Consider the following 40592-nt stretch of genomic DNA (forward strand, 5'->3'; position numbering starts at 1 on the left):
CCAGGGCCAGGTTGACGGCTACGGTCGTTTTGCCAGACCCACCTTTGTGGGAGACCACGGCGATTGTCTTCATGGCGGCAAATGCCCCCCCCAGGATGGGAATAATATACTCTTTACAAGATGGGTTTCGGCGGCGTTGTCAAATTTGTCGATACTCGAATCAATAGAGGCCGATGCCCATCCGAATCTGGCATGCCGGTTTCTTCAGGAGTTGCGCCGAATATAGGTGCAATCGGGAGTTAGAAACGACTATTTCTTGACGCTGCTGTCAGATCCGGATTGATACGTAATGAACCTTACGGACATCTGCCAGCCAGAGTTGGCGGGTTGGGCCCTTCCAGCCATTTTGAGATGACGGTCACTGCAAAGACTTGTCGCGATCCGTATTCAGGCGGCGAAATCTGTTCTCTCCAGGGGCAATGACGCCGCGGGGACGAAATTCCCGAGCCCTGCCGGCCGCATCAACCCTAGGGATTGAGCGTGTAGCCCTGCTGCTGCAGCAGGGCGAGGGCGGTCATGGCCGACAGGGACAGGCCGACACCGGGCAGCAGATCGGCCCGGGTAATCTGTTGGGCAGCCGCCGTCTGGCCGCACAGCCAGATGTCGACGCCGTGGGCCGTCAGTTCCGCGATCGCCGCGGCGCTGCCGTTGACGGCCCCGTCGTTGCGGGCGGCATAGGCGTCGGGCGTTAGCAGGTCGGCGTACGCGCCGCCGTGGACGACGATGGCGACATGGATGTCCGCGGCCGGGACGCCGGCCTCGACATGCATGTTGATGAAGCGGGCCGCCGAGTCGATCGTCCGGTTCAACTGGCCCGGCGTGGCCTTGTCGGTCACGTCAAAGACCACGCGGAACACCGTGCCCTCGGGAATCGGCAGGTCGCTCTCGACCGGGGCGATGTGGCCGAAGGTGGTGAACACGGGACCGGTATGGAAACCGGCGCGCGGTTCGGCGATGGCCTGCGCGGGCAGCAGCAGCAGCAGGGCGGCGACCAGGGGCAGCGTCTTCAGCATGGGATCCTCGCTTTCACCGGCTTGCTAGCAGGCGGATCGTTCGACGACGAGGTCCTGGTCCGGCTCACCTGCGATCAGCGGCCCGCATCGCGCCGGCGCGCCCGCCAGACGGTCACGTCGCGCGCCACCCGGACCCACAGCAGGATGAAGCCGGTGATGACGATGGTGAAGGTCAGGAAGGTGACGGCGATGATCAGGGGGTGGTTGAAATTCTCGCCCTTCTCCAGGTCCATGATGTGGAGCCGCCAGAAGAAGTCATAGAAGCGCCAGACAGCGGAACGCCGGGTGACCACCTCGCCGGTCTGGGGCGACAGATAGAAGGTGGTGCGTTCACCGTCGTTGAAGTCCACGCGCCAGATCGGCCCCTCGCGTCCGGTCTCCTGCGGGGCGACGGGCAGCAGGACGGCGGCGACCGGGGTGCCGTCGCCGCGATAGGCCTTGGCGGCCATGTTCGTCGCGGTCGCCGTATCGAGCGCGGGAAACGGCTGGCCGGTCGCGGCCGAGACGGTGACAGCTTCGCCCTCGACCGGGGTCAGGACCCAGGCCGCACCGCGTGGCGTCGTTCGCAACTCGGCACCGACAAGAGCCAGGCCTTGTATCCGGGCGACGGCAGCCGGAGCCAGGACGCCGTCAAGGGGCAGCGGCATCGGCGTCTGTTCGCGCACATGGTGTTCGCTGCGCACCGTCTCGATCGGGATCGCGGTCATCACCAGACCGCCCGCGACCCAGAACAGGACCTGGATGCCGACGGCGAGGGCGATCCATTTGTGCAGCTGCGTCGACAGTCGAACCATGTTCATGCGCGATCCTCAGGCGTTGTGGCGGGCAAAGACCCGGCTGGTGCCGTCCCTGAGGACCAGCAGGGTGTCATAGCGGTCGCGATCGCCGTTGGGCGTCTCCATGCCCGGGGAGCCGAGCGGCATGCCGGGCACGCTGAGGCCGACGGCGTCCGGGCGCTGCGCGAGCAGCCGGCGCACGTCGCCGGCCGGCACATGACCCTCGATCACATAGCCGTTGACCAGGGCGGTGTGGCAGGAGGCCAGTCTGTCAGGCATGCCGTGGCGGCGGCGCAGCGTGACCAGGTCCGGGGTCACGGTGACGCTCGCATCGAAATCGGCGTCGCGCAGGTGGCGAACCCAGCCGTCGCAGCAGGCGCAGGTCGGCGTCTTGTAGACCGCGATCGCGGTGCGTGCGGGCGTCCGGGCGCAGGCCACGATCGGCACGGCCAGCGAGATGGCGATGCCGCCCAGGACGGCGCGACGGGCGAGGGGAGGCGGAGGGGTCATGGTCGGGTCTCGATCAACGGATGCGGCGGGCGGCCGGAGTGGAAAAGCACCGGTCTAGGCGGCGGGGCGCGGGGCCCGGGCGGAGGAATGGTAGCTGACGATCCGCCAGACGCCACCCCGACGCTCCAGCACGCTGGTGGCGACGCCGCGGCGTTCAACGGCGGGGCGGGCCGCGTCGCTGAAGGTGATCCGGTAGACATAGGTCTCGGTCGCATAGGCGACGTCGCCGGCCACCGTGACCTGACTGGCGTAATCGCTGAAGCGGAAGGCCGAGAACGCCTTCAGCTCCGGGCCGAGATGGTGGGCCAGATACTCGCCGAAGGTGCCCTCGACGCCGCCCTGTTCGTAGACCCGGCCGTCCGGCCAGAAGAAGGCGGAGCCGGCGTCGCCGTCCAGGGTTTCAATCGCCTCGCGGTAGCCGCGGAGAACCTGGCTGACTTCGGCTTGCGAAGCGGGGGCGACCGCCTGAGGAGGGTCACTGAAGGCCGAGGCGGTGCCGGCGGGAAGGCCGAGGGCGAAGACGGCCATCATCAGGGTTCGGGTCATCATGGAGACTCTCCTTGAACGTTGGGGGCGGAACGGGGACAGCCCCTAGAAGCGGAGATGGTTGGCTCCGTGGGTGAGCGCGCCGCCCAGGTAGGCGTTGACCAGCACGGCGACGACGATCGCGGCCAGCAGCCCGGCGTACAGACGGCGTTTGCCCGGACCGGCACCCGGCCGCACCGCGCGTTCCTTGGCCCACCAGGCCGCCAGGCCGACCAGGGCGATGGCCGTGCCGATCCAGCGATGCAGGGCGTGGGTCAGATCCTCGACCGGACCCGGCAGCCCCATCGCCAACCAGCCCAGGCCGGTGGCCACCAGCGCGGACAGGGCCGCCAGAGCCACGAGGACGCGCGTTCCGTCCGTCAGCCAGGCGCGCCGGCCCGGCCGGGCCGCGATCTCGAGGACGCCGGTGATCAGAAACAGGGCGATGGGAAAATGAACCACGGCCGGATGCCAGCGGCCGAGCCAGCTGTACAGGCGCTGTGGCATGGGTTTGGGCGGCCGCATCTCCATGCCGGCGTGGTCCATGGCCACCGGCATGCCCGGCACCGCATCGGCCATGCCCGGATGAGCGGTGACCGCCGCGGGCCGGGCGGCGGCTGTGTCATGGTCCTCGTGCGTCCATGCCGGAGCCGCCGTCACGAGGACGCCGAAAGCCAGCATGAACGCGATCCATCGTGCCGTCATGGTTCCCCCTTCCGACGAGTGCCGGTTCTTCAGGGGTACGCACGGGCGGGACGGTCCCCTCGTCGTGTAAGGGGCGGAACCGGGATTTCGCTTGCGGCAGGGCAGACCGCCGCAGCCGTCGGCCTAGGTTCGACGGCGTGCCGCGGCGTTGAAGGCGTTGACCACGCGTTCCTTGTCCTGCTGGTTGGCGGCGATCAGCCGCTGGGTGTTCGACGTGAGCAGGCTGGATGACAGGCAGGTCTGATAGATGTCAGACGCCGCGACGAATGTCCGCACGTCGACCCTGAGTCGGGCCAGCGCCTCGGGGCTGGTGGCGGCCGTGGCGGCGATCGTCGGCGCGTAGGGCCGGTTGCAGCGGCCCTCGGCGCTGGCGGTTCCGGCGATCGAGAGCAGGGCCCCTGCCAGGATCAAATACTTCATAGCGACATCTCTCCATCGTTGTTTCCGGCCTGTGCCGCCGGGAATGAGCAGAGGGCACGATGGCGGAAAATCGATAAGGAACCGTTGCGGGTGGCCGGCGACCGTCGGACAGGCCGGGGCGGCCCCTGCGAACATCTGTCATTAATCATTTGCATTCACCCTGATCTGGCAACGGTCCGGGCACGCTTCATTGGCCTGAATGACAGGTCCCGACGACCGGTTCCTGCCCTGGCCAACGGAGGATCGGCGTGAGTTTAAAATCGTTGCTGCCCAGAATCAGCCTCAAGGCGAAGACCCGCGCCGTATTCGGGCTGTTCCTGATGATGGTGATCGGCGGCGCGACGTTCGCGATCCACGAGTCATCGGCCGTCAGCCGCCAGGCCGAGCAGGCCAAGGTGATCTGGGAGGCGCGAATCGTCGGGGCCAACGACATTCTCGGAAACGCCCGGGAGTACCGGATCGCCGAGGCGCTGCGGTTGATGCCGTCGTCGCCGGAAATGGCCGCCCAGGCCAATGATGATCTGGCCGACAGTCTGGCGCGGATGGATGCGGCGGTGGCCGCCTACCGGGCCATGCTCCGCCCCGGCGAGTTGCCGGACGAAATCAATACGACGGCAGAGCTCTGGGCCGACTATGTAACCGGCAACCAGGCGATGCTTGAGTATATCGACAGCGGCGAGGCCGATGCCGCCGCCGACCGGTTCCGGAATTCCGCCAGCGGCTTCTATCTGGTGACCAATGCGGCCGGAGCCCTGGTGACCGGCGCGCGGGCCGAAAGCGCGCAGGCCTACGCCGAGGCGATGAAGATTTCCGAGCGTGCCCGTCTGGCCCTGATCGCCGGAGTTATCTTCGTGGTCGGCCTGTTGCTGATCGCGACGGTCTTCTTCGAGCTCAAGGTCTGGCGCGACCTCGTGAGAATGTCGGGCGTCATGCAACGCCTCGCGCGCGGCGATCTCGAGGTCGAGGTGACGGGAACCGCCCGCCATGACGAGGTCGGCGAGATGGCGCGTGCCGTTCAGGTGTTCAAGGAAAATGCCCTGGAGGTCCATCGGCTGGAGGCCGAGGCCGGCGTCCAGCAAACCGGCCTGAATGCCGAGCGGGCCGAAAACGACCGCCGGCTTTCGGCCGAGGCCGCCAGCCGTACCTTCGTGGTCGACCAGATCGCGCAGGGGCTGGAGCGCTTGTCGAAGGGCGATCTTACGATCCGTATGCAGGATGGGTTTCCCGAGGAATTCCGCAAGCTGTACGAGGATTTCAATCTCGCGATTGAAACACTCGAGCGATCGTTCTCGGCGATTTCGTCCGGCTCCTCGGACATCGAGGCCAGCACCGCCGAAATCAGCAATGCGACCGGCCAGCTGGCGCGCCGGACCGAGCAACAGGCCGCGAGCCTTGAAGAGGCCGCCGCGGCCATGGCCCAGTTCACCATGACGGTGCGGTCGTCCGCCGAGAATGCGAACATCGCCCGTCAGGTCGTCGCCGACGCCAAGTTGAATGCCGAGAGCTCGGGCGAGGTCGTCGGCAGCGCCGTTGCGGCGATGGGAGAGATAGAGAAGTCGTCACGGCAGGTGTCGGAAATCATCGGCGTGATGGACGAAATCGCCTTCCAGACCAATCTGCTGGCGCTCAATGCCGGCGTCGAAGCCGCCCGTGCCGGCGACGCGGGCCGCGGATTTGCCGTCGTCGCCAGTGAGGTGCGGGCGCTGGCGCAGCGTTCGACGGCCGCGGCGCGGGAGATCAAGAGCCTGATCTCGGCGTCGTCGAGCCAGGTCAGCACCGGCGTTCGTCTGGTCACGGAAACCGGTGGCTCCCTGCACCGGATCGTGTCGCAGATCGGCGAGATCAACACGGCGATCTCGGAGATCGCGACCGCGGCCGAAGAGCAGTCCGACAGCCTGATGCAGATCAACCTGACCATCTCCCAGATGGACAAGGTCACGCAGCAGAACGCCGCCATGGCTGAAGAGAGCACGGCCGCGAGCCATACCCTGGCCCGCGAGGCCAATGAACTCACGGACCTGATCGCCCAGTTCAAACTCTCGGACGCGCCGGCCCGATCCGCCCGAAGGGCGACGCCGGCGGTCCGACCTGTCGCCCCCGAGCGTCAGGAGCGGCCCGAGCCGAAGGGGCAGTATGTGATGCGGTCCCTGTCCTCGGGGAATGCGGCCCTGGCGCAGACGCTGGAATCGGTGCTGACGGAGGAGAGTTGGGAGGAATTCTGACTTCGAGAGACACCATGTTCAACGCCAGCCACGCACCCGACTTTCACACCGTGACCCACAGCACCGTCCATGGTCTGGTCGTGCTGTCGGTCAGCGCCGGTGGCGAGAGGTTCGCCATTGATGTGCGATCCATCCGGGAAATCCATGCCTGGATGCAGCCGGTCGCCCTTCCCGGGGCCCCCGACTATCTGCAGGGCATGCTCAATTTCTGCGGCGAGGTCGTGCCCCTGGTCGTGCTGGCCCGCCGGCTTGGACTGGCAGACGCCGGTTCCGCGGCCCCGGTCACGGTGATGATCGAACGCGAGCTCGATACGATCGGACTGGTCGTGGACGCCGTCAGTGACCTTCATTCGGTCGCCGCCGATCAACTGGGCGTGACCCCGGCGGTCGGCACCGCAGGACCGGCGCGCTTGCTGAAGGGCGTCATCACCCTCAACGACACGCTGATGTGTCTGCTGGATGTCGAGGCGATGCTGCCGGCCCATGCGGTGCCGCAGGACGTGCCGACGGCAGAGGCGCTGGCGTTCATGCCGCAGGATTCCCTGGAAGCCGGCGCGGGGCGCGGCGCATGACCGAAGCCTGCGATATCCGTGCGGCGGCTCCGTCACAGCCCGACCCGGCCGTCGGCATTCCGCAGGTGATCCTGCCGGAGTCGCTGAGCTCGCGTCAGGCGACCGAGCTGTTCGGCGAGCTCGTGGCCCTGCGGGGCCGTGCGATCGTCATCGACGCGACCGCCGTCCGACAGGTCGGGACCCTGTGCCTTCAGATCCTGGCGTCCGCGCGCCGGACGTGGATGTCGGACGGGCTCGACTTCCGGATGCGGGGCGTCCCGGAGGGGCTGTCGGAACAGTGGCAGCTGTTCGGATTGCCGGTCGGTGGATCTGCAGGGGGCGTGGGCTGATGACTCGCCAGAAGACAATCCTGACGATCGATGACTCGCGCACGATGCGGGACATGTTGCGGCTCGCCCTGACCGAGGCGGGGTACAATGTGCTGCAGGCCGCGGATGGTCTGGAGGGGCTGGCCGTATTGCGCGACCTGGTCCCGGACGCCGTGATCACCGACATCAACATGCCGGTGCTGGACGGCTTCGGCTTTATCGAGAAGGCGCGGGCGAATGCGCGCTTTCGGGACATGCCCATTCTGGTGCTGACCACTGAGTCCACGCCCGCCATGAAGGACCGTGCCCGGCAGGCCGGAGCCACCGGCTGGATCACCAAGCCGTTCGACCCGGAAAAGCTGACCAGCGCCCTGCTGCGTGTCGGGGCCTGACGTGGCGGAACCGGATGGATTCGGAGCGCTCCCTTCGGATGCCCTGGCCTCGATTCGCCAGGTCTTTTTCGAAGAGTGTGCCGATCATCTCAGTGATTTCGAAGCCGGCCTGATCGCGCTTGATGCCGGCGATACCGACCCCGAACTCATCAATGCCACCTTCCGGGCGGCCCACTCGATCAAGGGCGGCGCAGCCATTTTCGGAATCGCGGTTCTGGCCCGTTGTGCCCATGCCGCGGAGACTGTCCTGTCGTGCATGCGCGACCGGGGGGGGCTGCTGCCGAACGCCGTCCCCGTTCTGCTGCGGGCCGTCGACGTTCTCAGTGATCTGGCGACCGCCGCCCGCGAAGAGCGTGAGCTGGATCCCGCCCGGGTCGACGCCATCGTCGCGGAGCTGGAAGGTATCGTCGCCCAGCCGGCGGTGACGGCTCCGTCCGGGGACGAGGAACTGGACGACGGGATCGTGTTCACCCCCCTGGTCGTCGAGTTTGAAACGCTTGCGGTGACGTCGACCTGGGCGGTCGATTTCCGCCCTCACGACTCCCTCTTCGAGACGGCCAACGAGCCCCTGCTCCTGCTGGAGCAACTGGCGGAATTCGGCGACTGCGTCATCGAGGCGGATCTGTCGGGTCTGCCGCTTCTCGACGCGCTGGATCCGCGGGGCGCCTATGTTCGCTGGCGCGCGGTCGTGACGACTTCGGCGGATCCCTCCGACCTGCGGCAGCTGTTCGACTTTGTCGAGCGGGACTGCGATCTGAGCCTGGAGGCGGTGACGTCGGACGCGGCGGGCGCACCGGGTGCGACGGCTGCCGCAACCGAACCGCAGGCCGACGCCGGCCGTGCGCAATCCCCGTCCTTGGCCGGCAGCAGCGGTGAGGCGACGCGGCCCAGGGCCACGATGTTGCGGGTCGACGTCGACCGGGTTGACCGGCTGATCAACCTGATGAGCGAACTGGTGACCAGCGAGGCGGTGCTCACCGAATGCGCTACCGCCTTCGGCGGCCCCGAGGGGACGGCCCTGAACGCGGCGATCGAGGACCTGAAGGGCCTCACCCGTGTGCTCGAGGAAAGCGTCATGGCCATCCGCTCGCAGGTCCTCGGACCTGTGTTCCAGCGCATGTCCCGCCTGGTCCGCGAGATGGAGGGGCGGACGGGCAAACAGGTCCGGCTCGTCATCGAGGGCGAGGACACCGAAGTCGACCGCGGCCTGATCGAGGGTCTTACCGATCCGCTGACCCATATGATCCGCAACTCGATCGATCACGGCCTCGAACAGCCCGAAGACCGGGTCCGGCATGGCAAGCCGCCGGTGGGTGAGGTTCGCGTGCGGGCGGCCCATCGTGGCGGCCGGGTTGTGATCGAGGTGTCCGATGACGGAGCGGGCATCAATCTGGCGCGGGTCCTCGAGAGTGCCATCGCCCGGGGGACCGTCAGCGCCGACCACAATCTGACTCCGCACGAGATCGCCAATCTGATCTTCGAGCCGGGCCTGTCGACCGCGGAGGCCGTGACCGACGTGTCCGGGCGCGGCGTCGGCATGGATGTCGTTCGCAGAAGCGTACAGGCGCTCGGGGGGCGCATATCCGTTCAGACGCGGGAGGGTTTCGGAACGACGTTCGTGCTCAGCCTGCCCCTGACGCTGGCCGTCCTGGACGGCATGCTCGTCATCGTCGACGGCGAGCGCATGATCGTGCCGCTGAACGCCGTGCTGGAGTCCATCAAACCCAAAGCCGCCGAGATCCGGACCATCGGGCCCCAGGCGAGTCTGCTTTCGATCCGTGGCGATCAGGTGCCCTATCTCGATCTGGCGTCTCTGCTCGGCTACTGCAGCGACGCCGTGGACATGGACACGGGGATCGCCTTGCTGCTTGAAAGCGACTCCGCCGAACCCATCGCCTTCCGGGTCGATGAGATCATCGACACCCGTCAGGTCGTCATCAAGAGCCTGGAAGACAATTACCAGTCCGTCGCCGGGATCGCCGCCGCGACCATTCTGGGCGACGGCAAGGTGGCGCTGATCATCGACGCGAACGGACTGATCGAGAGCCGCCGACAGAGTAGCTTCGCGCCGGAACGGCTGTTCGCCAATGCGTAGTGCCCGACTTCCTCCCGTCGCGCAGCCGGACACCGTTGACCTTCTCGCGGTCCGGGTCTCGGGTCAGGACTTCTGTATCGAGGTGCAGGCGGTGCGGGAGGTCCGTGCCTGGACCCATGTCACCCGCGTACCGGGCGCGAAGCCCTTCGTGCGCGGGGTCCTCAACATGCGAGGCACCGTCCTGCCGGTGATCGATCTTGCCGCACGCCTCGGACTGGCGGACGTGGATTTGAACGCCAAGCCGGCGATCGTCATCGTCAGGACCGAGGGGCGGCTTGTCGGTCTGCTGGTCGACCGCGTCTCCGACCTGTTTCAGGTGCCGCGGTCGGAGATGAGGAAGACCCCCGAGACGGGTTGCGACTTCATTGCCGAGCTGGCTCCGCGGATGGTGACGTCCGAAAAGATGATTGCGGGCGTGGTGGCCATCGAGCGATTGATGCCGCGTCAGGAAACGACCCCATGAGCCTGGCTGACAGATCGCACCGATGGAATGACGGGGAGCAGGCACCGTCGGAACTGACCTTTACCGCCGAGGACTTCCAGGGGCTGGCGGAGATCGTCCGCGCCGAAAGCGGAATCAGACTCACCGAAAGCAAGGCCCCGCTGGTCTATGCGAGGCTGGCAAAACGCCTGCGCGTCCTCACCCTCCCGTCTTTTCTGAGCTACCGGACCTTCATCGACAGTGAGGAGGGGGCCCGGGAGCGCCAGCTCATGGTCGAGGCGATGACCACCAATGTGACCCAGTTCTTTCGGGAGCCGCACCATTTCACCAGCCTGGCCAGGGATGTGCTTCCGGGCCTCATCCAGCAGGCCCGATCCGGCGGGCGGGTCCGGATCTGGTCGGCCGGGTGTTCAAGCGGTGAGGAGCCGTACTCGATCGCGGCGACGGTCCTGTCGATGATGCCGGACGTTCACCAGTTCGATTTCAAGATCCTGGCGACGGACATCAACAGCCAGATGCTGGCCCGGGGCCGGGCCGGCGCATATCCCTCGGACGGGCTGAACGACGCCGCCCTCGGAGACCAGAGGCGATGGTTCCGCCGCGAGACCGTGGACGGCAAACCCTGTCTGCTGGCGCACGACGATCTGCGCCGTCTGATCTCGTTTCGAACCTCCAATCTCGTCAGCCAGCCGTGGCCCATGAGCGGGAAGTTCCAGGCGATTTTCTGCAGGAATGTCCTGATCTATTTCGATGCCGAAATTCGCGACGAGATCTGCACGGGGTTGATCTCGCACCTGATGCCGGGTGGCGTCCTGTACCTCGGCCACTCGGAGCGGGTGCCGCCCGAAACGCCGGGTCTGGGCATTGTCGGGCCGACGACCTACCGCCTTGACCCCGGTCGGCGAAGGTCGGCTGACGCCCGTAATCCCGCGACCGCGCCCGACCCAATCGACGAGGACATCTGATGCCCGCCGCCAAAGACCTGAAGACGCTCATCGTCGACGACCAGCGTTCCGTGCGGGCCATGATCCGATCCTGCCTGCAGGGCATCGGCATCACCCAGGTCATTGAGGCCGAGGATGGCGTGCAGGCGCTGGACCTTCTGTCCACCAGCCCGCGGCATCTGATCATCTCGGATCTGAACATGCCCCACCTCGACGGCCTCGGCCTGCTTCGCGCGGTCCGGCAGAACCCTGAAACCGCCAAGACCGCCTTCATCATGCTGAGCGGCCACGCGGACACGGAACTGGTGCGCAAGGCGGTGGAGCTGGGGGTCAACAACTATATCGTCAAACCCTTCACGGTGGAGAGCCTGCACCGCAAGATCACCGCCGTGTTCGGCCAGCTGACATGACCCTGACGGTCCCGATTCAGCCGGGCGGGGTGGCCGTGGGCGAGCGCAAGATCCATCTGCTGCAGGGGCAGTTCGAAGTCTCGGATTCGCCGGAGGTGGTCCTGACGACGACCCTCGGGTCCTGCGTGGCCTGCTGTCTGCACGACCCGGTCCGGGGCGTCGGGGGCATGAACCATTTTCTTCTGCCGCACGGTGAAGACGCCAGTGGATCCGAGGCGCGGCGCTATGGCGCCTATGCCATCGAGGTCCTGATCAACGGCCTGCTCCGCAAGGGGGCTGACCGGCGATCGCTCGAGGGCCGCCTGTTTGGCGGGGCCCGCATTTCAGACCGGCTGCCCGATATCGGCGGGCAGAACGCCAAATTCGCCAGGGATTACCTGGAACACGAGGGCATCCGGGTCATGCTGCGCGGCAGTGTCGGCGGCCGTCAGGCGCGGCGCATCCAGTTCTGGCCGGTTTCAGGCCGGGCCCGTCAGTGTCTTCTGGCCGAGACGACCATCTTCAACGCCGAGGCGAACACCGCTCCTTCGGCCGCGGGCTCGGGAACCGTGGAAGTGTTTCGGTAGACCCATGGACAGTGAACGCATGCCTTGTTCCGACGAACTCCAGGGTTACGCCGTTCGGGACCTCCTCGAGGCCATCGCCGGGCAGGTCGATGATCTGGGGAAGGGGATTGAGGATCTCCAGGGGATTGCCGGCGAACTGGCGGCGGCACCGGATGGCGGCATTCCCCGCGAGCTTCTGATGCGACTCCAGCTCATTGACCGTGTCGCGCAACAGATCGCGGCACTGCCGGGGCTGGTCCGGGCCCTGAAGTCGGGTGTTCCGGAAGACCTTGCCCTCAACGCCCCGGATTCGCGCCGGGCCTATGCCGTGGCGCTGGCCGCCTGCCGGGGGGCCTCGGCCGCCCGTCCGGCGGAGGCCCCGGGCAGCGCGGGGGAATGCGAGCTCTGGCACAGCTGATGGGGTCGGCCGGGGGGCACCGCGCTTCCCGCCGACCAGGGCCCGGCTGCGGCAATGCGTGGGGTCGTCAGCGGCCCGCCGGGCGTCCACACTGGCGATTCGGCGAAACCTGTTGCGCCGGCCCCTGACTCACCGGAGCCACATCTTTCATGCCCCGTATCCTTTCCCTGCTGGCGGCGACCGGTCTGATTGCCCTCGGTGCCTGTCAGACCGCTCCCGAGGCGCAGTCCGGATTTCTCCAGTCCTATGCGGGACTGGCCGCGCCGGGGCAGAGCCTGCGAGCCTCGGTGCTGCAACGCCGGGACGACGACGCTGCGGCCGGGATCGAGCGCGTCTTCATCGCCCCGACCGTCCTGATCGAGGGAGCCGGTGCGGGCCTGCCGGCCAGTGACCTGGCCCGCGTGCTGCGGGAGGTCGACCGTCAGGTCTGCTATGAGGTCAGTGAACGGTTCACCGTCATCGCGGCCCCGGCGGCCGACGCGGCGACGATCCGGGCCGCGGTGGTGCGGATCGCGGCCACCGGCCAGGCCGGTTCGCTGGCGTCGGCGACGGCCGGCTTCTTCATTCCCGGTCCCGTCGGCGTGCGGGTGCCGGGCGCGACCGGCGGTCTGGCCGCCGAGGCCGAGTTGCTGGGGCCGGATGCGCGCCAGGTCGCAGCCGTCCTCTGGGCCCGCAATGCGACCGTGGTCGGAACCGACTCGCCGTCCCTGTCCCGGGTCGGCGATGCCCTGCAACTGGCCGAGCCGTTCGGGGATGCCGTCGGCGACGCCTTTTCCCCGCCTGACCGCAAACCCCGTCCCATCGCCCAACCGGACCCCTGCCGGCAGTTCGGTCCGCGGTTCAGCCCCGCCGGTCTGATCGCCGGCTTTGCCACCGGCCTCTATGTGCCGGAGCTGTCGGGCGAGACCAAACCGGACGCGGCGCAGACCGCGCCGGACTGATTCCACCTGGGCCGGACCGGAGGTCGCGTTCAGTCCGCCCGGGTCGCGGCGGCGTTCGTGCGTTCCACTCGGACGGCAACCTCGTTGCGGCGGAAGGTCGGGATGGTCCAGGGCGGATCATAGAACCACGCCACGGCCTCGGCGCGCGGACTCCAGCCGCTGCCGGCCAGTCCAGACAGGAGGTCGGCCGTGCGGGCGTCTACAGCGCGAGCCGAGCTGCCGCCGTTGAACGTCAGGACAGCGTAGGTTTCAGCGGGAACCACGACCAGCTGGACGGCGGGATCGCGCGGGACCGGCAAGGTCTCTATCGAATAGGCGGCGGGCATGAAGAACTGCACGGTCCAGCGGTCAGGGCCGGACGGCGTCTGGGCCACGGGTGCGGTCATGGAAATCCGCTCGGACCCGGTCACCGGGTCACCGGACTGGGCCACCGGGGCGGTCATGGCGATCGACATCCGCCGGTCGTTGCCGCCGAAGATGTAGCCGGCCAGTTTCTGGAAGCCGGCGTTGCGGGCCTCGGCATCGTCGCCCGTGACGACGGTCTGGGCGGCGATGCGTTCGCCGTAGCGGCGGATTTCCAGATCGCCGACCCGTGCCACGGCCTGATAGGCGGGCTCTTCCGTCCCGGATCGCTCCCCGACCGTCGAACAGGCCCCCGCCATCAGCGCGGCCGCGACTCCAACCCAGACTTTCAGCATTGCAGTTCTCCCTCTGAATGGCGGACCCGCTGACGCCACGGGACCGCACGGATGGTGGTCAAGACGCCGGCCAACAGCCGGTGCCGACGTGCGGAGGTGCCGCTCGGCACGTCCGCACGCGGGCGTAGCCGGGTCTACTGCGGCAGCGATACCGCATCGGTAACGTGAATCACGCCGTTCGACTGGAAGACGTCGGCCTGGGTCACGGTGGCGACGCCGCCGTTCTCGTCGGTCAGGATGACCGAGCCGTCGCGCAGCGACGCCGTCAGGGTATCTCCCGAGACGGTCGTGATCGCCGCGGACCCGCCGCCCGCCTGGATCAGGCCGATCACATCCGCGGCCGTCACGCGACCGGCGACCACATGATAGGTCAGGATCTTCGTCAGGGTGGCCCTGTTTTCCGGACGGACCAGGGTTTCGACGGTGCCGGCGGGCAGGGCGGCGAAGGCGGCGTCGGTCGGGGCGAAGACGGTGAAGGGGCCCGGGCCCGACAGGGTCTCGACCAGGCCAGCAGCGGTGACCGCGGCGACCAGGGTCGTGTGGATCGGCGAAGCGACCGCGTTCTCGACGATGGTCTTGCTCGGATACATGGCGGCCCCGCCAACGGTGACCGTGGCGTGGTTCATGCCGCCGTGGTGATCGGCGAGGGCCGCAGGGGCAGCGGCGAGCAGGGCGGCGGCCGAGGCGGCGCCGATGAGTGCTGAGAATTTCATGATGGGGTTCCTGGGCCGATCGCGTCGGTGCGATCCCCAACAGGGACGACGGCGGGCGGGTGTCGGATGCGCGCCCGGAGCATTGTGCGTCATCTGGCCGCGGCTGGTGGCCGTCGGGAGAGGGGGCGGGGCTTCCGAAAGGCCCGTCGTGCGCTGAGGCGGACCGACCTGGATTCACGCCGGCTCGCCTTAACGCGCCGGTTGTCCCGTGGTGTAAGGGGGCCTTCCTCCCCTATTGCCGCCCGGAGATCCCTGTGATCCGTCTGCTTGCCGTATGCGCTCTCCCTGTCGCCGGCCTCGCCGCGCTTGCCGGTCAGGCGCGGGCCGCCCCGATCCCGGAGCCGGTGGTGGCGATGATCGAGGCGTCGGCCGACAATCCCGATCATCTCACCACGATCGCCCGGATCGCCCGGATCACCAATCCCGACTCCATCGCCGAAATCGACGCCCGGGTTGCCGCGATCCGTGCCGCGACCGAGGAGCGGCGGGTGGCGACCCTGTCCGGGCAGGCCTTTCGCGAGGGCTGGTCCGGCCAGGGTCAGGCCGGTGGCGCGCTATCGACCGGCAACGCCGAGGACACAGGCCTGGTGCTCGGCGTCGATCTCAAGAAGGAAAGCCTGCGCTGGCGGCATCGGCTCAATGCCGTCGTCGACCACAAGACCAGCAACAGCGTGCAGACGCGCGAGCGGTACGCGGTCGGCTATCAGGGGGATTACAAGATCAGTGAGCGTCTCTACGCCAACCTGCTGGTCGGCTGGGAGCGGGATCCGTTCGCCGGGTTTGAGGGGCGGACCAGCGAGTCGGTCGGGGTCGGCTACCGGTTCCTGACCGGCCCGACCATGACGCTCGACGCCGACATCGGCGTCGCCGCGCGCCAGACCCGCTTCCTGGCCACCGGCGATGAGTCGACGGTCGGGGCCCGTCTGGGGCTGCGCTACGAGTGGACGTTGTCCCCGGACACCGTCTTCACCGAGGTCGCCTCGGCCTACCTCGACGGTAGCGGCACCACCGTCGAGTCGACCACGGCCATCACCACCCGGCTGTCCGGCGCGCTGTCCGGCCGGGCCTCGCTCAACGTGCGCCACGAAACCGACCCGCCGGTCGCCAGGGAGCCGACCGACACCGCTACCCGGTTCTCGCTGGTCTACGGCTTCTAGGTCAGCGACGGCGACTGTCAGCCCGGAGTCGCGGCGGCCGGACGCTCACCGGATGGCCCCGGTCTCGCGGCTGGCCGCGCGATGTGATGCGGCCAGCCGGACAACACCCGTACCGGGCCTCCGGATCCGTTCACTGGGGAGTCGGGGTCAGACGCAGGAGCCTTGCGTTGCTGGGACCATCCTCAAGCACCGCCCGGAGCCGGCTTGGCAATCAAACTGCCGTCGAAGGTGCTAGCGCCTAGGGGACAAACGGTACGTCCACGCGGCTGTGTCGGCCGGAAAATGTCTGCAATGCTGTTGGTCGGGAACTCCGACCGACGATCGGTCAACGGAGACGCTCGCCGAGTCTGCGGCCAGACAGCGCGCTCAGTGGATGCAGCCCCCCCAGGACGTCAGCGACTGACGGTGTGGCGGACAGGGTGGGATTCGAACCCACGGTAGGCTCACACCTACGGCGGTTTTCAAGACCGCTGCCTTAAACCACTCGGCCACCTGTCCTGCAGACCGGATTCGCAAATCCGGGGCGGGCGAGGGGGCATAGCAAACAAACGGCGGATTAACCAAAGCGGAAATCTCTTGGGGCATGCTCGGCTCATCATGAAAACTGTGCCGGCCGCCGTGACCACAAGACTGTCGAAGGGGCTCCTGATCCTGGGCCTGATGTCGCTGCTGGCCGCCTGCGCCAGTGCCGGCGCGCGGGACGGGGGCTATTCGGCCGCGGCGAGGGTCCCGGTGGTCACCGATCCGGCCCCGATCGTGTCCGGTACCATGCGGCCCTACCAGATCCGCGGCCAGTGGTACCGGCCGGTCGAGGATCCCGACTATGACGTAACCGGCCTGGCCTCCTGGTACGGCGACCAGTTCAACGGCCGCCCGACGGCGACCGGCGAGATTTTCGACATGCATGCCCTGACGGCCGCGCACAAGACCCTGCCGCTGCCGGGCCTGGTCGAGGTCACCAACCTGGCCAACGGACGCAGTGTGGTGTTGCGGGTCAATGACCGGGGCCCGTTCGTCGACAACCGCATCATCGACCTGTCGCGCGGCGCGGCCGAGGAACTGGGCCTGCTGGCGCGTGGCGTCGGCGAGGTGCGCGTGCGTTATCTGGGTCGGGCCCCGCGCCGGGGCGGCGGCATGCGGCTGCAGACGGCCTCGGCGACCGCGCCGGCCCGGGCACCGGCCCGTGCGTCGACCAGCGCGCCGGCCCCGGTGTACGGTGGCACGGCCTACTGGGTCCAGGCGGGGGCCTATGCGAATCGGCGCACGGCGCAGCGGATCGCCGGACGGCTGGGCGACAGCGCCACGGTCGATGTCGTCCAGACTGCCCAGGGCACCCTGTACCGGGTGCTGGTCGGTCCCTGGAGCGACGCCAACGCCGCGGAGCGGGCCCGTCAGGCCGTTCTGGCGCGCGGCGTCGACGACGCCCTGTTGATATCCGCCTCCTGATATCCGGCGAAGGCTTTGCACGGCCGTCCCGGGTCGCCATGGTGCGCCGGTGTCCCGTGGAATCTTCATCACTCTCGAAGGCGGCGAGGGAACCGGCAAGTCGACCCAGACCCGCCGGCTCGTCGAACGCCTGCGCGCCGAAGGTCGCGGCGTCGTGCAGACGCGCGAGCCCGGCGGTTCGACCGGGGCCGAGGCGATCCGCAACCTGGTCGTGGCCGGGGACGCCGAGCGCTGGTCGCCGCGCACCGAAACCCTGCTGATGTATGCGGCCCGCTCAGACCATCTGGAGCGGACGATCCGTCCGGCGCTCGAGGCCGGGCGCTGGGTCGTCTGTGACCGGTTCGCCGACTCCAGCCGGGCCTACCAGGGGGCCGGGGGGGGCGTGCCGCCGGCCTTCATTGAACAGCTGGACGCCGGTATCGTCGCCGGGGACCAGCCGGACCTGACTCTGGTGTTCGATCTGCCCGTCGAGGTCGGGCTGGAACGGGCCTTCGGGCGCGGCCTGTTCGAGACCCGGTTCGAGTCCAAGGGTGTGGCCTTCCATACCCGGCTGCGCGAGGGCTTTCTGGCGATCGTCCGCGACCATCCCGACCGCTGCGTCCTGATCGACGCCGATGGCACCGAGGATGAGGTCGAGGCCCGGGTCTGGGCCGCCGTCCAGGCGCGCGTGTCATGAGCGAGCATCCGCGGGAACGTTTCGACCTGATCCCGGACCGGGCGGCCGAGGCCGCCTTTGAGGCGGCCCGGGATCGCGGGCGGCTGCATCACGCCTGGCTGCTGTGCGGGGTCGAGGGCACGGGCAAGGCCAGTTTCGCCTATCGCGCCGCGCGCCGGCTGCTCGGCGCGGAACCGGACCCGACCCGGGGACCGCTCGGCGCGCGGCCATCCGATCCGGTCAGCCAGCTGGTTTCGGCCCAGTCACATCCGGACCTGATGGTGCTGGAACGGCTGGTCGAGGGGGGCAAGACCAAGAAATCCATCTCGGTTGACCAAGCGCGCGAGCTGCCGGAATTCTTCTCCAAGAGCCCGTCGCGGGCCCGGTACCGGGTGGCGATCGTCGATGCCGCCGATGACTTGAATCTGAATGCAGCCAATGCCTTGTTGAAAGTTCTTGAGGAGCCACCGGCGCAGGGGGTGTTGTTCCTGGTGACCCATGCGCCGGGGCGGCTGCTGCCGACGATCCGATCGCGCTGTCGCCGTCTCGCCTTTCCGGTCTGGACCCCGGCGACGCTGGAGCAGCTGCTGCGCGAACGCGCGGGCCTTGAGGCCGACGAGGCGGGGCGGATCGCCGGTCTGGCCAACGGGTCGCCGGGTGCGGCCCTGGGCCTGGCCTCGGGCGCGACGCTGGAGGCCGACCGGCTGGCGCGCAGCTGGGTCGAGGCGGCCACGGTCGACCGGGCCGAGGCCCTGGCCATCGCCGACGGGTTCCGTGGCGCAGAGGGGCAGGCGCGGTTCGAGACCCTGATGGATCGGCTGATCGCGGCGGTGAAGGTGAGGGCCCTGAATGAGGGCAGGGGGCAGGGGGCCCGCTGGGCCGAGCTGTGGACCCGGCTGTCGGACCTGCCGGACCGTACCGCCGGGCTCAACCTGGATCGTGGCGATGTGCTGGCCGGGGCGCTCGCCGATCTGGCGCGGACCAAGGCAGCCGGCTGATGCTGATCGACAGCCACGTTAACCTGCATGCGCCGCAGTTCGACGAGGACCGTGACGCCGTGATCGCCCGGGCCCGCGCCGCCGGGGTCGGTCTGATGGTCGAAATCTCCGACCGGCTGACCACCTTTGAGGCCACCCACGCGCTGGCCATGGCCCATGATGACATCTGGTGCACGGTCGGCGTCCATCCGCATGAGGCGAAGGATGCGGCTGATCTGACGGCGCAGACCCTGATCGATCTGGCGGCGCGGCCCCGGGTGGTCGGGATCGGCGAGTGCGGGCTGGACTTCCACTATGACCTGAGCCCGCGCGACATCCAGGCGACGGTGTTCCGCCAGCATATCGCCGCCGCGCGCGAGACCGGCCTGCCGCTGGTCGTGCATACGCGCGAGGCCGACGCCGTCATGGGCACAATCCTGGCCGAGGAACATGCCGTCGGGCCATTCAAACTGCTAATGCATTGCTATACTAGTGGTCAGGAACTCGCTGATCTGGCAGTTAAATTGGGGGCCTGGTTCTCGGTGTCGGGCATCGCCACGTTCAAGACCGCAGAAGCGGTCCGGGCCGTGATCCGGACCCTGCCGGCCGACCGGATCATCGTCGAGACCGACTGCCCCTATCTGGCCCCGATGCCGCATCGCGGCCGGCGCAACGAGCCGGCCTATGTCGGCCATGTGCTCGAGAAGCTGGCCGAAATCCGTGGCTGGAGCGCCGAAGAGGCCGACCGGCACACGACCGACGCCTTCTTCGCCCTGTTCGACCGCGTTCCGCGTCCGGTGGACGCATGAGCACGCCCGGCGAGCTGGAGGTGGTGATTCTGGGCTGCGGATCGTCCGGCGGCGTGCCGCGTGGTGACGGCGACTGGGGCAGTTGCGATCCGGCCGAGCCGAGGAACCGCCGCAGCCGCTGTTCGCTGCTGCTGCGCCGCCACGGGCCTGACGGCGTCACCAGCGTGCTGATTGACACCTCGCCGGATATCCGGAGCCAGGCTCTGGCGGCCGGGATCAAACACGTCGACGCCGTCCTTTACACCCATGACCATGCCGACCAGACCCACGGCATCGATGACCTGCGCGTGTTCGCCATGCGGGCGCGCGGGCGGATTCCAGCCTGGATGGACGCGACGACGCGCGCAGCCCTGACCGGACGGTTTCCCTATATCTTCGACAGCGTCGAGGGCTATCCGGCCATTCTTGAGCCCCAGGATGTCCCGCCGCATGGCGAGGCCTGGAGCGTTAACGGCGCCGGAGGTCCCATCCCCGTTAACACCTTTGACCAGGCCCACGGGCCGATCCGGTCGGTGGGCTACCGCATCGGTCCGGTGGTCTATTCCAGCGACGTCTCGGGTCTCGACGAAGCGGCGCTCGACGCGGTGCGTGGGGCCGAGCTCTGGATCGTCGACGCCTTGCGCTGGACGCCGCATCCGACGCACGCGCATCTGGACCGGACGCTGGACTGGATCGCGCGGTCCGGTGCTGCGAGATCGGTGCTGACCAATCTGCATCTTGATCTGGATTACAATGTCTTGTCTGTGGTGGTTCCGCGTGGCGTTGAAGTGGCCTTCGATGGCTGGAGCGACCGGTTTTCGCTGTAACTGGCCCTTTCAGCCTCGTTTTCCCGGCCTCTAGTTTCGCATAATATATCTTAGGCGATAAATGGATCGTGCAATCGGGGCTTGGTTTCGGCCGCTATGCGACGATGCCGAACACCGTGCCAATCCCGGCAGTGACGGCCAGGGCCGCCGCCCCCCAGAACACGACGCGGGCCACCGGCCGCATCAAACTGGCCCCGCCCGCTCGGGCACCGGCCGCGCCCAGGGCCGCGAGAAAAATCAGCGACGTCGCGCTGACCAGCGGAACGGTCAGGCTGGTCGGTGCCAGGCTGACGACGATCAGCGGGGCCGCCGCGCCCACGGCAAAGGTCACGGCCGAGGTCCACGCCGCCTCGATCGGGCGCGCGGTGCTGATTTCGGAAATGCCCAGTTCGTCGCGGGCGTGGGCCCCGAGGGCGTCCCTGGCCATCAGCTGGGTGGCGACCTGGACAGCCAGGTCCGGGGTCAGGCCGCGGCTGATGTAGATTCCGGCCAGTTCGTGGTGCTCGGCCTCGGGATTGGTCGCCAGTTCCTCGGCCTCGCGGGCCAGGTCGGCCTTTTCGGTGTCGGACTGGGAACTGACCGAAACATACTCCCCCGCGGCCATCGACAGGGCTCCGGCGACCAGCCCGGCCCCGCCGGCGATCAGGATGGCGCTTCGGGAGGATCCGGCGGCGGCGACGCCGACGATCAGGCTGGCGGTCGAGACGATACCGTCATTGGCCCCGAGCACAGCGGCGCGCATCCAGCCAATGCGGGACATCTGGTGGGACTCACCATGGGCATGAAGACGGCTCATGCGGGCATTCGACGCCCTGCCGTCCGCCATGGCAAGGCTTCTACAGGTGGATCATGCGGCTGTAGGCGTCCAGCGCGGACTCATGCATTGCTTCGGACATGGTCGGGTGCGGATAGACGGTGCCGTGCAGGTCTTCCTCGGTCGCCTCCATGGTGATGGCGGTGACGAAGCCCTGGATCATCTCCGTGACCTCGGCCCCGATCATGTGGGCTCCGATCAGAGCCCCGGTTCTGACGTCGAAGATCGTCTTGACGAAACCGTCGGTGTCACCGGCGGCGATGGCCTTGCCGTTCACCTTGAAGGGGAAGCGACCGACCTTGACCTCGCGCCCGGCCTCGCGGGCCCCCTGCTCCGTGATCCCGACCGAGGCGATCTGGGGCTGCGAATAGGTGCAGCCGGCGATCGGCGAATGGACGTTGGGCGTCTTCCAGGCGGCGATATGCTCGGCGGCGTGGATTCCTTCGTGCGAGGCCTTGTGCGCCAGCCACGGGGCCCCGGCGCAGTCGCCGATGGCGTACAGGCCCTTCACATTGGTCTGGCAGTGGCTGTCGGTGGTGATGTGGCCGCGATCCATCTTGACGCCCAGGGCTTCCAGACCGATGCCGTCAGTATTGGCGGTGATGCCGACCGCCGAGATGCAGACCTCGGCTTCGAGGGTTTCGGTCTTGCCACCGGCCTCTATGGCGACCTGCACGCCCTTTCCGCTCTTCGACACCTTGGTGACCTTGGCGTCGACGCGGAATTTGAAGCCGCGTTTCTCGAAGGATTTCTGCGCCGCCTTCGACACTTCCTCATCCTCGACGGGCAGGATGCGCGGCAGGGCCTCGACGACGGTGACGTCGACGCCGAGGGCGCGATAGAAGCTGCCGAACTCTATGCCGATGGCCCCTGAGCCGATGACGATGATGGATTTGGGCAGGCTCTTGGGGGCCATGGCCTCGCGATAGGCCCAGATGCGCTCGCCGTCGGCCTCGAGGCCGATCTGCGGCAGGGCCCTGGCCCGGGCCCCGACCGCCAGCATGACGGTCTTTGCCGCGACCGTGCGGCTGCCACCGGCCTTGAGGGCGATGACCACCTTCGGGGCGGTACTGCCCTTTTCAAGCGCCGCGGTCCCCTCGATGACCTCGATCTTGTTCTTCTTCATCAGATAGCCGACGCCGGCGTTCAGCTGTTTGGCCACGCCACGCGAACGGGCGATGATGGCGTCGAAATCGAAGCCGACCTTCTCGGCCGACAGGCCGAATTCCTTCAGGTGCGAAAGGCTTTCGAACTTCTCGCCCGACTTGAGCAGCGCCTTGGTCGGGATACAGCCCCAGTTCAGGCAGATGCCGCCGAGGTTCTCGCGCTCGACGATGCCGACCTTCAGGCCCAGCTGTGTGGCGCGGATGGCGGCGACATAGCCGCCCGGACCCGAGCCGATGACGAGGAGATCGAATTCAGCCACGGTGTCGTCCTTACGCCAGCATCGTCACAGGGTTCTCGATCATCGCCTTGAACACCTGCAGGAATTTCGCACCGATCGCGCCGTCGACGACACGGTGATCGCAGGTCAGGGTCACGGTCATCACCGTGGCCACGGCCAGCTGGCCGTCGCGGACGACCGGGCGGGGCTCCCCTGCCCCGACGCTCATGATCGCGCCCTGGGGCTCGTTGATGATCGAGGCGAAGGATTTGATGCCGAACATACCCAGGTTGGAGACCGAGAAGGTGCCGCCCTGGAACTCGTCGGGCTTCAGCTTGCGGTCGCGGGCCCGTTTGGCGAGATCTTTCGACGCCGTGGCGATCTGCGACAGGGACTTGGTCTCGGCCTTGCGGATGATCGGGGTGATCAGGCCGCCGTCGATGGCCACCGCCATGGCCACATCGGCTTGGTGATGCAGGGCGATGCCGTCGGGTGAATAGCTGGCATTGGCCTCCGGTACGGCCTTCAAGGCCATGGCCGAGGCCTTGATGATGAAGTCGTTGACCGAGACCTTGATGCCCTGGGGTTCCAGCAGGGCGTTGACCCGGACCCGCGAGGCCAGAAGGCCGTCGATGTCGCAGTCGATAGTCAGGGGGAAGTGCGGCACGTCACGGAAGCTGTCGGTCAGGCGCCGGGCGATGGCCTTGCGCATGCCGTCCAGCGGGATCAGGTCGTAGCTTCCGTCCGGAATACCCATCTGGGCCAGCGACTGAACCTTGCGCGGCTCGGCGCTGGTGGTCGCCGCAGCGGATGTCGGCCGGGCACCGCCCTTGCCGGCGGCCTCGACGTCGCGTTTGACGATGCGGCCGTGTGGACCGGTGCCGGTCACGGTGTTCAGGTCCAGACCGGCCTGTTCGGCCAGGCGCCGGGCCAGGGGCGAGGCGAAAACGCGCGCGCCGTCGGCCCGTTTGGCGGCCGGTGCAGCCTTGACCGGCTCGGCCTTCGCCGGGGCGGGTTCAGCCTTTGCTTCCGTCCCGGGTGTCCCGGCTCGCGGTGCCGGCGCAGCGGTTTCGCCGTCCTGCTTCAGCCGGGCGATCGGCGCGTTGACCTTCACACCCTCGGTGCCCTCGGCGACGAGGATCTCGGTGATCTCGCCCTCGTCGACGGCCTCGACCTCCATGGTCGCCTTGTCGGTCTCGATCTCGGCCATGACATCACCGGCCTTGACCATGTCGCCAACCTTGACGTGCCATTTGGAGAGGACGCCCTCCTCCATCGTGGGCGACAGGGCGGGCATCAGGATGTCGGTCATTGGGTCTCCCCGGATGCCTCGACCTTTTCACCGGCCGCGGCGGCGGCGCGGATCCCCGCCGAGCGGTCGTGGGCGTCAGACCAGGACTGACGGATGGTGTCGAGGACCTCTTCCTGGTTCAGGCCGCGGCGCTCGGCATAGGCGCGCGAGAAATGCCAGGCGGCCTCGGCCAGAACGCTGCCGACCATCCGTTCGTCATTCAGGACCGGACGCAGGATCATCTGCGGGCGATCGCCGCCCCACCAGATGCGGATCAGTTCGGAGACGTCATCGGTACGGCCGCTCTCCAGCAGTTCGGGCGGAATCGGCAGGGCCTTGCTTTCAACAGTCATCGCATAACGTCCTTCACAGCCTTGATGATCTTGTCCGCGCCCGGCAGGGACAGCACCTCCAGATTGGCGGCATAGGGCAGCGGCACGTCTTCCTGATGCACCCGCAGCGGCGGGGCGTCGAGATAGTCGAACGCATGTTCGATGACCCGGGCCACGACCTCGGCCCCGACGCCCATCGGGCCCCAGCCTTCCTCGGCGCTGACCAGTCGGCTGGTCTTCTTCACGCTCTCGACGATGGTCTCGTGGTCCAGTGGACGCAGGGTCCGCAGGTCGATGACCTCGCAGCTGATGCCTTCGCCGGCCAGGGTTTCTGCGGCCTGGAGGGCGAAGCCGACCATGCGGCTGTGCGCGGTGATGGTGACGTCCGTGCCCTCGCGACGCACCTTGGCCTTGCCGATCGGCACGACCCAGTCGTCCATCTCCGGAACGTCGAACTCGATGCCGTACATCATCTCATGCTCGAGGAAGACGACGGGGTTCGGATCGCGGATCGCCGCCTTCAGCAGGCCCTTGGCGTCGGCGGCATCATAGGGCGCGATCACCTTGAGACCGGGAACCTGGGCGTACCAGGCCGAATAGTCCTGGCTGTGCTGGGCTCCGACGCGGCTGGCCGCGCCATTGGGGCCGCGGAAAACGATGTCGGCGCGGATCTGGCCGCCCGACATGTACAGTGTCTTGGCCGCCGAGTTGATGATGTGGTCGATGGCCTGCATGGCGAAATTGAAGGTCATGAATTCGACGATCGGTTTCAGCCCGGCCATGGCCGCGCCGACGCCGAGGCCGGCGAAGCCGTGCTCCGTGATCGGGGTGTCGACCACGCGCTTGTCGCCGAACTCCTGCAGCAGCTCGCGGCTGACCTTGTAGGCCCCCTGGTACTGGGCGACCTCCTCGCCGATCAGAAAAACGGCGTCGTCGCGGCGCATCTCCTCGGCCATGGCGTCGCGAAGGGCGTCGCGGACCGTGGTGCGCACCATCTTCGTGCCTTCAGGAATGTTGGCGTCACGCAGCTCGACCCTCGGAACGGCGGTTTTGCCCCCCTCCCCGGCTTCGCCGGTACTCCCCCCGGTGGGGGGAGAAAGAGTGTCCGATTGTCCCCCCGCCGGGGGGGGCGAGGCCGCAGGCTTCGAGGGGGTGGCTGTAGCCCCGTCCTCACCCGCCAGGCGGGCGATCGGCGTATTGACCTTCACGTTCTCGGAGCCTTCGGCCACCAGGATTTCCAGCACCTCACCCTCGTCGACGGCCTCGACCTCCATCGTGGCCTTGTCGGTTTCGATCTCGGCGATCACCTGGCCGGCCGAGACGGTGTCCCCGGCCTTGATGTGCCATTTGGTCAGCGTGCCCTCTTCCATCGTGGGGGACAGCGCCGGCATCAGAATGTCGGTCAACGCTCAGGCCTCCACATAGACGTCGGTGTAGAGCTCGGACGGGTCCGGCTCCGGGCTTTCCTGGGCGAAGCGGACAGCCTCGGCGACGATGGCCTTGACCTCGGCATCGATGGCCTTGATCTCGTCGTCGGTGGCCTTGGCTTCCGCCAGCAGCAGTTTGATGTGGTCGATCGGGTCGCGGGTCTTCTTGACCTCGTCAACCTCTTCCTTGGACCGGTATTTGGCCGGATCACTCATCGAGTGGCCGCGATAGCGATAGGTCTTCACCTCGAGGATGAAGGGGCCGCCGCCTTCCCTCGCCCGCTTGACCGCCTTGGCGACGGCGTCCCGCACCGCCAGGACGTCCATGCCGTCGACCTGCTCGCCCGGGATGCCGAAACTGGCCCCGCGCTGGCTCAGGTCGGTCGTGGACGAGGAGCGTTCGATGCTCGTGCCCATGGCGTACTGGTTGTTCTCGATGATGTAGATGGCCGGCAGCTTCCACAGCTGGGCCATGTTGAAGCTCTCATAGACCTGGCCCTGGTTGGCCGCGCCATCGCCGAAATAGATAAACGCCACCGAGTCATCGCCGCGATAGCGACCGCTGAAGGCCAGGCCGGTGCCCAGCGCCACCTGGGCCCCGACGATGCCGTGACCGCCGTAGAAGCCGGTGGCAGTGTCGAACATGTGCATCGACCCGCCCTTGCCCTTGGACGACCCGCCCGCGCGGCCGGTCAGTTCGGCCATCACCGCGTTCGGGTCCATGCCGGCGGCCAGCATATGGCCGTGATCGCGATAGCCGGTGATGATCTTGTCATGACCCTGGCGCACGCTTTCCTGCACCCCGACGGCCACGGCTTCCTGACCGATGTACAGGTGGCAGAAGCCACCGATCAGGCCCATGCCGTAGAGCTGGCCAGCCCGTTCCTCAAAACGGCGGATCAGCACCATCTCGCGGTAAAAGCGCAGCAGGTCCTCCCTGGAGGCCGTCGGCGTATTGGGCAATTTGGTCGCCTTGCTGGAAACAGCTTTGGCGGCGGGGGCCTTCGCCATCCGTCATCTCCCGGCTGGGCCCCCGTATGAAGGGCCTCTTGTCGTTACGGATAGGGGCTTTAGCAGCCTTCGTTCCCCAAAGGCAAAGCGCCCTGTCGGCCCTGTAACGAAAGTTCAGGACTTCCGGGAGGTTGCCCTGCCGGGCACGCTGGTCCGGCCGGTGTCGGCAATCTGGATCACATAGTCGCGAGGGTCGGCGAAACCGATGACGGCCCGGGCCCGCTCCTCCAGCAGATCGCGCGACAGGCTGTCGCTGCGCAGATAGCGCACGCGGACCTCAAGGTCGCTGCGCTCGGCCACAATGCGGTTCAGCTGGGTTTCACGCGCGTTCAGCACGGCGTCGCGCTGGCCGCCACTCAGCAGGCCGCGCTGGCCGGTCAGGGCCTGAACGCCGAGATAGACGATCATCAGCAACAGGCAGGCAGACAGGGTGTAGGGCTTCATCCGTTCAGGCACCACATACGCTCCTTCTGAGCGCGCACTCGTAATGACTGAAACCTGACCGGAAATGCCTAACAAACCGTAGCTTGGCCGTAGGCCTTGCGATCTATTTGAGCAGCATGCCGTCGCCGAAATAGACGCCCTGGTCGCCGAGCATCTCCTCGATGCGCAGCAACTGGTTGTATTTGGCAGTACGGTCCGAGCGCGCCAGCGACCCCGTCTTGATCTGTCCGCAGTTGGTGGCCACGGCCAGATCGGCGATGGTCGAGTCCTCGGTCTCGCCCGACCGGTGGCTCATCACCGCCGTATAGCCGGCGCGCTGGGCCATATCGACGGCATCCAGGGTCTCGGACAGGGTGCCGATCTGATTGACCTTGATCAGGATGGAATTGGCGAGACCCTCGCCGATACCGGCAGCCAGGCGGATCGGATTGGTCACGAACAGATCGTCGCCGACGATCTGGACCCGGTCGCCGAGACGGTCGGTCAGTTGCTTCCAGCCGTCGAAATCATCCTCGGCACAGCCGTCCTCGATCGAGATGATCGGGAAACGTTCGCACAGGTCGGCCAGATAGTTGACCATGCCGTCCTGGTCGAGGGTCTTGCCCTCCCCCGCCAGCACGTATTTGCCGTCCTTGAAGAACTCGGTGGCGGCCACGTCGAGGCCAAGGTGGAAGTCCTCGCCGGCAAGATAGCCCGCGGCCTGGCCGGCGCGGGTGATGAAGGCCAGGGCCTCTTCGGCCGACCCGAGGTTGGGGGCGAAGCCGCCCTCGTCGCCGACATTGGTGTTGTGGCCGGCATCCTTGAGTTGTTTCTTCAGGGCATGGAAGATCTCGGCCCCCATGCGCAGCGCTTCCGAGAAGCTGTCCGCCCCGGTCGGCAGGATCATGAACTCCTGGATGTCGATCGGATTGTCGGCATGAGCCCCGCCGTTGATGATGTTCATCATCGGCGTCGGCAACACCCGGGCCGTGACCCCGCCCAGGTAGCGGTAGAGCGGCAGGTTGGACGAGATGGCGCTGGCCTTGGCGCAGGCCAGGGACACGCCGAGGATGGCATTGGCCCCGAGTCGGCCCTTGTTCTCGGTGCCGTCCAGGGTGATCAGGGCCTCGTCGATGCGGCGCTGGTCCTCGGCGTCCATGCCGGACAGGGCGTCGAAGATCTCGCCGTTGACGGCGTCGACGGCCTTGCCGACGCCCTTGCCGCCCCAGAGGTCCTTGTCTCCATCGCGCAGTTCCACGGCTTCATGGGCCCCGGTCGAGGCCCCCGACGGCACGGCGGCCCGACCGAAGCTGCCGTCATCAAGGATCACATCGACCTCGACCGTCGGATTGCCGCGGCTGTCGAGGATCTGGCGGGCGACAATGTCGGCGATGTCGGTCATGGAACGGCTCTGTTCAGGGAGGGGGACCCGCGCGGTGTAGCCCAGCCGTCCCGATACGCCAATGGTCAGGCGCAGCCTTCGACATACAGGATCGAGGGCCCGCCGACGGCGATGGCCTGGACCCGTCCGTCAGCGCCGATGTTGTAGCGTATGCCCCGTGCCGCCGGGCCGTCATGGTCGGCCGTCGTCCACACGGTGATGTATTCCGCCGGGGCATCGACATATTTGTGCGGGGTGACCCGGGCATCGGCACCGTAGGCTTGTTTCACCGCCACGGCCGTGTCGCCGATGCCGAGGCCGCGGTCGGTCTTGAGGACGCCGGTGCTGGCCAGTTGAACGCTGGTCAGCACGCCGTCTTCCACCATGACGTACAGACCTTCCGGGGCCCTCGCGGGGTGGAACATGTCGCAGGAGGCGGGGTCGGGACCGCCGATGGCATTCGGGTTGTCGTTTTCGCCCATGGCGGCAATCACCTCAGCGCGGGTCATGCCAATCCGCAGCGGCCCAAAGCCTTGGGCTGTGAGTTGGTCGGCGGGCGTCGGGGGCGTGACCGGCGTTGCGGGCGGCGGCGTGGTCTCCGGGGGCGGAGCCGGCACCGGGGCGTTGCAGGCGGACAGGCCCAGAAGGGCGACGGATCCCAGGGCGACGATACGGAACATGGCGGGTCTCCAGATTGTGGTCCGGGACAGCAACGCACGAAAACGGCGCGCGATGTCATCGCGCGCCGTCAATTCGTTCAGGCCGTTGGAAAAACCTAGTCTTCCTTGGGCGTCATCACCTGGCGACCGCGGTAGGTGCCGGTCTTCAGGTCGATGTGGTGCGAGCGACGCAGCTCGCCCGTGTCCTTGTCCTCGACATAGGGGTTGGCCCCCAGGGAGTCGTGGGCGCGGCGCATATTGCGACGCGAGGGCGATACTTTGCGCTTGGGAACAGCCATGACCGTCTCGATCTCAGGGTCGGTGCGCCGGTGAAGGCGCGAAAACAGATGCGGCGGCCCTCGGAAGAGCCGCCACGTGAGCGGGGGCTTATGCATGAACACGCCCGGGAGTTCAAGCCTTGCGACGCGACTCCCAAACACGGCGCTGCAGGCCATAGTATACGCTGTCCACCCAGGCGCCTCCGACCTGCATCGTCCGCTCTGCCTGACCGGTTTTCGCGAAACCGAGGCGTTCGAGCAGCCGAATCGATGCGGCGTTGCCGGGGTCGACATCGGCCGTCAGCCTGTCGAACGCCCGGACGGCGAAAATGTGATCGATTGCCGCCGTCAGTGCCTCGGTCGCGAGGCCCCGGCCCCAATGGTCGGGGTGCAGGATATAGCCGATGTCCGGCGGGCTCCAGAATCCGGCCTTGCCGATGACCCGCCCCTCGAATTCGATGACGAAGTCGGGATGGCCGGGTCCGTTGGCGATCATGCTGTCGAGCCAGGCCCGGGTCTGACCCGGCGTCTCGTGCGGCGGCGTCGACCACCAGCGCATGGCGTCGGGACGGGTCATGATGGCGTGGAAGGCCGCCAGATCATCCGCATGCGCCGTCCTCAGCTTCAGCCGGGGGGTGGTGATTTCCATGGTCCGCGCATGCGCCCGGCCCGCCAAGGGGTCAAGCCAGGGTCTTCGTCAGCACCGCAAAGGCGAGATCGTCCCGGCGCGGCAGACCGAAACGCGGGTCGGTGGCCGGAAACGGGCGGGTTTCGCCGGTACGCACATAGCCGAGCCGTTCGTACCAGGCGATCAGTTCGCTCCGCTGGATGATGACGGTCATCTCCATGCGCCCGGCCCCGAACCGGTCGCGCGCCGCAGTCTCGGCCGCCATGACCAACCGCCGCCCGAGTCCCGCAGCCTGGCGGGCGGGATCGACCGAAAGCATGCCCAGATAGGCCAGGCCGTCGCCGCGGTCGCTGATCTGGACGCAGCCGATCAGGATGCCGTCCTCTCGTGCCAGCAGGATCAGCTGGGTCGAATCGGCCAGGGCTGCTTCCAGCGCGGGCCGGTCGATACGTTGGCCGTCCAGCAGGTCGGCTTCGTGGGTCCAGCCGCGCCGGGCGCTGTCGCCCCGATAGGCTCCGTGCACCAGCGTAAGCAGGGCCGGGAGGTCGTCAACCGTTGCTTCGGAGAAGATCACGGCCTCAATCATCCAGCAGCCGTGCCGCCACGGCCTCGCCGATGGCCAGGGAACTGGTCAGGCCCGGGCTCTCGATACCGAACAGGGCCATCAGGCCGTCCAGCCCGTGTACCTCGGATCCATACAGCTGGAAATCGGGCTGGGTCTCCCCGGCCCCGTGCAATTTGGGGCGGATTCCGGCGTAGTCCGGGCTCAGCGCCCCGTCCGGCAGGCCCGGCCAGAAGCGGCGGATATAGCCGGCGAAGACCTCGGCCTTGGCCGGATCGACCGAATAGTCCTCGGTCTCGACGAATTGGAGGTCGGGGCCGAAGACCGCCTGACCGCCCAGGTCCTGGCGATAGTGGGTGCCGAGCGCCCCGGCGATCGGTGGCGGATAGATCAGCCGCTCGAACGGAGCCTTGCCGGTCAGGCGGAAATAGACGCCCTTGCCGAAATGGCCGACCGGAATGTGCTCGGCCGGATAGCCGTCGATGCGCGCGGCCACGGACTGGGCCTGCAGGCCCGCTGCCGTGACCAGCAGGCGGGTGGTCAGGGTCGCCCCGCCCTCCCCGCCGGCGGTAATGGTGAAGCCGCCGCCCGGTAGGGGTTCGGCCCGTTCGAACGGGGTCGCGACCACGACCGAACCGCCCGCATCCTCGATCTCGCCCTCCAGTGCCGACATGTAGCCATGGCTGTCGAACACGCCGCTCTCCGGTGACAGGATGGCGGCATGGGCGTTCAGGCCCGGCTCGAGCGCCCGGGCCTCGGCTCCGGTCAGGTGGGCGAGACCCTCGACGCCATTGATCGTCGCCTGCCGGAAGATGGCCTCGATGCGCGCGACCTCCGCCTCTTCCGTCGCCACGACCAGTTTGCCGCATTTGCGGTAGTCGACCTTGCGGCTCTCGAGAAAATCATAGAGGGCGCGCCGGCCCTCGACGCAGAACCGGGCCTTCAGTGACCCGGTCGGATAGTAGAGACCACCGTGGATGACCTCGGAATTGCGCGAGGACACACCCTGGCCGATGTGCGGGGCCTGTTCGAGCACAAGCACGATCAGGCCACGCTTCGCCAGGGCCCGGCCGCAGGCCAGGCCGACGGCCCCGGCCCCGACCACCGTGGCATCGAAATCGAAGCTCATGGTTTCGCTCCAAAGCGCCGTCTCGCCTCGGCCTCGAAACTGCCGATCAGGGCGGAGACCGCCCGGTCGAAATTGGCCTGCAGCATGGCGTTCAGGATCGGGGATTTGAAGGCGAAATCGATCGTGAATTCCAGCCGTGTGCCCGCCGGATCAGGATGGAAGACCCAGCGGTTTTTCAGGTGGCGAAACGGACCGCGGATCAGGCCGACCTCGACAGACGGCACCGCCCGGTTATGCCGTACCCAGGTCGAGAAGCGCTCGGTCAGAAACGAGAAGCCGACCTCGGCCTCGGCGTCCAGAACAGTGACGTCCGGGGCTTCCTCGCGTCGGTTCCAGACCCGCATGGCCGTGACCCAGCGCACGAAGTCCGGATAGGCCGGGACGTCGGCGACCAGCCCGGCCAGCTGATCGGGCGCATAGGGCAGGATGCGGGTGACGTGGTGGACGGCCAAGTCCGGATCAGTGTCCGGTCTGGGCCAGTCGGGCGGCACGCAGTCGGGCGAAATCGTCGCCGGCGTGGTGCGAACTGCGGGTCAGCGGGCTGGACGACACCATCAGGAATCCCTTGGCCCGGGCGATGGCCTCATAGGCCTTGAACTCGTCCGGGGTCACAAACCGGTCGATGGCCGCATGTTTGCGAGTCGGCTGCAGGTACTGGCCGATGGTGATGAAGTCGACGCCGGCCGATCGCATGTCGTCCATCACCTGCATGACCTCTTCCTTGGTCTCGCCCAGACCGACCATGATGCCGGACTTGGTGAACTGGTTCGGGTCGCGCTCCTTGACCATCTGCAGCAGGCGCAGCGAGTGGAAATAGCGGGCCCCCGGCCGGATCTTCAGATACAGCCGCGGCACGGTCTCGAGGTTGTGGTTGAACACATCCGGGGTGGCGTCGATCATCACCGCAGCCGCCCCGTCCTTGCGCAGGAAATCGGGCGTCAGGATCTCGATCGTGGTGGTCGGGGCCTGCAGCCGGATCTGGCGCACGACCTCGGCGAAATGGGCCGCGCCGCCGTCGGCCACGTCATCGCGGTCGACGCTGGTGATGACCACATGGTTCAGCCCCAGCTGGGCCACGGCCAGGCCGACCTTGCCCGGCTCTTCCGGATCGAGCGGTTGCGGCAGGCCGGTCTTGACGTTGCAGAAGGCGCAGGCCCGTGTGCAGGTGTCGCCCATGATCATCAGGGTGGCGTGCTTCTGGCTCCAGCACTCGCCGATGTTCGGGCAGGCCGCCTCCTCGCAGACGGTGACCAGCCCCTTGTCCTTCACGATGGATTTGGTGGCATTGTACTGGCCCGACCCCGGGGCCTTGACCCGCAGCCAGTCGGGCTTGCGCAGCACCGCGCTCTCCGGCCGATTCTGCTTCTCCGGATGACGAAGCTCGGCGGGGGTCTTGGTCAGGGTGTCGATGAGAGTGACCATCGAGGGCGTCGCAGGCTCCTGTGCGTGAAGCCGCTATGTCGTCTTTCCGGCCCCCGATGGCAAGGTGCCGGTCGTTTGGCCCTTGTCCGGTCACGCCGCGTAACACACCTTTTCAATCCCCTGCGTCGGTTCTAGGCTCGGGTTCGTGGAACACGAGAGGGCACCCTGTCCTCCGAAGGAGAGAATGCTTGCGGGCTGCCCTGACCTCCGAGGCGAGCGAAGAACCGGTCTTCGACGCCCTGATCGCGGCGCGAGAGCGGTTCGGCGACAAGGAAATCCTGGAAGACCAGGATCGCAATCCCCTCACCTATACGGGCCTGATCCGGGCCGCCTTCGTGCTGGGCCGCAAGATCGCCGCCCTGACCGAGCCGGGCGAGCGGGTCGGCATCCTGCTGCCGTCCAGCGCCGGCGTGGTCGTGACCTTCTTTGGCCTGCACGCCTATGGCCGGGTGCCGGTCATGCTCAATTTCACCTCGGGCGAGCGAAACCTGAAAGCCGCGATCAAGGCGTCGGGCGTTCGCCGAATCCTGTCGGCGCGGCGTTTCGTCACCCAGGCCAAGCTCGAGCCCCTGATCGATGACCTGGCGACCGTGGCCGAGATCGTCTGGCTGGATGACCTGCGCCAGACCGTCGGTCTGCAGGACAAGCTGTTCGGCCTGATGGCGGGATTTTTCCCGACCCATTTCCGGGTCGAGACCGCGCCGTCCGATCCCGGCGTGGTCCTGTTCACCTCCGGCAGCTTTGGCGCGCCCAAGGGCGTGGTCCTGAGCCAGTCCAACCTCGTGTCGAACGTGCGTCAGGTCGCCGGCCATATCGCGCTGGACCCCGACTGGGTCGTGTTCAATCCGCTGCCGACCTTCCACTGTTTCGGCCTGACCGGCGGCGTCCTGCTGCCCGTGCTGACGGGGATGAAGGCGTTCCAGTACCCATCGCCGCTGCATGCCAAACAGATCGTCGAGCTGCTGCCCCAGGTGAAGGCCTCGATCCTGTTCGCGACCGACACCTTCCTGAACCAGTACGCCCGCGTCGCCGGGCCGGACGATTTCGCGACGCTGCAGTTCGTGGTTGCCGGGGCCGAACGGGTGCGGGACGAGACCCATCACCTGTTCAACACCAAATTCGGCGGGGTCAAGCTGCTCGAGGGCTATGGGGCGACCGAGGCGGCACCGGTCGTGGCCGTCAACCACCCGGACCGCAACCGCCCGGGCAGCGTCGGCCAGATGCTGCCCGGACTGGAATGGCGCACCGAGCCTGTCGAAGGCATCACCGGCGGCGGCCGTCTGTTCGTCCGCGGTCCCAATGTGATGCGGGGCTATATGTCGCCCGACGATCCCCGGGTGATCGAGCCGTTGGCCGGCGGATGGCACGACACCGGCGATATCGTCGACATCGATGTCGACGGCTATGTCTGCATCCTCGGGCGGGTCAAACGGTTCGCCAAGATCGGTGGCGAGATGGTGTCTCTGGCGGCGGTCGAGGGCCTGGCGGCGGCGGTGTGGCCGGAATCGCGCCACGCGGTGGTCTCCATTCCCGACAGCCGCAAGGGCGAGAAATTGGTGCTGGTCACCGACCGGATGGACGCGGAGAGCGGGCGCCTCAGTGAATGGGCGCGGGAGCATGGAGCCCCGGATCTGGCGGTGCCCAAGAAGATCGTGCGCCTGGCCGAGGTGCCGGTGCTGGGTACGGGCAAGACCGACTATGTCGGTATCCAGAAGCTGGTCGAGGCCGAGGCCAGGGCCGCCTGATCCGCGGACGGTTGACTGCTACTGCTCAGGTTGCAGTATGGCAGCCAACCGGCCAACCGGCCGCGTTTTCAAGGACACGACGCCATGAGCCTGTTCTCCCGATTTGACGGTCACGCGCCCAAGGTGCTGTCCGGCCTGCGCATCGTCGCCGGCCTGATGTTCATGCAGCACGGGACCCAGAAGATCTTCAGCTTTCCGGCCGAGGCCATGGGGCCGTTCAACATCGCCAGCCAGATGGGCATCGGCGGGGTTCTGGAGCTGGTCGGCGGGGCCCTGATCGTGCTGGGCCTGTTCACCCGTCCGGTCGCCTTCATTCTGTCCGGCATGATGGCGGTGGCCTATTTCCAGATGCACTGGCAGTTCGGGGCGGCGTCGCCCTTCCCGCTGGTCAACCACGGCGAGCTGGCGGCCCTGTACTGCTGGGTGTTCCTGTATCTGGTCTTCGCCGGACCGGGCGCATGGGCCGTTGACAACTATCTGAATGGTCGCCGCAACCGCTTCTGATCAACCGATCCGCACCCCGGTCATCGAGATCGATCCGCCCTCGATGACGTCGTTGAAGAAGCTGACGTCGTCGCCCGGCCGGCGCTGGGCGGCGACGTAAAGCAGCGGGAGATAGTGTTCCTCGGTGGGCACGCTCAACTGCGCATCCTCCGCCAGCCTGACCCGGTCGATCAGGGCCGTAGGGTCGTCCTGGATCAGAGCCGACTTGACCGCCTCGTTGAAACGACTGGCCCACTCATAGGGCTCGCCCCCAGCGCGCTTCCAGGTGCGCAGATTGTGCACGAAGTCGCCGGAACCGGCGATGATCACGCCCTCATCACGCAGCGCTGCCAGCCGGCGACCGAGGTCGAAATGTCCCTGCGCATCAAGCCGCCGATCCAGCGACAACTGGACGACCGGCACGTCCGCCTCCGGCCAAACGTGGGTCAGTACCGACCATGTGCCATGATCGAGTCCCCACTGCGACGTCGGCGTCGCCCCGGTCAAGGTCGCGACCCTCGCTGCCAGCTCTGGCGAACCCGGAGCCGGATATTGCATCACGTGCAATTCATCAGGAAAGTCCCCGAAATCATGGATGGTTTCCGGGTTAGACTGAGCCGTCACGGCCGGTCCGTCGGTTTCCCAGTGGGCCGAGACCATGACCACGCCCTTTGGCTTGCCGATCGACGCGCCGAGGTCGCGCCAGGCGGCGGTATAGGGGCCACCCAGCGCGTTCATCGGGGAACCGTGGCCGAAGAAGACCGCGGGCGGTCGCATCAGCTGTGCAGCTTGGCGGCGGTTTGGGCGACGTAACGGCCCTGGAAGCGGGCCCCTTCCAGCTCATTGGCGCTGGGCATGCGTGAACCGTCGCCACCGGTGATGGTGCTCGCTCCGTAGGGCGTGCCGCCGGTGATCTCTTCCAGCGTCATCTGCCCGGCCCAGGCATAGGGCAGGCCCACCACCACCATGCCGTGGTGCAGAAGGGTCTGGATGAGGCCGATCAGGGTCGTCTCATTGCCACCGTGCTGGGTGGCGGTGGAGGTGAAGGCGCTGCCGACCTTGCCGACAAGACCGCCCTTGAACCAGAGGCCCCCGGTCTGGTCGAGGAAGCTGCGCATCTGCGAGGCGGCGGTCCCGAACCGGGTCCCGGCCCCGATGATGACGGCGTCATAGTTGCCCAGGTCATCGACGGTGGCGATGGGCGCGACCTGGTCCATCTTGTAGCCGGACTTGCGGGCCAGCTCGGCCGGCACCGTTTCGGGCACCCGCTTGATGTCGACCACAGCCCCCTCGATCTCGCGTGCGCCCTCGGCGACGGCCTCGGCCATGGCTTCGATGTGGCCATAGGTGGAATGATACAGAACAAGAATCTTCGGCATGCGGCCCTCCGTGATCAGGTGATGGCGTTATTTGCAACAACGTCAGTTGCTGATGTGGGAGGTACTGGACATGACGCAAGGGGCCGCGTTCAGATTTCCATGCGCCGGGCCAAGGGACAGACCCGGTCATAGAAGGCGCGGTCGGCGGGGACGCTGCCACCCCGCGACAGGCGGAAGCGATGCTCGATGATCATCGCCTGTTGCTCGATGTTCAGGGCGTCCCAGTCGCAGTCTGCACCCAGCGGGTAGACATAGGCCGCCGGGCGGTCACCGGCACGCAGCTTTCCGGTCAGCAGATTGACCCCCCTCGCCACCTGCCAGACATGCGCCAGTTCGTGGACCAGGGTGGCCTGGCGAAACAGTGGCCCGACGGCCAGGTCGTCCGGCAGGGTCCGGCGCGGCCAGACGATCCAGTCCCGGCCGAACCAGCGTCCGGCGACAAAGGCGCGGATGAAGGGCCAAGGCGCGGCCAGGATGCGGACCCGGGCCGGGTCGAGGGCGGTGCCGAACACCTCGAGCGCCAGATCGGCTTCCCCCCGTGTCAGGCCGCGGATCACGGGTGGACCACAGCGGCCGGAGGCCCGATCCACTCCCAGTGCCAGGGTTCATAGACATAGGGCACGAAGCCGAAGCGTCCGGCATTGCGCACCAGCCAGCGATAGGTGGCCCCGCGGGTCATGTGCAGGCGACTGGCCGGCAGGGTCGAGTCGACGCCCATGTCGAACAACTGGCCGACATAGAGGTCGACCGCCGTGCCGGTGCGATGCGGCGAGCAGACGGCCCGGCGGACGCCGTCGCAGTTGTTCTGGGCGGCACAGCGGGCGGCGTCGGCCTCGGGATCGCGGAAGCCGGAGAAGATCTGCAGCAGTTCGGGATCCCCGGCGACCTCGGGGACCTCGGCCCGGGCCGCGGCGACCATCTCCCGGTAGGCGGCCAGGGTGTCGCGGCGCAGCAGCCGGGTCAGGCGGTCGGCATGCTCCTCCTCGGTCACCAGATAGCCCAGCTGGTTCAGCGGCGGCGGCTCGGGACAGGCCCCGCCACCGGTATAGCGGGCCATGATGAAGGGGCGTCGCTCCTGCCACAGCCCCCTGAACACCTGGAAGGTGGCCGGGTCGAACAGGCCGGTGGCGGGCAGGTTGTAGCGGGCCTGGAAGCCCGCGAGCGCCACGGCGAAGGCGGGGGTCCCGGCCCCGCAGCCGGTCGCCAGCTCCTGCTGGATAAGCGGCAGATAGGTTTCCCAGCCCCATTCCGCCTGGCCGAACGGGGCCCATTCCAGTGAATAGTAGGAGACCGCATTGGCCGCAGCCGGGTCGTCCCAGGCGGTGGTCGCGTCGCAGCGGTTCGCGGAGTCGGCCCCGGTGACGCGGGCGTGGGCCGGGGTCACGGACGTCAGTCCGGCGACGGCCAGCAGGACGATCAGGGTCAGACGCAGCACCATCACGACAGCAAGCCCCAGCCGCGCGCCCGGGGCAAGTCGTCGGCGCGATTTCCGCGTCGGCGGTCCGGCGGTCCCGCGCACTTTCGCGGGGTCATGTGGCGGCGAAAAACTGGCATGGTGAGGCCACGGCCGACTCGGGCCGGTTCGTCCCTGGCCCCGCATGACCGACGCCGTCCCGTCCGCGCCCGCTACGCCGCGTCGTTCCAATGCGGTGCTGGCCGCCTTTTCCGGCCCCTGTCTGCCGCTGGCGGCCTTCGGGGTGGCCCTGCCGGTGACCCTGCCGGAGTTCTACGCCACCCACATCGGGCTGGAGCTGGGCGTGGTTGCGGGCGTGTTCATGGCCGTGCGGCTGATCGACATCATCTTCGACCCCCTCATCGGCTGGGGCATGGACCGGACCCGCACCCGGTTTGGCCGCTACCGGCCGTGGATGGTGCTGTCGACGCCGATCCTGATGCTGTCGGCCCTGATGATGTTCGTCGTGGTCCAGCCCGGAGCCGGGGCCGCCTATCTGTTCGGCTGGCTGCTGGTGCTCTATCTCGGCTTTTCGATCGGCACCCTGGGTCAGCTGGGCTGGGCCTCGGTGCTGGCCCCGCAATATGACCAGCGCAGCCGGGTCTATGGCTGGTGGCAGGTGTTCAACATCATCGGGGTGATCCTGATCCTGGTGCTGCCGACCATCGTGGTGAGGACCGGTATCGGCGACTATGCCGACGGCGTCCGCATCATGGGCTGGGCCATCATGATCGCCCTGCCCGTCACCATCGGCCTGGCCATGGTCGCGGTGCCCGAACCGGTCAATGCCGGGGCCGCGCCGCACGGCGGGCCGCGCGCCTATCTGGCGCTGTTCGGCAAGACCACGGTGCGCAAGCTGCTGTTCGCCGACCTGCTGCTGGGCATCGCGCCGGGCATTACCGGCTCGCTGCTGTTCTTCTTCTTCGGCCAGGTGAAGGGCTACGACCACACCGAGGCCTCGCTGTTCATGCTGATCTATTTCGTGGCCGGTCTGGTCGGGGCCCCGTTCTGGGCCTGGCTGGCCACCAAGATCGGCAAGGATCGGGCCCTGGCGGTGGCCAGCCTGGTCTTCGCGGTCTTCTACATTGGCGCGACCCTGGTGCCCGGCGGCAATTTCGCCCTGACGGCCGGGGCCATGTTCATCGCCGGCCTGCCCTATGCGGCGGGCCTGTTCCTGCTGCGGGCGATGATGGCCGATGCGGGCGACGAGATCCGGCTCGATACGGGCGTCGACCGCACCGGTCTGATGTTCTCGATCCTGTCGGCCACCACCAAGATCGGCCACGTCGTCGCCCTGATCCCCTATTTCGTCCTGCAGGCGGTCGGGTTCCGGGCCCTGCCCGGCCCGGGCGGCAACAGCGACGCCTCGCTGCTGACGCTGCAGGTGCTGTTCATCCTGGTGCCCGGCCTGCTGCTGGCGGCGACGGCCCTGGTGCTGAGGAATTATCCGCTGACCCCCGCCCGGCATGACGCGATCCGCAAGGCGCTGGAAGCCCGCGACGGAGCCGCCACATGACCCCGATCGACCGCCTCAACGCCATCATGCGCACCCTGCGCAATCCCGACGGCGGCTGTCCGTGGGATGTGGAACAGACCTTCGCCACCATCGCCCCCTGCACGGTCGAGGAGGCCTATGAGGTGGCCGACGCCATCGAGCGTGGCGACTGGGACGACCTGAAGTCCGAACTGGGCGACCTGCTGTTCCAGGTCGTGTTCCACGCCCGCATGGCCGAGGAACAGGGGCTGTTCGGGTTCGACGACGTGGTCGAGGCGATCGCCGAAAAGCTGACCCGCCGGCATCCGCATGTGTTCGGTGACGAGGCCGCCAAGTCTGACGGCGCGGCCCAGAAGGCGCGCTGGGAGGATATCAAGGCCGGCGAGCGCAAGGCCAGGGCCCAGCACGGGGTGCTCGACGATGTGCCCGTCGGCCTGCCGGCCCTGACCCGGGCGGTGAAGCTGACCAGACGCGCGGCCCGCGTCGGCTTCGACTGGCCCTCGACCGATCAGGTGTTCGACAAGCTGCATGAGGAGGTGGCCGAGCTGCGCGCCGAGATCGCCGCCGGCGACCTCGACAAGGCCCGGGCCGAGATGGGCGACCTGCTGTTCGTCGTCGCCAACCTGGCCCGCAAGCTGGGCGTCGAACCCGAGGACGCCCTGCGCGCCACCAACGCCAAATTCATCCGGCGGTTCGGCTTCATCGAGGCCGAGCTGGCCAGGGACGGGCGGTCGCCGGAACAGTCGGATCTGGCCGAGATGGACGGGCTGTGGACCGCGGCCAAGGGGGTTGAGCGG

49 protein-coding genes and 1 tRNA gene (1 of these 50 running past the window's edge) are annotated in these 40592 nt (G+C 67.6%); 21 read left to right on the forward strand and 29 right to left on the reverse strand.

Features of this window, described 5'->3' with window-relative positions; translation table 11 throughout:
- From AACZ75_RS10520 to AACZ75_RS10550, 7 genes are all read right to left on the reverse strand, one after another.
- A protein-coding gene (locus AACZ75_RS10520; RefSeq protein WP_339872803.1) for a ParA family protein crosses the window boundary here: on the reverse strand, positions 1–73 show its start. It extends 698 nt beyond the left edge of the window; 73 of the gene's 771 nt are visible here — the first part of the coding sequence; it begins with the start codon at positions 71–73; the stop codon falls past the left edge of the window.
- A 394-nt stretch (positions 74–467) separates the two neighbouring features.
- Positions 468–1013: a DsrE family protein gene (locus AACZ75_RS10525; protein ID WP_339872804.1), complete on the reverse strand. Its 546-nt coding sequence runs from the start codon at positions 1011–1013 to the stop codon at positions 468–470.
- 74 nt (positions 1014–1087) lie between these two features.
- A complete protein-coding gene (locus AACZ75_RS10530) occupies positions 1088–1813 on the reverse strand; it encodes a PepSY domain-containing protein (protein WP_339872805.1) in 726 nt (241 codons plus the stop codon).
- A 9-nt stretch (positions 1814–1822) separates the two neighbouring features.
- The gene (locus AACZ75_RS10535; RefSeq protein ID WP_339872806.1) at positions 1823–2299 is read right to left on the reverse strand and encodes a DUF411 domain-containing protein; all 477 of its coding nucleotides are present in this window, start codon (positions 2297–2299) and stop codon (positions 1823–1825) included.
- Between the two features lie 54 nt (positions 2300–2353).
- On the reverse strand, positions 2354–2848 hold the full coding sequence (locus AACZ75_RS10540; protein WP_339872807.1) for a nuclear transport factor 2 family protein: 495 nt from the start codon (positions 2846–2848) through the stop codon (positions 2354–2356).
- Positions 2849–2890: 42 nt separating this feature from the next.
- Positions 2891–3529 carry a DUF2231 domain-containing protein gene (locus AACZ75_RS10545; RefSeq protein ID WP_339872808.1) on the reverse strand — a complete coding sequence of 213 codons (639 nt, stop codon included), beginning with the start codon at positions 3527–3529 and terminating at the stop codon, positions 2891–2893.
- Between the two features lie 123 nt (positions 3530–3652).
- The gene (locus AACZ75_RS10550) at positions 3653–3949 is read right to left on the reverse strand and encodes a hypothetical protein (protein ID WP_339872809.1); all 297 of its coding nucleotides are present in this window, start codon (positions 3947–3949) and stop codon (positions 3653–3655) included.
- Positions 3950–4197: 248 nt separating this feature from the next.
- Here AACZ75_RS10550 and AACZ75_RS10555 point away from each other — a divergent pair, with 248 nt between their 5' ends.
- The 11 genes from AACZ75_RS10555 (at position 4198) to AACZ75_RS10605 (ending at position 13238) form a co-directional block, all read left to right on the forward strand.
- Positions 4198–6171, forward strand: a complete 1974-nt coding sequence (locus tag AACZ75_RS10555; protein WP_339872810.1) for a HAMP domain-containing methyl-accepting chemotaxis protein — start codon at positions 4198–4200, stop codon at positions 6169–6171.
- 14 nt (positions 6172–6185) lie between these two features.
- On the forward strand, positions 6186–6743 hold the full coding sequence (locus AACZ75_RS10560) for a chemotaxis protein CheW (protein ID WP_339872811.1): 558 nt from the start codon (positions 6186–6188) through the stop codon (positions 6741–6743).
- Positions 6740–7072, forward strand: coding sequence for an STAS domain-containing protein (locus AACZ75_RS10565; RefSeq protein ID WP_339872812.1), 333 nt, complete (start codon positions 6740–6742; stop codon positions 7070–7072). The genes AACZ75_RS10560 and AACZ75_RS10565 overlap by 4 nt, the downstream gene beginning before the upstream one ends.
- Positions 7072–7443: a response regulator gene (locus tag AACZ75_RS10570; RefSeq protein WP_339872813.1), complete on the forward strand. Its 372-nt coding sequence runs from the start codon at positions 7072–7074 to the stop codon at positions 7441–7443. The genes AACZ75_RS10565 and AACZ75_RS10570 overlap by 1 nt, the downstream gene beginning before the upstream one ends.
- Position 7444: 1 nt before the next feature.
- Positions 7445–9538, forward strand: coding sequence for a chemotaxis protein CheA (locus AACZ75_RS10575; protein WP_339872814.1), 2094 nt, complete (start codon positions 7445–7447; stop codon positions 9536–9538).
- A complete protein-coding gene (locus AACZ75_RS10580; RefSeq protein WP_339872815.1) occupies positions 9531–10001 on the forward strand; it encodes a chemotaxis protein CheW in 471 nt (156 codons plus the stop codon). The genes AACZ75_RS10575 and AACZ75_RS10580 overlap by 8 nt, the downstream gene beginning before the upstream one ends.
- Positions 9998–10945: a protein-glutamate O-methyltransferase gene (locus AACZ75_RS10585; RefSeq protein ID WP_339872816.1), complete on the forward strand. Its 948-nt coding sequence runs from the start codon at positions 9998–10000 to the stop codon at positions 10943–10945. The genes AACZ75_RS10580 and AACZ75_RS10585 overlap by 4 nt, the downstream gene beginning before the upstream one ends.
- Complete coding sequence (locus tag AACZ75_RS10590; RefSeq protein ID WP_339872817.1) at positions 10945–11334, forward strand: response regulator; 390 nt, start codon at positions 10945–10947, stop codon at positions 11332–11334. Before AACZ75_RS10585 ends, AACZ75_RS10590 begins: the two co-directional genes overlap by 1 nt.
- Positions 11331–11900 carry a chemotaxis protein CheD gene (locus AACZ75_RS10595; RefSeq protein ID WP_339872818.1) on the forward strand — a complete coding sequence of 190 codons (570 nt, stop codon included), beginning with the start codon at positions 11331–11333 and terminating at the stop codon, positions 11898–11900. Before AACZ75_RS10590 ends, AACZ75_RS10595 begins: the two co-directional genes overlap by 4 nt.
- A 19-nt stretch (positions 11901–11919) precedes the next feature.
- Positions 11920–12297 (forward strand): hypothetical protein, encoded by a 378-nt coding sequence (locus tag AACZ75_RS10600; RefSeq protein WP_339872819.1) that lies wholly within the window; start codon positions 11920–11922, stop codon positions 12295–12297.
- A gap of 149 nt (positions 12298–12446) precedes the next feature.
- Positions 12447–13238: a DUF3313 family protein gene (locus tag AACZ75_RS10605; protein WP_339872820.1), complete on the forward strand. Its 792-nt coding sequence runs from the start codon at positions 12447–12449 to the stop codon at positions 13236–13238.
- A 29-nt stretch (positions 13239–13267) separates the two neighbouring features.
- Here AACZ75_RS10605 and AACZ75_RS10610 read toward each other — a convergent pair whose 3' ends face one another.
- A complete protein-coding gene (locus AACZ75_RS10610; RefSeq protein ID WP_339872821.1) occupies positions 13268–13936 on the reverse strand; it encodes a heme-binding protein in 669 nt (222 codons plus the stop codon).
- A 134-nt stretch (positions 13937–14070) separates the two neighbouring features.
- Positions 14071–14649: a fasciclin domain-containing protein gene (locus AACZ75_RS10615; RefSeq protein WP_339872822.1), complete on the reverse strand. Its 579-nt coding sequence runs from the start codon at positions 14647–14649 to the stop codon at positions 14071–14073.
- A 254-nt stretch (positions 14650–14903) separates the two neighbouring features.
- Here AACZ75_RS10615 and AACZ75_RS10620 point away from each other — a divergent pair, with 254 nt between their 5' ends.
- Positions 14904–15806 carry a DUF481 domain-containing protein gene (locus tag AACZ75_RS10620; RefSeq protein WP_339872823.1) on the forward strand — a complete coding sequence of 301 codons (903 nt, stop codon included), beginning with the start codon at positions 14904–14906 and terminating at the stop codon, positions 15804–15806.
- 408 nt (positions 15807–16214) lie between these two features.
- Here AACZ75_RS10620 and AACZ75_RS10625 read toward each other — a convergent pair.
- Positions 16215–16304 (reverse strand) — tRNA-Ser (locus tag AACZ75_RS10625).
- A gap of 99 nt (positions 16305–16403) precedes the next feature.
- On the opposite strand from AACZ75_RS10625, the gene AACZ75_RS10630 reads away from it, so the two are divergent.
- The 5 genes from AACZ75_RS10630 to AACZ75_RS10650 are packed head-to-tail and all read left to right on the forward strand — an operon-like array spanning position 16404 to position 20499.
- Positions 16404–17252: a septal ring lytic transglycosylase RlpA family protein gene (locus AACZ75_RS10630; RefSeq protein ID WP_339872824.1), complete on the forward strand. Its 849-nt coding sequence runs from the start codon at positions 16404–16406 to the stop codon at positions 17250–17252.
- Positions 17253–17301: 49 nt separating this feature from the next.
- Positions 17302–17928 (forward strand): dTMP kinase, encoded by a 627-nt coding sequence (gene tmk / locus AACZ75_RS10635; protein ID WP_339872825.1) that lies wholly within the window; start codon positions 17302–17304, stop codon positions 17926–17928.
- On the forward strand, positions 17925–18905 hold the full coding sequence (locus tag AACZ75_RS10640) for a DNA polymerase III subunit delta' (RefSeq protein WP_339872826.1): 981 nt from the start codon (positions 17925–17927) through the stop codon (positions 18903–18905). The genes tmk and AACZ75_RS10640 overlap by 4 nt, the downstream gene beginning before the upstream one ends.
- A complete protein-coding gene (locus AACZ75_RS10645) occupies positions 18905–19693 on the forward strand; it encodes a TatD family hydrolase (protein WP_339872827.1) in 789 nt (262 codons plus the stop codon). The genes AACZ75_RS10640 and AACZ75_RS10645 overlap by 1 nt, the downstream gene beginning before the upstream one ends.
- Positions 19690–20499: an MBL fold metallo-hydrolase gene (locus tag AACZ75_RS10650; RefSeq protein ID WP_339872828.1), complete on the forward strand. Its 810-nt coding sequence runs from the start codon at positions 19690–19692 to the stop codon at positions 20497–20499. Before AACZ75_RS10645 ends, AACZ75_RS10650 begins: the two co-directional genes overlap by 4 nt.
- Before the next feature lie 94 nt (positions 20500–20593).
- Here the strand turns inward: AACZ75_RS10650 and AACZ75_RS10655 are convergent, their stop codons facing one another.
- The 15 genes from AACZ75_RS10655 to lipA form a co-directional block, all read right to left on the reverse strand.
- Positions 20594–21295, reverse strand: a complete 702-nt coding sequence (locus AACZ75_RS10655) for a VIT family protein (RefSeq protein ID WP_339872829.1) — start codon at positions 21293–21295, stop codon at positions 20594–20596.
- Between the two features lie 40 nt (positions 21296–21335).
- Positions 21336–22739: a dihydrolipoyl dehydrogenase gene (gene lpdA / locus AACZ75_RS10660; RefSeq protein WP_339872830.1), complete on the reverse strand. Its 1404-nt coding sequence runs from the start codon at positions 22737–22739 to the stop codon at positions 21336–21338.
- Between the two features lie 10 nt (positions 22740–22749).
- Complete coding sequence (locus AACZ75_RS10665) at positions 22750–24009, reverse strand: pyruvate dehydrogenase complex dihydrolipoamide acetyltransferase (protein ID WP_339872831.1); 1260 nt, start codon at positions 24007–24009, stop codon at positions 22750–22752.
- Positions 24006–24341 carry a DUF5076 domain-containing protein gene (locus AACZ75_RS10670; RefSeq protein WP_339872832.1) on the reverse strand — a complete coding sequence of 112 codons (336 nt, stop codon included), beginning with the start codon at positions 24339–24341 and terminating at the stop codon, positions 24006–24008. The genes AACZ75_RS10665 and AACZ75_RS10670 overlap by 4 nt, the downstream gene beginning before the upstream one ends.
- Entirely contained in the window at positions 24338–25726 is a 1389-nt protein-coding gene (locus AACZ75_RS10675) for a pyruvate dehydrogenase complex E1 component subunit beta (protein ID WP_339872833.1), read from the reverse strand. The genes AACZ75_RS10670 and AACZ75_RS10675 overlap by 4 nt, the downstream gene beginning before the upstream one ends.
- A gap of 3 nt (positions 25727–25729) precedes the next feature.
- Positions 25730–26758 carry a pyruvate dehydrogenase (acetyl-transferring) E1 component subunit alpha gene (pdhA, locus tag AACZ75_RS10680; RefSeq protein ID WP_339872834.1) on the reverse strand — a complete coding sequence of 343 codons (1029 nt, stop codon included), beginning with the start codon at positions 26756–26758 and terminating at the stop codon, positions 25730–25732.
- A gap of 114 nt (positions 26759–26872) precedes the next feature.
- Positions 26873–27202, reverse strand: coding sequence for a septum formation initiator family protein (locus AACZ75_RS10685; protein WP_339872856.1), 330 nt, complete (start codon positions 27200–27202; stop codon positions 26873–26875).
- A gap of 103 nt (positions 27203–27305) precedes the next feature.
- Complete coding sequence (eno, locus tag AACZ75_RS10690) at positions 27306–28583, reverse strand: phosphopyruvate hydratase (protein ID WP_339872835.1); 1278 nt, start codon at positions 28581–28583, stop codon at positions 27306–27308.
- 65 nt (positions 28584–28648) lie between these two features.
- Positions 28649–29242, reverse strand: coding sequence for a hypothetical protein (locus AACZ75_RS10695; protein ID WP_339872836.1), 594 nt, complete (start codon positions 29240–29242; stop codon positions 28649–28651).
- Positions 29243–29337: 95 nt separating this feature from the next.
- Positions 29338–29520: a 50S ribosomal protein L32 gene (gene rpmF / locus AACZ75_RS10700; RefSeq protein WP_300445374.1), complete on the reverse strand. Its 183-nt coding sequence runs from the start codon at positions 29518–29520 to the stop codon at positions 29338–29340.
- A gap of 112 nt (positions 29521–29632) precedes the next feature.
- Positions 29633–30148, reverse strand: a complete 516-nt coding sequence (locus AACZ75_RS10705; RefSeq protein ID WP_339872837.1) for a GNAT family protein — start codon at positions 30146–30148, stop codon at positions 29633–29635.
- A 31-nt stretch (positions 30149–30179) separates the two neighbouring features.
- The gene (locus tag AACZ75_RS10710) at positions 30180–30701 is read right to left on the reverse strand and encodes a GNAT family N-acetyltransferase (RefSeq protein WP_339872838.1); all 522 of its coding nucleotides are present in this window, start codon (positions 30699–30701) and stop codon (positions 30180–30182) included.
- Positions 30702–30705: 4 nt separating this feature from the next.
- Positions 30706–31818, reverse strand: a complete 1113-nt coding sequence (locus tag AACZ75_RS10715) for an NAD(P)/FAD-dependent oxidoreductase (RefSeq protein ID WP_339872839.1) — start codon at positions 31816–31818, stop codon at positions 30706–30708.
- Positions 31815–32270, reverse strand: a complete 456-nt coding sequence (locus AACZ75_RS10720; protein WP_339872840.1) for a type II toxin-antitoxin system RatA family toxin — start codon at positions 32268–32270, stop codon at positions 31815–31817. Before AACZ75_RS10720 ends, AACZ75_RS10715 begins: the two co-directional genes overlap by 4 nt.
- Positions 32271–32277: 7 nt before the next feature.
- On the reverse strand, positions 32278–33240 hold the full coding sequence (lipA, locus tag AACZ75_RS10725; protein ID WP_339872841.1) for a lipoyl synthase: 963 nt from the start codon (positions 33238–33240) through the stop codon (positions 32278–32280).
- 188 nt (positions 33241–33428) lie between these two features.
- Between lipA and AACZ75_RS10730 the strand changes: the two genes are divergently transcribed.
- Positions 33429–34985 carry an AMP-binding protein gene (locus AACZ75_RS10730; RefSeq protein ID WP_339872842.1) on the forward strand — a complete coding sequence of 519 codons (1557 nt, stop codon included), beginning with the start codon at positions 33429–33431 and terminating at the stop codon, positions 34983–34985.
- 84 nt (positions 34986–35069) lie between these two features.
- Positions 35070–35489, forward strand: coding sequence for a DoxX family protein (locus AACZ75_RS10735; RefSeq protein WP_339872843.1), 420 nt, complete (start codon positions 35070–35072; stop codon positions 35487–35489).
- Here AACZ75_RS10735 and ygiD read toward each other — a convergent pair whose 3' ends face one another.
- The 4 genes from ygiD to AACZ75_RS10755 all read right to left on the reverse strand — a co-directional run bounded on the left by ygiD (position 35490) and on the right by AACZ75_RS10755 (position 38285).
- Positions 35490–36245 (reverse strand): 4,5-DOPA dioxygenase extradiol, encoded by a 756-nt coding sequence (gene ygiD, locus AACZ75_RS10740; RefSeq protein ID WP_339872844.1) that lies wholly within the window; start codon positions 36243–36245, stop codon positions 35490–35492.
- Entirely contained in the window at positions 36245–36847 is a 603-nt protein-coding gene (gene wrbA, locus AACZ75_RS10745; protein ID WP_339872845.1) for an NAD(P)H:quinone oxidoreductase, read from the reverse strand. Before wrbA ends, ygiD begins: the two co-directional genes overlap by 1 nt.
- A gap of 89 nt (positions 36848–36936) precedes the next feature.
- Entirely contained in the window at positions 36937–37404 is a 468-nt protein-coding gene (locus AACZ75_RS10750; protein ID WP_339872846.1) for a hypothetical protein, read from the reverse strand.
- Positions 37401–38285: a D-alanyl-D-alanine carboxypeptidase family protein gene (locus tag AACZ75_RS10755; protein ID WP_339872857.1), complete on the reverse strand. Its 885-nt coding sequence runs from the start codon at positions 38283–38285 to the stop codon at positions 37401–37403. Before AACZ75_RS10755 ends, AACZ75_RS10750 begins: the two co-directional genes overlap by 4 nt.
- Before the next feature lie 160 nt (positions 38286–38445).
- Here AACZ75_RS10755 and AACZ75_RS10760 point away from each other — a divergent pair, with 160 nt between their 5' ends.
- Together AACZ75_RS10760 and mazG are read left to right on the forward strand one after the other, a co-directional pair.
- Positions 38446–39816 carry an MFS transporter gene (locus AACZ75_RS10760; protein ID WP_339872847.1) on the forward strand — a complete coding sequence of 457 codons (1371 nt, stop codon included), beginning with the start codon at positions 38446–38448 and terminating at the stop codon, positions 39814–39816.
- The coding region (gene mazG / locus AACZ75_RS10765) for a nucleoside triphosphate pyrophosphohydrolase (protein WP_339872848.1) at positions 39813–40592 on the forward strand (780 nt) is incomplete at its 3' end. The genes AACZ75_RS10760 and mazG, both read left to right, overlap by 4 nt.

Origin of the sequence: uncultured Brevundimonas sp. (genome assembly GCF_963975535.1) — a bacterium.
Lineage (GTDB): Bacteria > Pseudomonadota > Alphaproteobacteria > Caulobacterales > Caulobacteraceae > Brevundimonas.

What these genes read in the sequence shown, in the direction of transcription:
- AACZ75_RS10525 (WP_339872804.1), bottom strand. Translation starts at nt 1,013, where the DNA reads ATGCTGAAGACGCTGCCCCTGGTCGCCGCCCTGCTGCTGCTGCTGCCC.
- AACZ75_RS10530 (WP_339872805.1), bottom strand. Translation starts at nt 1,813, where the DNA reads ATGAACATGGTTCGACTGTCGACGCAGCTGCACAAATGGATCGCCCTC.
- AACZ75_RS10535 (WP_339872806.1), bottom strand. Translation starts at nt 2,299, where the DNA reads ATGACCCCTCCGCCTCCCCTCGCCCGTCGCGCCGTCCTGGGCGGCATC.
- AACZ75_RS10540 (WP_339872807.1), bottom strand. Translation starts at nt 2,848, where the DNA reads ATGATGACCCGAACCCTGATGATGGCCGTCTTCGCCCTCGGCCTTCCC.
- AACZ75_RS10545 (WP_339872808.1), bottom strand. Translation starts at nt 3,529, where the DNA reads ATGACGGCACGATGGATCGCGTTCATGCTGGCTTTCGGCGTCCTCGTG.
- AACZ75_RS10550 (WP_339872809.1), bottom strand. Translation starts at nt 3,949, where the DNA reads ATGAAGTATTTGATCCTGGCAGGGGCCCTGCTCTCGATCGCCGGAACC.
- AACZ75_RS10560 (WP_339872811.1), top strand. Translation starts at nt 6,186, where the DNA reads ATGTTCAACGCCAGCCACGCACCCGACTTTCACACCGTGACCCACAGC.
- AACZ75_RS10565 (WP_339872812.1), top strand. Translation starts at nt 6,740, where the DNA reads ATGACCGAAGCCTGCGATATCCGTGCGGCGGCTCCGTCACAGCCCGAC.
- AACZ75_RS10570 (WP_339872813.1), top strand. Translation starts at nt 7,072, where the DNA reads ATGACTCGCCAGAAGACAATCCTGACGATCGATGACTCGCGCACGATG.
- AACZ75_RS10580 (WP_339872815.1), top strand. Translation starts at nt 9,531, where the DNA reads ATGCGTAGTGCCCGACTTCCTCCCGTCGCGCAGCCGGACACCGTTGAC.
- AACZ75_RS10585 (WP_339872816.1), top strand. Translation starts at nt 9,998, where the DNA reads ATGAGCCTGGCTGACAGATCGCACCGATGGAATGACGGGGAGCAGGCA.
- AACZ75_RS10590 (WP_339872817.1), top strand. Translation starts at nt 10,945, where the DNA reads ATGCCCGCCGCCAAAGACCTGAAGACGCTCATCGTCGACGACCAGCGT.
- AACZ75_RS10595 (WP_339872818.1), top strand. Translation starts at nt 11,331, where the DNA reads ATGACCCTGACGGTCCCGATTCAGCCGGGCGGGGTGGCCGTGGGCGAG.
- AACZ75_RS10600 (WP_339872819.1), top strand. Translation starts at nt 11,920, where the DNA reads ATGCCTTGTTCCGACGAACTCCAGGGTTACGCCGTTCGGGACCTCCTC.
- AACZ75_RS10605 (WP_339872820.1), top strand. Translation starts at nt 12,447, where the DNA reads ATGCCCCGTATCCTTTCCCTGCTGGCGGCGACCGGTCTGATTGCCCTC.
- AACZ75_RS10610 (WP_339872821.1), bottom strand. Translation starts at nt 13,936, where the DNA reads ATGCTGAAAGTCTGGGTTGGAGTCGCGGCCGCGCTGATGGCGGGGGCC.
- AACZ75_RS10615 (WP_339872822.1), bottom strand. Translation starts at nt 14,649, where the DNA reads ATGAAATTCTCAGCACTCATCGGCGCCGCCTCGGCCGCCGCCCTGCTC.
- AACZ75_RS10630 (WP_339872824.1), top strand. Translation starts at nt 16,404, where the DNA reads ATGAAAACTGTGCCGGCCGCCGTGACCACAAGACTGTCGAAGGGGCTC.
- AACZ75_RS10640 (WP_339872826.1), top strand. Translation starts at nt 17,925, where the DNA reads ATGAGCGAGCATCCGCGGGAACGTTTCGACCTGATCCCGGACCGGGCG.
- AACZ75_RS10645 (WP_339872827.1), top strand. Translation starts at nt 18,905, where the DNA reads ATGCTGATCGACAGCCACGTTAACCTGCATGCGCCGCAGTTCGACGAG.
- AACZ75_RS10650 (WP_339872828.1), top strand. Translation starts at nt 19,690, where the DNA reads ATGAGCACGCCCGGCGAGCTGGAGGTGGTGATTCTGGGCTGCGGATCG.
- AACZ75_RS10655 (WP_339872829.1), bottom strand. Translation starts at nt 21,295, where the DNA reads ATGAGCCGTCTTCATGCCCATGGTGAGTCCCACCAGATGTCCCGCATT.
- AACZ75_RS10665 (WP_339872831.1), bottom strand. Translation starts at nt 24,009, where the DNA reads ATGACCGACATCCTGATGCCCGCCCTGTCGCCCACGATGGAGGAGGGC.
- AACZ75_RS10670 (WP_339872832.1), bottom strand. Translation starts at nt 24,341, where the DNA reads ATGACTGTTGAAAGCAAGGCCCTGCCGATTCCGCCCGAACTGCTGGAG.
- pdhA (WP_339872834.1), bottom strand. Translation starts at nt 26,758, where the DNA reads ATGGCGAAGGCCCCCGCCGCCAAAGCTGTTTCCAGCAAGGCGACCAAA.
- AACZ75_RS10685 (WP_339872856.1), bottom strand. Translation starts at nt 27,202, where the DNA reads ATGAAGCCCTACACCCTGTCTGCCTGCCTGTTGCTGATGATCGTCTAT.
- eno (WP_339872835.1), bottom strand. Translation starts at nt 28,583, where the DNA reads ATGACCGACATCGCCGACATTGTCGCCCGCCAGATCCTCGACAGCCGC.
- AACZ75_RS10695 (WP_339872836.1), bottom strand. Translation starts at nt 29,242, where the DNA reads ATGTTCCGTATCGTCGCCCTGGGATCCGTCGCCCTTCTGGGCCTGTCC.
- rpmF (WP_300445374.1), bottom strand. Translation starts at nt 29,520, where the DNA reads ATGGCTGTTCCCAAGCGCAAAGTATCGCCCTCGCGTCGCAATATGCGC.
- AACZ75_RS10705 (WP_339872837.1), bottom strand. Translation starts at nt 30,148, where the DNA reads ATGGAAATCACCACCCCCCGGCTGAAGCTGAGGACGGCGCATGCGGAT.
- AACZ75_RS10715 (WP_339872839.1), bottom strand. Translation starts at nt 31,818, where the DNA reads ATGAGCTTCGATTTCGATGCCACGGTGGTCGGGGCCGGGGCCGTCGGC.
- lipA (WP_339872841.1), bottom strand. Translation starts at nt 33,240, where the DNA reads ATGGTCACTCTCATCGACACCCTGACCAAGACCCCCGCCGAGCTTCGT.
- AACZ75_RS10735 (WP_339872843.1), top strand. Translation starts at nt 35,070, where the DNA reads ATGAGCCTGTTCTCCCGATTTGACGGTCACGCGCCCAAGGTGCTGTCC.
- ygiD (WP_339872844.1), bottom strand. Translation starts at nt 36,245, where the DNA reads ATGCGACCGCCCGCGGTCTTCTTCGGCCACGGTTCCCCGATGAACGCG.
- wrbA (WP_339872845.1), bottom strand. Translation starts at nt 36,847, where the DNA reads ATGCCGAAGATTCTTGTTCTGTATCATTCCACCTATGGCCACATCGAA.
- AACZ75_RS10755 (WP_339872857.1), bottom strand. Translation starts at nt 38,285, where the DNA reads ATGGTGCTGCGTCTGACCCTGATCGTCCTGCTGGCCGTCGCCGGACTG.
- AACZ75_RS10760 (WP_339872847.1), top strand. Translation starts at nt 38,446, where the DNA reads ATGACCGACGCCGTCCCGTCCGCGCCCGCTACGCCGCGTCGTTCCAAT.